Origin of the sequence: Azospirillum sp. TSO5 (assembly GCF_003116065.1) — a bacterium.
In the GTDB taxonomy this organism is placed as follows: Bacteria; Pseudomonadota; Alphaproteobacteria; order Azospirillales; family Azospirillaceae; genus Azospirillum.
In genome coordinates this window covers 1-50,641 of record NZ_LGQY01000115.1, presented here as the reverse complement: position 1 = coordinate 50,641, position 50,641 = coordinate 1, and the positions used below count along the sequence as shown (strand labels likewise).

The 50,641-nt window shown below is 67.2% G+C and carries 50 protein-coding genes, 1 tRNA gene and 1 pseudogene; 28 read left to right on the top strand and 24 right to left on the bottom strand.

Annotation, left to right across the window (positions count from 1 at the left end):
• Both TSO5_RS25260 and TSO5_RS25255 read left to right on the top strand, forming a co-directional pair.
• Nucleotides 1-159: LuxR C-terminal-related transcriptional regulator (locus TSO5_RS25260; protein WP_146203838.1), on the top strand; the 159-nt coding region annotated here is incomplete at its 5' end.
• 300 nt (nt 160-459) lie between these two features.
• On the top strand, nt 460-1,131 hold the full coding sequence (locus TSO5_RS25255; protein ID WP_109154213.1) for a response regulator transcription factor: 672 nt from the start codon (nt 460-462) through the stop codon (nt 1,129-1,131).
• Nucleotides 1,132-1,221: 90 nt separating this feature from the next.
• On the opposite strand, the gene TSO5_RS25250 is transcribed toward TSO5_RS25255, so the two are convergent.
• Both TSO5_RS25250 and TSO5_RS25245 read right to left on the bottom strand, forming a co-directional pair.
• On the bottom strand, nt 1,222-1,923 hold the full coding sequence (locus tag TSO5_RS25250) for an alpha/beta hydrolase (protein ID WP_109154210.1): 702 nt from the start codon (nt 1,921-1,923) through the stop codon (nt 1,222-1,224).
• Nucleotides 1,924-2,177: 254 nt separating this feature from the next.
• Nucleotides 2,178-2,726 (bottom strand): hypothetical protein, encoded by a 549-nt coding sequence (locus TSO5_RS25245; RefSeq protein WP_109073883.1) that lies wholly within the window; start codon nt 2,724-2,726, stop codon nt 2,178-2,180.
• Between the two features lie 284 nt (nt 2,727-3,010).
• Here TSO5_RS25245 and TSO5_RS25240 point away from each other — a divergent pair, with 284 nt between their 5' ends.
• Nucleotides 3,011-3,448, top strand: coding sequence for a YccF domain-containing protein (locus tag TSO5_RS25240; protein WP_109154209.1), 438 nt, complete (start codon nt 3,011-3,013; stop codon nt 3,446-3,448).
• A gap of 28 nt (nt 3,449-3,476) precedes the next feature.
• Here the strand turns inward: TSO5_RS25240 and TSO5_RS25235 are convergent, their stop codons facing one another.
• Nucleotides 3,477-4,691, bottom strand: coding sequence for a DUF3095 family protein (locus tag TSO5_RS25235; protein ID WP_109154208.1), 1,215 nt, complete (start codon nt 4,689-4,691; stop codon nt 3,477-3,479).
• Nucleotides 4,692-4,938: 247 nt separating this feature from the next.
• Between TSO5_RS25235 and TSO5_RS25230 the strand changes: the two genes are divergently transcribed.
• The 4 genes from TSO5_RS25230 (at nt 4,939) to TSO5_RS25220 (ending at nt 8,822) form a co-directional block, all read left to right on the top strand.
• A complete protein-coding gene (locus TSO5_RS25230; RefSeq protein ID WP_109154207.1) occupies nt 4,939-5,304 on the top strand; it encodes a hypothetical protein in 366 nt (121 codons plus the stop codon).
• A 60-nt stretch (nt 5,305-5,364) separates the two neighbouring features.
• Nucleotides 5,365-7,284, top strand: coding sequence for a DNA mismatch repair endonuclease MutL (gene mutL / locus TSO5_RS25225; protein WP_109154212.1), 1,920 nt, complete (start codon nt 5,365-5,367; stop codon nt 7,282-7,284).
• Nucleotides 7,285-8,037: 753 nt separating this feature from the next.
• Nucleotides 8,038-8,400, top strand: coding sequence for a hypothetical protein (locus TSO5_RS32385; protein ID WP_146203837.1), 363 nt, complete (start codon nt 8,038-8,040; stop codon nt 8,398-8,400).
• A 47-nt stretch (nt 8,401-8,447) separates the two neighbouring features.
• Entirely contained in the window at nt 8,448-8,822 is a 375-nt protein-coding gene (locus TSO5_RS25220; RefSeq protein ID WP_109154206.1) for a helix-turn-helix domain-containing protein, read from the top strand.
• 56 nt (nt 8,823-8,878) lie between these two features.
• On the opposite strand, the gene TSO5_RS25215 is transcribed toward TSO5_RS25220, so the two are convergent.
• On the bottom strand, nt 8,879-9,490 hold the full coding sequence (locus TSO5_RS25215) for an NAD(P)-dependent oxidoreductase (protein WP_109154205.1): 612 nt from the start codon (nt 9,488-9,490) through the stop codon (nt 8,879-8,881).
• 132 nt (nt 9,491-9,622) lie between these two features.
• Between TSO5_RS25215 and TSO5_RS25210 the strand changes: the two genes are divergently transcribed.
• Nucleotides 9,623-10,030, top strand: a complete 408-nt coding sequence (locus tag TSO5_RS25210; RefSeq protein WP_109154204.1) for a helix-turn-helix domain-containing protein — start codon at nt 9,623-9,625, stop codon at nt 10,028-10,030.
• Between the two features lie 12 nt (nt 10,031-10,042).
• Here TSO5_RS25210 and TSO5_RS25205 read toward each other — a convergent pair whose 3' ends face one another.
• Nucleotides 10,043-11,728 carry an alpha-amylase family protein gene (locus tag TSO5_RS25205; protein ID WP_109154203.1) on the bottom strand — a complete coding sequence of 562 codons (1,686 nt, stop codon included), beginning with the start codon at nt 11,726-11,728 and terminating at the stop codon, nt 10,043-10,045.
• A 314-nt stretch (nt 11,729-12,042) separates the two neighbouring features.
• Between TSO5_RS25205 and TSO5_RS25200 the strand changes: the two genes are divergently transcribed.
• Nucleotides 12,043-12,264, top strand: coding sequence for a hypothetical protein (locus tag TSO5_RS25200; protein ID WP_109154202.1), 222 nt, complete (start codon nt 12,043-12,045; stop codon nt 12,262-12,264).
• A 93-nt stretch (nt 12,265-12,357) separates the two neighbouring features.
• Here the strand turns inward: TSO5_RS25200 and oxlT are convergent, their stop codons facing one another.
• The 3 genes and pseudogenes from oxlT to TSO5_RS33495 all read right to left on the bottom strand — a co-directional run.
• The gene (oxlT, locus tag TSO5_RS25195) at nt 12,358-13,701 is read right to left on the bottom strand and encodes an oxalate/formate MFS antiporter (protein WP_109154201.1); all 1,344 of its coding nucleotides are present in this window, start codon (nt 13,699-13,701) and stop codon (nt 12,358-12,360) included.
• Nucleotides 13,702-14,362: 661 nt separating this feature from the next.
• Nucleotides 14,363-14,923: a 16S rRNA (guanine(966)-N(2))-methyltransferase RsmD gene (rsmD, locus tag TSO5_RS25190; RefSeq protein WP_109154211.1), complete on the bottom strand. Its 561-nt coding sequence runs from the start codon at nt 14,921-14,923 to the stop codon at nt 14,363-14,365.
• A 640-nt stretch (nt 14,924-15,563) separates the two neighbouring features.
• Nucleotides 15,564-16,331: pseudogene (locus TSO5_RS33495) on the bottom strand (pseudouridine synthase); the annotation flags it as partial.
• Between the two features lie 105 nt (nt 16,332-16,436).
• Between TSO5_RS33495 and TSO5_RS25180 the strand changes: the two are divergent.
• Both TSO5_RS25180 and TSO5_RS25175 read left to right on the top strand, forming a co-directional pair.
• Entirely contained in the window at nt 16,437-16,889 is a 453-nt protein-coding gene (locus TSO5_RS25180) for a nucleoside deaminase (RefSeq protein WP_109154199.1), read from the top strand.
• 242 nt (nt 16,890-17,131) lie between these two features.
• A complete protein-coding gene (locus TSO5_RS25175; protein WP_109154198.1) occupies nt 17,132-18,637 on the top strand; it encodes a PAS domain-containing protein in 1,506 nt (501 codons plus the stop codon).
• Between the two features lie 63 nt (nt 18,638-18,700).
• Here TSO5_RS25175 and purD read toward each other — a convergent pair whose 3' ends face one another.
• Nucleotides 18,701-19,987, bottom strand: coding sequence for a phosphoribosylamine--glycine ligase (purD, locus tag TSO5_RS25170; RefSeq protein WP_109073899.1), 1,287 nt, complete (start codon nt 19,985-19,987; stop codon nt 18,701-18,703).
• A 73-nt stretch (nt 19,988-20,060) separates the two neighbouring features.
• Here purD and xseA point away from each other — a divergent pair, with 73 nt between their 5' ends.
• Together xseA and TSO5_RS25160 are read left to right on the top strand one after the other, a co-directional pair.
• Nucleotides 20,061-21,680: an exodeoxyribonuclease VII large subunit gene (gene xseA, locus TSO5_RS25165; RefSeq protein ID WP_109154197.1), complete on the top strand. Its 1,620-nt coding sequence runs from the start codon at nt 20,061-20,063 to the stop codon at nt 21,678-21,680.
• Nucleotides 21,681-21,724: 44 nt separating this feature from the next.
• Complete coding sequence (locus TSO5_RS25160) at nt 21,725-22,126, top strand: nucleotidyltransferase domain-containing protein (protein WP_109154196.1); 402 nt, start codon at nt 21,725-21,727, stop codon at nt 22,124-22,126.
• Nucleotides 22,127-22,285: 159 nt separating this feature from the next.
• Here TSO5_RS25160 and pyrC read toward each other — a convergent pair whose 3' ends face one another.
• A complete protein-coding gene (gene pyrC, locus TSO5_RS25155; protein ID WP_109154195.1) occupies nt 22,286-23,341 on the bottom strand; it encodes a dihydroorotase in 1,056 nt (351 codons plus the stop codon).
• Between the two features lie 168 nt (nt 23,342-23,509).
• Nucleotides 23,510-24,103 carry a hypothetical protein gene (locus TSO5_RS25150; RefSeq protein WP_109154194.1) on the bottom strand — a complete coding sequence of 198 codons (594 nt, stop codon included), beginning with the start codon at nt 24,101-24,103 and terminating at the stop codon, nt 23,510-23,512.
• 205 nt (nt 24,104-24,308) lie between these two features.
• Here TSO5_RS25150 and hisS point away from each other — a divergent pair, with 205 nt between their 5' ends.
• Both hisS and TSO5_RS25140 read left to right on the top strand, forming a co-directional pair.
• Nucleotides 24,309-25,658: a histidine--tRNA ligase gene (gene hisS, locus TSO5_RS25145; RefSeq protein ID WP_109154193.1), complete on the top strand. Its 1,350-nt coding sequence runs from the start codon at nt 24,309-24,311 to the stop codon at nt 25,656-25,658.
• 96 nt (nt 25,659-25,754) lie between these two features.
• Nucleotides 25,755-28,799: a transglycosylase domain-containing protein gene (locus TSO5_RS25140; RefSeq protein ID WP_109154192.1), complete on the top strand. Its 3,045-nt coding sequence runs from the start codon at nt 25,755-25,757 to the stop codon at nt 28,797-28,799.
• A gap of 30 nt (nt 28,800-28,829) precedes the next feature.
• Here TSO5_RS25140 and TSO5_RS25135 read toward each other — a convergent pair whose 3' ends face one another.
• From TSO5_RS25135 to TSO5_RS33055, 5 genes are all read right to left on the bottom strand, one after another.
• Nucleotides 28,830-29,237, bottom strand: a complete 408-nt coding sequence (locus TSO5_RS25135) for a hypothetical protein (protein WP_109154191.1) — start codon at nt 29,235-29,237, stop codon at nt 28,830-28,832.
• Nucleotides 29,238-29,248: 11 nt separating this feature from the next.
• Entirely contained in the window at nt 29,249-30,499 is a 1,251-nt protein-coding gene (locus tag TSO5_RS25130; RefSeq protein WP_109154190.1) for an MFS transporter, read from the bottom strand.
• 108 nt (nt 30,500-30,607) lie between these two features.
• Nucleotides 30,608-31,546, bottom strand: coding sequence for a LysR family transcriptional regulator (locus TSO5_RS25125; protein WP_109154189.1), 939 nt, complete (start codon nt 31,544-31,546; stop codon nt 30,608-30,610).
• Nucleotides 31,543-31,959, bottom strand: a complete 417-nt coding sequence (locus tag TSO5_RS25120) for a type II toxin-antitoxin system VapC family toxin (RefSeq protein WP_109154188.1) — start codon at nt 31,957-31,959, stop codon at nt 31,543-31,545. The genes TSO5_RS25125 and TSO5_RS25120 overlap by 4 nt, the downstream gene beginning before the upstream one ends.
• The gene (locus TSO5_RS33055) at nt 31,956-32,345 is read right to left on the bottom strand and encodes a type II toxin-antitoxin system prevent-host-death family antitoxin (RefSeq protein ID WP_199231005.1); all 390 of its coding nucleotides are present in this window, start codon (nt 32,343-32,345) and stop codon (nt 31,956-31,958) included. Before TSO5_RS33055 ends, TSO5_RS25120 begins: the two co-directional genes overlap by 4 nt.
• Here TSO5_RS33055 and TSO5_RS25110 point away from each other — a divergent pair.
• Nucleotides 32,344-32,826, top strand: coding sequence for an NUDIX hydrolase (locus tag TSO5_RS25110; RefSeq protein ID WP_109154186.1), 483 nt, complete (start codon nt 32,344-32,346; stop codon nt 32,824-32,826). The genes TSO5_RS33055 and TSO5_RS25110 overlap by 2 nt on opposite strands.
• Here TSO5_RS25110 and TSO5_RS25105 read toward each other — a convergent pair.
• From TSO5_RS25105 to TSO5_RS25080, 6 genes are all read right to left on the bottom strand, one after another.
• Nucleotides 32,783-33,661, bottom strand: coding sequence for an EAL domain-containing protein (locus TSO5_RS25105; protein ID WP_247870960.1), 879 nt, complete (start codon nt 33,659-33,661; stop codon nt 32,783-32,785). The genes TSO5_RS25110 and TSO5_RS25105 overlap by 44 nt on opposite strands.
• 207 nt (nt 33,662-33,868) lie before the next feature.
• On the bottom strand, nt 33,869-35,539 hold the full coding sequence (locus TSO5_RS25100; RefSeq protein ID WP_109154184.1) for a Na/Pi cotransporter family protein: 1,671 nt from the start codon (nt 35,537-35,539) through the stop codon (nt 33,869-33,871).
• 150 nt (nt 35,540-35,689) lie between these two features.
• Nucleotides 35,690-36,790 carry a redox-regulated ATPase YchF gene (gene ychF / locus TSO5_RS25095; protein WP_109154183.1) on the bottom strand — a complete coding sequence of 367 codons (1,101 nt, stop codon included), beginning with the start codon at nt 36,788-36,790 and terminating at the stop codon, nt 35,690-35,692.
• Between the two features lie 97 nt (nt 36,791-36,887).
• Nucleotides 36,888-37,442, bottom strand: coding sequence for a cysteine hydrolase family protein (locus TSO5_RS25090; RefSeq protein WP_109154182.1), 555 nt, complete (start codon nt 37,440-37,442; stop codon nt 36,888-36,890).
• Nucleotides 37,443-37,449: 7 nt separating this feature from the next.
• Nucleotides 37,450-38,022: an aminoacyl-tRNA hydrolase gene (pth, locus tag TSO5_RS25085; RefSeq protein ID WP_109154181.1), complete on the bottom strand. Its 573-nt coding sequence runs from the start codon at nt 38,020-38,022 to the stop codon at nt 37,450-37,452.
• Between the two features lie 91 nt (nt 38,023-38,113).
• On the bottom strand, nt 38,114-38,710 hold the full coding sequence (locus tag TSO5_RS25080) for a 50S ribosomal protein L25/general stress protein Ctc (protein ID WP_109073914.1): 597 nt from the start codon (nt 38,708-38,710) through the stop codon (nt 38,114-38,116).
• Nucleotides 38,711-38,979: 269 nt separating this feature from the next.
• Between TSO5_RS25080 and TSO5_RS25075 the strand changes: the two genes are divergently transcribed.
• The 4 genes from TSO5_RS25075 (at nt 38,980) to TSO5_RS25060 (ending at nt 40,924) form a co-directional block, all read left to right on the top strand.
• The gene (locus tag TSO5_RS25075) at nt 38,980-39,372 is read left to right on the top strand and encodes an NADH:ubiquinone oxidoreductase subunit NDUFA12 (protein ID WP_109073915.1); all 393 of its coding nucleotides are present in this window, start codon (nt 38,980-38,982) and stop codon (nt 39,370-39,372) included.
• A gap of 91 nt (nt 39,373-39,463) precedes the next feature.
• Nucleotides 39,464-40,000 (top strand): outer membrane lipid asymmetry maintenance protein MlaD, encoded by a 537-nt coding sequence (mlaD, locus tag TSO5_RS25070; RefSeq protein ID WP_109154180.1) that lies wholly within the window; start codon nt 39,464-39,466, stop codon nt 39,998-40,000.
• A gap of 102 nt (nt 40,001-40,102) precedes the next feature.
• Nucleotides 40,103-40,369 carry a hypothetical protein gene (locus TSO5_RS25065; RefSeq protein ID WP_109154179.1) on the top strand — a complete coding sequence of 89 codons (267 nt, stop codon included), beginning with the start codon at nt 40,103-40,105 and terminating at the stop codon, nt 40,367-40,369.
• 165 nt (nt 40,370-40,534) lie between these two features.
• Nucleotides 40,535-40,924 (top strand): DUF2155 domain-containing protein, encoded by a 390-nt coding sequence (locus tag TSO5_RS25060; protein WP_109154178.1) that lies wholly within the window; start codon nt 40,535-40,537, stop codon nt 40,922-40,924.
• Between the two features lie 67 nt (nt 40,925-40,991).
• Here TSO5_RS25060 and TSO5_RS25055 read toward each other — a convergent pair whose 3' ends face one another.
• Nucleotides 40,992-41,654: an alpha/beta hydrolase gene (locus TSO5_RS25055; protein ID WP_109073919.1), complete on the bottom strand. Its 663-nt coding sequence runs from the start codon at nt 41,652-41,654 to the stop codon at nt 40,992-40,994.
• Nucleotides 41,655-42,001: 347 nt separating this feature from the next.
• On the opposite strand from TSO5_RS25055, the gene epsC reads away from it, so the two are divergent.
• The 7 genes from epsC to TSO5_RS25020 all read left to right on the top strand — a co-directional run bounded on the left by epsC (nt 42,002) and on the right by TSO5_RS25020 (nt 47,298).
• Nucleotides 42,002-42,787 (top strand): serine O-acetyltransferase EpsC, encoded by a 786-nt coding sequence (gene epsC / locus TSO5_RS25050; protein ID WP_109154177.1) that lies wholly within the window; start codon nt 42,002-42,004, stop codon nt 42,785-42,787.
• Nucleotides 42,784-43,269 carry an Rrf2 family transcriptional regulator gene (locus TSO5_RS25045; RefSeq protein WP_109154176.1) on the top strand — a complete coding sequence of 162 codons (486 nt, stop codon included), beginning with the start codon at nt 42,784-42,786 and terminating at the stop codon, nt 43,267-43,269. Before epsC ends, TSO5_RS25045 begins: the two co-directional genes overlap by 4 nt.
• A gap of 45 nt (nt 43,270-43,314) precedes the next feature.
• On the top strand, nt 43,315-44,454 hold the full coding sequence (locus TSO5_RS25040; RefSeq protein WP_109154175.1) for a cysteine desulfurase family protein: 1,140 nt from the start codon (nt 43,315-43,317) through the stop codon (nt 44,452-44,454).
• Between the two features lie 200 nt (nt 44,455-44,654).
• The gene (locus TSO5_RS25035) at nt 44,655-45,344 is read left to right on the top strand and encodes a molecular chaperone DnaJ (RefSeq protein ID WP_109154174.1); all 690 of its coding nucleotides are present in this window, start codon (nt 44,655-44,657) and stop codon (nt 45,342-45,344) included.
• Between the two features lie 74 nt (nt 45,345-45,418).
• Nucleotides 45,419-45,748, top strand: a complete 330-nt coding sequence (locus tag TSO5_RS25030; protein WP_109154173.1) for a ferredoxin family 2Fe-2S iron-sulfur cluster binding protein — start codon at nt 45,419-45,421, stop codon at nt 45,746-45,748.
• A gap of 142 nt (nt 45,749-45,890) precedes the next feature.
• A complete protein-coding gene (gene mnmA / locus TSO5_RS25025; protein ID WP_109154172.1) occupies nt 45,891-47,054 on the top strand; it encodes a tRNA 2-thiouridine(34) synthase MnmA in 1,164 nt (387 codons plus the stop codon).
• A 169-nt stretch (nt 47,055-47,223) separates the two neighbouring features.
• A tRNA-Met gene (locus TSO5_RS25020) sits at nt 47,224-47,298 on the top strand.
• Between the two features lie 118 nt (nt 47,299-47,416).
• Here the strand turns inward: TSO5_RS25020 and TSO5_RS25015 are convergent.
• Nucleotides 47,417-48,331, bottom strand: coding sequence for a diguanylate cyclase (locus TSO5_RS25015; protein ID WP_109154171.1), 915 nt, complete (start codon nt 48,329-48,331; stop codon nt 47,417-47,419).
• A gap of 255 nt (nt 48,332-48,586) precedes the next feature.
• Between TSO5_RS25015 and TSO5_RS25010 the strand changes: the two genes are divergently transcribed.
• Nucleotides 48,587-50,533 carry a sigma-54-dependent Fis family transcriptional regulator gene (locus TSO5_RS25010; RefSeq protein WP_109154170.1) on the top strand — a complete coding sequence of 649 codons (1,947 nt, stop codon included), beginning with the start codon at nt 48,587-48,589 and terminating at the stop codon, nt 50,531-50,533.
• Nucleotides 50,534-50,641 lie beyond the last annotated feature (108 nt).

Below are 50,641 nucleotides of genomic sequence, written 5' to 3'. Positions count from 1 at the left end.
GCCAACCACCTGAACATCACGGAAGCCACCGTGAAGGTTCACCTGAAGAGCCTGCTGCGCAAGATCAACGCCTCCAACCGCACCCAGGCCGCCATCTGGGCGCTGAACAACGGCATCGGCGACCAGACTGCCGAGGCCGGCGTCGCCGCCACCGTCTGATCCATTCGACCGCTCTGCCAAAAGGTCTCGCCCGCCTTCCGTCCAGGCCGCCCGCCCCTTCCATCCGGGGCAGGCGGTCGGCGGAGCGGAGCGTTGCCTTTTGCAGCGCTTTTCCGTTTCCGGAACCCTGAATTCGGGGTGTGGCCCGGCCCCTCGGCCAGGAAAGGGCGACGGGCATAGAGGAAGCGGTCTAAGACCAAAAGCGAACTACAGCGTCAGAACGGGCGTTCCTATGTGAACGTCCGGGCCGATGACGCCATCCCGGTGTCGGATCGCCGCAACCTTCTGGAAATGCCCGCGATGAACGTGCTGATCGCCGACGATCACCTGCTGTTCCGAGACGGTCTGCGCCGGCTGCTGGCGCAATTCGACGCCGACATGACGTTTTTCGAAGCCAGCACCTATGACGAGGTGCGGGCACTGTGCGATGGGACCAGACCCTTCGACCTGATCCTGCTCGATCTCGGGATGCCGGGCTGGACCGGCTTCTCGGCGCTCGGCGACATTCATGCCAGCCTGCCGAAGGCGCTTCTGGTGGTGGTGTCGGGATCGGAGAAGCGCTCCGACCTGCTGGCGGCCCTTGAGAACGGCGCCGCCGGCTATATCCCGAAATCCTCCAGCGCCAAGGTTCTGCTGGGCGCGCTGCAGCTGGTGCTTGCCGGCGGCATCTATCTTCCCGAACAGGCGATCCGCGGCGGCGACCGTGTCGAGCAGATGCATGGCGGCCACGGTGGGAACGGCTCCGGCGACACGATGGACGAGTCCACGGCGCTGGGGAACGGCAACGGCGACCAGCTGACGCCACGCCAGCGCGACGTTCTGGCCCGCCTGCGCGACGGCAAATCCAACAAGCAGATCGCCCATGAGCTGGGGCTGACGGAAGGCACGGTGAAGGTCCACGTCACCGCGATCCTGCGGCATCTCGGCGTCCGCAACCGCACCCAGGCCGCTCTCACCGCCCAGAGTTTGTGACGTTAGAGTTTGTGACGCCGGAGTTTGTGATGGGGGAGGACCTGCACCGCGCAGGTCCGCTACCACCTCTTTTCTCCTAACGCCGATCTCCTACCGCTGCGCGCGCTCCACCGCGGAGACCAGCGCCAGCAGCGCGCCACGCAGTTCGGCCGCATGGGTCCGCGGGCGGACGGCGACGGCGTCGGGCACCGCGACGACCGTCAAGGTCCGGCAGCCGGTCAGCCCGTCCTCCAGCCTCGCAAAGAGGCCGGCCGGGTCGCTGCCCTGCATCAGGGTCACCGGCACCCGCACCGCCGGCAATTCGGAAACAAGATCTCCCAGATCGCCGGACAGAACCGCCGGCAGCGCCCATCCGAAGCGGCCGGCCAGCGCATTCCAACGGCGGCGCATCGGTGATTCGGCCCCGACATCGTCGACGATCATCACACCGCCGACCCGCTCCGGGTAATCCAGCGCCGCGGCGATGGCGAGCGGCGCCGTCACCGCCCCCGCCACCAGCACCGGCCGGCGCCCGCCGCGCTCAACCAGCAGGGGGGACAGGATCGCCGCCCCGGCCGACGCCGGCACGGTCAGCCATTCCTGGCCCGTCGGCACATGGTCCAGCAGGCGCCACCAAGCCCCCTTGCCGGGATGAAGGAAGATCACCCGCCGTCCGGAAGGATCGCCGGCACGGTCGGCCGTACGGTCGCCCACCCCCTTCAAGGCCCCGTCCACGGCCAAGCCGGTCACCGGAAAGCGGGCGGCATTTGCCCGTCCGGCGCGGACGGTGGAAGGCTGGGTGTGAAAGAACACGGTCGCGGTCCCCGGTGCTGGCGTTCCGCGATGGGACTGCCCCATCGCCGAAGCCAACCCTAACGAAGCGGAACCCAAATCGTCCCGTACGATAAATCGGGCAGAAACCTTAACACGGCCCGAAAAGCCGTCCTGCCCGCAAAAGGTTTCAGCCGCCGCCGAAACACGACAAAAGCAAAGCAAATTCCAAGACTTGCCGATAAGTCCGGACCACAGGCCGCCGGCCGGCAAGGCAAGCGGTTAATGCCAAGCGGTCAATGCAGGGTCACCTCCTCGCCCTCGCCATCCGGTGCCACCGCCAGCGGGCGGCGCAGCTCGCCGGCCAGGCTGCGCCATTCCGGTGCTCCACCCAACTGTTGCAGCAACTGTGCGGTGAAGGCGAAGACCGCATGTTCCAGCGGCCCGTTGTCCTCGGCATGGGCATTCACGGTCAGGCAGGATTCCGCGGCGCTTTCGAAGATGGCCGCCGCGGCGCTGGCGCCCGGTCCGGGATCCGGCAATGGGATGGCCTGCGGCTTCTCCCCGCTGACGCGCAGACGCGACAGGTTGTCGGCCAGCAGGCGGGTGCGGATGGCGTTGTCGACCGCGGCGGCCATGGTGTAGCCGGCCTCCTCCTCGACGGTGGCGCGCAGGATGCGCAGACCGGCGATCAGCCCGCGGACCACATCGCCGTTGCCGCCGCGCTTGGCCGCCGCCGCGACGGCGGTGCCGAGGATGGCAGCGACCACCGGCGAGAGCGATTCGCCGTCGCCCGGGACGTTCGGCGCATCGGCGCCGGAGTCGGTGTTCAAAGCCTCGTTCATGCGGCCTCCGATCCGTGTGAACCGGAAACGGGCGGCCCGCCGGCGATGCTGCCGACGAAGGACCCGTCCGGATGCGTCGTCATGATGCCTGTACCGGATCTGTGGACCGAACGGATACGGTTCAAGGCATGGATGGCATACACCACCCCCTCTTTCGCGCCGCCGGACGGGGTGCTCCATCTTTGGAGTGGCCAAAGCCCGAAAGGCCACGATCTGAACGGCCCACCTCTAGGCGCGCGGTACGACCGTCCCCACATCTGCGGCGAAAGGGAGGGTTTCGTGTCATGTCTCTGCTCAGTCTTCTCCTCAACCTGCTGTGGCTGGTCACGGGCGGCATCTGGATGGCGCTGGGCTGGCTGCTGGCCGCGGTTCTGATGGCTCTGTCCATCGTCGGCCTGCCCTGGGCCCGGTCCGCCCTGACCATCGCCCATTACACCCTGCTCCCCTTTGGGCAAACCGCCGTACGCCGGGATGAGTTCCGCGGGCGCGAAGACATGGGCACAGGCGCCTTGGGCTTCGTGGGTAATGTGGTGTGGTTCGTGCTGGCCGGCTGGTGGCTGGCGCTCGGCCATCTGATCTCGGCGGTCGGCCTTGCCATCACCATCATCGGCCTGCCCTTCGCCTGGGCGCATCTGAAGCTTGCGCTGCTGGCTCTCTGGCCGATCGGAACCGAGATCGTGCCGTCGGACGACGTCGGCCGGCGCGTGGCCGGGCGGTTCTGATCCCGGTCCTGCGGCACCTTCCGCCAACTCAGCTTGGGGCGACGGTTTCCATCCCCTTCGCCGCCCCACCTTCCTGCCCGGCCTTTTCCCGCGCCTTCATCGCCTTCAGCATGACCGAGGCGCGCCAGAAGCCCAGCCCGGCGCCGTCGACGAAATGCACATGGCGGTCGGCCGTCACATCGCCGACCAGACAGGTGACGGTGGTGGCATCGGCCCGCGCGGTGCCGTAGCGGATCGAGCCGGCCTGGGCCGCCTGGGCCAGCAGCCTTTCGATCGCGTCCGCCTCCCCCTCCGTCACGTCCAGCACCAGCCGCGGCCCGCCGGCCGATTTGCGGAAATCGGTGCGCTCCGCCATGTGGCGGCGGTAGCGCTGCGGATCGAAGCCGCCGAGCGACAGCCCCAGCTTCAGCAGCAGGACCAGCAGCCCCGACCCTGCCAAGGCCTTGCCCGCCCGCCGGATGCGCGTGCCCAAACCGGCGCCGTCCCTGCCGCCGCGCGCCTCCATCAGCAGGGCGCGCCAATCCGGCGGCCAGCGCGCCTCCAGCCGCTCCCCCACCCCCAGCGGAGCGGCCCCGGCGGTGGGCACGATCGCCTCGATCGCGCGCTGGACGCGGGCCAGTTCCAGCAGCCCGGCCGCACCGGAATCGACCGCATCGACGATCACGCACAGTACGGTTCCGCGCCGCGGCGGCACCGGGTTCCAGCGGCAGGACACCGACTCCAGCCCCGGCAGCGGCCCTTTCTGCGGCGGCAGGCGCCAGCGCGCATCCTCTTTCACCCAGGCGTCGGCCGCCACCACCCCGGCGCCCAGGAACAGCCCGAAGCTGTTGCCGTTGCCGACATCGTGCAGGGCGGCCATGACTTCCAGCCCGTGGTCGAGCAGCGCCCGCACCGGCACCAGCCCGACGCGCAGCGGCACGTCCATCACCTCCGCCGACCAGTGGGCGAGCGCCGAGAGCGCGGTCCGTGCCGCGTCCTCCCGCCCCGACGGCACCGCAGCGATGGCGCCGTCGCCACCGAACTGGCAAGCTACCTGCTCCTGCCCGACCCTTACCGCGTCGGACAGCACCGCGACCACACCAGCGGCGACGAAATTCACGTCTCGGTGACGGCCCTGCCCGGCCAGTTGCGTGCTGCCGGTGACGTCGGCCACCGCCAGCGACCATCCGCCGTCCAGCGCCGCATAGCGCCGTGGGTCCGAGGCCTCGGCGGCGAAATCGCGGATCACCGGCAACAGCGGCATGGCGGACCCTCCCCAACGGGCAACGGCAAGGCGAGGGTCGACCGTAGCACGGCCCCGGCCAGGGCGGCAGGGTGGTGGAACCCTGAAAGTCGAGCGACATCACCGTCGAAGCGGATCCTGAATACGGAAATTTCCAAGCCGTAACCGATGCTTACGTCATTAACCGTTGTTAAAGGATATGGCGCCGAAACTGTCGGAATATGTCGGCACGGTTTCAGGTCTTCGAAACGAGGGGACGTCGCTCTTCATGTCTTGGCTGTCGAGATTTTCCGGAGGCAACAAGGAACCGGGTGGCACGAAGGCCGCCGCGGAACCGCGCAAGGAGCGCCCGTCCTCCCTGCCCAAGATCGTGATCGACCACCACGAATATGTGCCGGAGGAGTTCGTCCTCGGTTCCTTCCGCATCCGTCCCTATGACGGCGACCTGATCGCCAAGCAGAAGTTCGACTTCCGCCTGCAGTTCGACATCGGCGGCGATCCGGTCGACGTGTCCTGCATGGGTATCGTGGTGAAGCTGACCGCGGAGGCCGGCCTCGTCGCCCGCTACCAGTCGCCGCAGCCCTTCTACGAACGCAAGCTGGTCGACTATATGAAGGCCCTGAAGGGTCTGTAAGCGCGCAAACATGGCCGAAGATGGTGGTGCCGCGCGCCGGCTGCCACTATATCTATGGGCATGCCGATCCGACTGCTTCCCGAAACACTGGTCAACCGCATCGCCGCCGGCGAGGTGGTCGAACGTCCCGCCGCCGCCGTCAAGGAGCTGGTGGAGAACGCCATCGATGCCGGCGCCACCCGCATCGACGTGGTGGCGCGCGACGGCGGCAAGTCGCTGATCGCCGTCACCGACGACGGCTGCGGCATGACCGCGGACGAGCTGGTTCTGGCGGTCGAACGCCATGCCACCTCCAAGCTGCCGGGCGACGATCTGCTCGACATCCGCTCTCTCGGCTTCCGGGGGGAGGCGCTGCCCTCCATCGGCGCCGTCAGCTGCCTGGCCATCACCAGCCGCGCCCGCGGCGCCGACAGCGCCTGGAGCCTGACGGTGGATGCCGGTGCCAAGGGATCGCCGCAGCCGGCGGCCCTGGCCCAGGGCACGCGGATCGAGGTGCGCGACCTGTTCGCCGCCGTGCCGGCCCGACTGAAGTTCCTGAAGGCCTCGCGCACCGAATACGACCACATCGCCGATTGCCTGGAACGGCTGGCGATGGCCCATCCCGGCGTCGCCTTCACCCTCAGCGACGGCGGACGCGGCGGCCTGCGGCTGAGCGCGGCGCAGGGCGACCTGCTGGACGCACGCCTGACCCGGCTGGGCGCCCTGATGGGCCGCGATTTCCAGGAGAACGCCGTTCCGGTGATGGCACAGCGCGAGGATGTATCGCTGGCCGGCTGGATCGGCCTGCCCACCCTGCACCGACCGACCGCCAAGCACCAGCACCTGTTCGTCAACGGCCGCCCGGTGCGCGACAAGTTGATGGTCGGTGCCGTGCGCGCCGCCTATGCCGATTTCCTGCCGCGCGACCGCCACCCGATGCTGGCGTTATTCCTCGACATCGACCCGCAGGAGGTCGACGTGAACGTCCACCCGGCCAAGGCCGAGGTGCGCTTCCGCGACCAGGGTCTGGTGCGCGGCCTGATCGTCGGATCGCTGAAACACGCCCTTGCCGAGGCCGGCCACCGCGCCTCCACCACCGTCGGCCTCGCCACGCTGGGTGCCCTGCGGCCGGAGCAGTCCGGCGATGTCGGGACCGACAGCGGCTTCACCCCTTCTCCCCTGCCCTACGGCCGTTCCGGTGGCGGTTCGGGCAGCGGCTGGGGCGGTTCCTACACCCCGACCGCCGTGCCGCGCGGTCTGGCGGAGCGCTCCGCCGCCTTCCAGGCACCGACCCAGACGGGGTTGCCGCCCTTGCAAGGCCGTCTCAGCGGCTTCGGCAACGGCTTCGCCCCTGGCGCCCGCCCGCCGGAATACCGCACCCCCGACCCGTCCGCGCAGAAGCCCGAGCCGCCGCTCGACAGTCACCCGCTGGGCGCGGCGCGGGCACAGGTCCACACCACCTACATCGTGGCCCAGACCCGCGAGGGCATCGTCATCGTCGACCAGCACGCCGCCCATGAACGGCTGGTCTATGAGCGGATGAAGGCCGCTCTGCTGGAAGGCGGCGTGAAGCGTCAGGCGCTGCTGATCCCCGAACTGATCGAGCTGGACGAGCCATCCGCCAACCGCCTGCTGGCCCGCAGCGCCGAGCTGGCGGAGCTTGGTCTGGTGATCGAAGGCTTCGGCCACGGCTGCGTCATGGTCCGCGAGGTTCCGGCCCTTCTCGGCCAGTCCGATGTGAAGAACCTGATCCGCGATCTGGCCGAGGAATTGTCCGAGCTGGGCGACGCCCTCTCCCTGAAGGAACGCCTGGAGGAGGTCTGCGCGACGATGGCCTGCCACGGCAGCGTCCGCGCCGGCCGCACGCTGAGCGTCGACGAGATGAACGCCCTGCTGCGGCAGATGGAAGCGACTCCGCACAGCGGACAATGCAACCACGGCCGGCCGACGTATGTGGAGCTGAAGCTGGCGGATATTGAGAGGCTGTTTGGGCGGAGGTAGGAAGAGCGCTAGCATAAACCAAAGAGAGTCGTTCAGTAATTTATAATTTTATGATTCATAATATGGAATAAAATAATGCATGGCTTTACAAAAGTCCGCCGAAGAAAGCTATTCGGTCGCAACTTTCCATTTAGCCAATATGACAGCCCTTTCGGCCGTCGACCTACTGCGCTTGATCTCAATGTTATGCGATACCGGTCAATAGAGGTGACTCTTTATCTGTTCTATGCAGAAGAGGTGCGAAATCTCATTCTGGCCAACATGACTCCAAAGCTCTTCGAACTATCTGGCCGTGAAGATGATTAAGAACTCCCCAATAACAAATGCGAGTACACGGGAAGCAAGAATTTTAACATTTCGGAGACAACCCTAGAGTCACGATTAAACACTACCGACTCACCTGACCATAAAGCGGAGAGTGGGAGAAATTATGGAAGAAAAATTACCTCATCCATAAATTACGCATTAAAAGTAGGATTATTAGACAAGGAAGAGGTAGGTGAATTAAAAACTCTTCTTAATTATCGCAATGACATTGCGCACAGAATACAATCCATATTTTCTGATGTGAGTCCATCTTACACAGCGATTGATTTCACATCCTTCAGCGGCCAAGCATATAGAGGGCATGCCTTAGAAAGGATTCGCGGTTATAGGGATTTAATTTTAGAACGAGCAGCAAAAGGATTTATAGTGCCAATATCATTTAATTCATTAGTTTTTGATTTCTCCGAGAGAGCCTTTGAGTCTGAGATGAAGAGACTTCATCGCATTATCATTACCCAAATAGAAAAAGAGAAGTCGAGGATTAATACCCTCAGCGCTGAGCTGGACCTAAATGGAACAGGATTAACTGGAGATCTTGACCCGAGGCATCCTACAAACCGGCGCTCTGGCCGATTACATGGTGATGATTACATACCGTCAAACGGTCATTTGACAAAGCGTGGAGTCGAAATTTGCTTCCGGTTATATGATATTGGTAAAAGCCCGCTTGCCGTTGCTTATTTAATGGGCATTACCTTGCGAGCGGCGAAAGGTCGTTATAAAGGATGGTTAAAGGCGGGCGGATTGGGACGCATAAAGGCGGAAGTTCAGCGTTACAATTCTGAATAGGAAATTCCAATTACTTAAGACTCCATCGACGTAAGGACGGTGTAATCATGGATATCCGCCCAATCCGGTCCTATCAGGACCATGCCGCCGCCCTGGAGGAAATCGAGCGCCTGTGGGGGGCCGATCTCGACACCGCCGACGGTGCGCGGCTCGAAATCCTGATGATGCTGGTGGACGCCTATGAAGAGGCGAACCACCCGATCCCGCCAAGCGATCCGATCAGCGCCATCGAGTTCATGATGGAACAGCGCGGGCTGACCCGGCACGATCTGGAACCGATGATCGGCAGCCGCGCCCGGGTCGCCGAGATCCTGAACCGCAAGCGTGCCTTGACCCTGCCGATGATCCGGCGGCTGTCGGAGGGCCTGCATATCCCCGTCGATATCCTGGTGCGCGACTATACCGTCCAGCGGGCGGCCTGAAACGGTTCTCACATACGAAACGGGCGGCGCCCATTCCGAACGCCGCCCGCCTGCCCTCAGTACCCCACCGTAAACCGCTTGCGCTCGTGCTTCGGCGTCTCGATCTCGTCGACCAGCGCCACGGCGAAGTCCTCGTAGCTGATCCAACTGCGCCCCGCGCCGTCCGCCAGCAGCGCGTCGCTGCCCAGCCGGAACTTGCCCGTCCGTTCGCCCAGTACGAACTCGGCGGATGGCGACAGGAAGGTCCAGTTCAAAGCGGGCTCGGCCTTCAGGCGGTCGAGGAATTCGGCGCCCTTGGTGGCTTCGGCCTTGTAGGCTTCGGGGAATTCCGGCAGGTCGAGAACCCGCACGCCCGGCGCCACTTCCAGGCTGCCGGCACCGCCGACCACCAGATAGCGTGGCACGCCCGATGCCTTCACCGCGCCGATCAGGCTGTCGGCATCGCCCATCAGGAACATCACGGCGCTGACCACCGCGTCATGGCCGGCCAGCAGCGGGGCGAGCGTCCCGGCGTCGTTGGCGTCGCCGGCCTTCACCGTCAGGCCGGGGGTAGCGGCGACCTTGGCGGGGTCGCGGACGATGGCGGTCACGCTATGGCCGCGGCGCAGCAGTTCGGCCTGGATGCGGCTGCCGGCGCGGCCGGCGGCACCGATGATGGCGATGTTCATGGCAGGTGTTCTTTCACTAGGTTTCCAATGGTGACTTGATGGCCGTTTGGAAATCTGGTGTAAAGAAGGCACCTTTTCGTTACATGGTCACCCGCGCGTAACCGCGGGCGGCCGGCTGCCGGGGGATTTGTCGTGCACCAGTGCAGAACCGATCAGGATGGCAACGCCTATGCATCCGCCTGCCCGACGCGCCAAGCGCTGGACCGGATCGCCGACAAATGGACGGTGCTGATCCTCGGTCTGCTGGAAGGAGGGCCGATGCGCTTCAACCAGTTGCGCCGCGAGATCGAGGGCATCTCGCAGAAGATGCTGTCGCAGACCTTGAAAAGTCTGGAGCGCGACGGGTTGGTCAGCCGCAAGGTCTTCGCCACCGTGCCGGTCACCGTCGAATATTCCATCACGCCGCTGGGCGCGACGCTGGCAGAAACGCTGGTGCCCCTGCGCGTGTGGGCCGAGACCCACATCGCACAGATGCTGGAGGCCCGCGCCGCCTATGACCGGACGGACGAGGACGGTCCGGTCCGGCTGGATGTCGCATAGAAAAGATCGCGCCTAAACGTCCTCGCCGGGCCTCTTGTCCGCCTCCGTCCGCCGCAGCAGGTAATCCAGCCCGCCGACCCGGAACCAGCGATAGCCGTAGGCCTCCATCACCAGACGGTGGCGGCCCTCGGCGTCGGGTTCGCTGTGGTCCTCCGACAGCAGGTTGACCAGCCGGCAGGATTCGCCGTGCCCGTCCACGTCCAGCACGATCTCGCAGGGCTTGTCCGACAGGTTGTGCAGAACCACCACGCCGTTGTTGCGCCAGTCATACCGGAGAGCCAGCACCTCCGGCCGGCCGGTCTTCAGGATGCGGAAGTCGCCCCAGCCGATCTCCGGACACTCCTTGCGCATGCGGATGATGCGCTCGGTCCAGTTCAGCAGTGATTCAGGATCGCGGCGCTGAATCGCGGCATTGATCCGCTCGAACCCGAAGACGCCGCCGCTGATGACCGGGCTTTCCGGTTCGTCGGACTTGGTGAAGCCGCCATGCGGTTCGTCCGACCATTGCATCGGCGTGCGGGCGCACTCGCGTTCGGGCAGCGACAGGTCGTCACCCATGCCGATCTCATCGCCATAACGGATGACCGGCGTCCCCGGCAGGGTGAACATCAGGCTGTAAGCCAGCTCGATCCGCCGCCGGTCGTCGTGCAGCATCGGCGCCAGCCGCCGCCGGATGCCGCGGTCATAGAGCTGCATGGATTTTTCGGGCCCGAAGGCGGAGAACACCGCCTGGCGCTGCTCGTCGGTCAACCGGCCGAGGTCGAGTTCGTCATGGTTGCGCAGGAAGCAGCCCCATTGCGCGGTGGCCGGGCGCGGCTTGGTGATCTCCAACGCCTTGGCCAGCGGACCGGTATCGGCGGTGGCCAGCGCATAGAACAGGTGCTGGTTCACCTGGAAATTGAACATCATGTGGCAGCGGTCGCCGTCCTCGCCGAAATACTCCAGGTCGTCTTCCGGCAGGATGTTGGCCTCCGCCAGCAGCACGGCATCGCCGCGCCGCCACTGCACGAATTCGCGGAAACTGCGCAGCATGCCGAACTGCTCCTTCGGCTTGGCGATGTCCGCCCCCTTTTCCGCGATGATGAAGGGCACGGCATCCATCCGGAACCCGGCGACGCCCAGTTGAATCCAGAAGCCCATGATCTTCAGAAGTTCGGCATGCACCTCCGGGTGCGAGGTGTTCAGGTCGGGCTGGAACTTGTAGAAGCGGTGGAAGTACCAGGCCTTGGCTTCGCGGTCATAAGTCCAAGTCGATTTCTGCACGCCGGGAAAGACCATGCCCTTGTCGGCATTTTCCGGCTTCTTGTCCGACCAGACGTACCAGTCGCGATACTTGCTGTTGGGATCGCTGCAGGCGTCCTTGAACCAGGGATGTTCGTCGGAGGTGTGGTTGATGACCAGATCGATGATGACGCGGATGCCGCGCTGCTCGCAGGCATGAGTGAACTCCACGAAGTCGCCCAGCGTGCCGTAGCGGGGATCGACGCTGTAGTAATCGGCGACGTCATAGCCGCCGTCCTTCATCGGCGAGGTCTGGAACGGCCCCAGCCACAGGCAGGTCACCCCCAGCCCCTGCAGGTAATCCAACCGGCGCAGCAGCCCCTGGAAATCGCCGATGCCGTCGGCGTTGGCGTCCATGAAGGTCGACAGCGACAGATTGTAGATGACCGCGTTCTTGTACCAAAGGTCCCGGATCATGGCCGCTCCATCCCTTTTGCCGATCCCCGGCCCTAAAAGCGGGGCCGACAGGCGGGGAACAGCGGCAGGGCCGGTTTGGTTGCGGCGGAGGACCGGTCTTTGGCGGTAGGAGACCCTGCGGCAAAGTTGCAGGTCAGGCATCCGGCATCTGGCATGCAAAACTTTTTGCGGTGGCATGCCAGTTTGCTTATGTTGCAGCACAGCATGACTTGGCCGTCACCGTGGGCGATCACCGTCTGCGGGGGATGCCGTTTGCGGTCATGCGCTGTTGTTCCTGTCGACGCCCTCCCCTCCCCGATAAGGACGTTTTCGCCATGATCGAGACCCAGGCCCTTCTGTTCCTCGCGCTGACCGGCATGATCGGCCACGCCGTCTATATGGCCAGCGGCCGCGGCGGCTTCACCGTGATCGAGCCCGAGAAGGAGGAGACGGAGGAAGAGCCGGGCATCCTGTTCTCTTCCGACCGCTTCCAGCAGGCGGCCCGGAATGAGGCGAAGTCCGACAAGGCCAAGGACCGCCCTTTCTGGATCGAATGAATGATGCGGCCGACGAAATGGGCCGGGGTGCTTTGCGCATCCCCGGCCCGTTTTCATCAGCCAGTTCCCTGAACCAGCCCCCCAACCGTCCCCTTACCCGTTGGCGGTGCCGGCGGCGGCGCCGACCGGCACGGCATGTCCGGTTTCACCCTGCTCGGCCCGGCGCGCCAGTTCGGCGTTGCGGGCATGGTGGCGGGCCAGCATCGGCTTCAGAACCAGCAGCGCACAGGCCGCCGCGGTCAGGTCCATGGTGGCGGTGACGTACAGCACGGTCGCCCAGGTGCCGGTGGCTTCCATCAGCAGGTTGCCCATCGGCACCAGCAGAGCCGCGACACCCTTGGCGCAGTACAGGACGCCGTAGATCTTGCCGGCATGCTTGGTGCCGAAGGTGTCGGCCGAGGTGGCGCTGAACAGGCTGTACACTTCGCCCCAGGCCAGGAAGACCATGCCGCTGAGGATCAGGAACATCATCGGGTCGTGGCCGAAGCGGCTCAGCATGATGATGCCGACGCCTTCCAGCGTGAAGGCGACGAACATGGTCGCCTCACGGCCGATGTGATCCGAGATGAAGCCGAACAGCGGGCGCGAGATGCCGTTCATCACGCGGTCCAGCATCAGGGCGAAGGGCAGAGCCGCCATGGTCAGGCCGAGGACGCTGACCGGGGCTTCCTTCACGCCCAGATCGTGGGCGATGACGCCCAGCTGGGCCACCGCCATCAGGCCACCGGTGACGGTGCCGATGAACATCGCCCACATCACCCAGAACACCGGGGTGCGGATCGCTTCGCCCAGCGTGTAGTCGCGGCGGGTCTGCGCAACCTTGGTGGAGGCCTTGACCTGCTCCTTCTGCGGCATGCGCAGGAACAGCGCGGCGGCGATGATGATGGCGCCCTGCAGCAGGCCGAACCAGAAGAAGGTGGTCTGATAGCCGCTGCTGTGGATCATCGCCGAGATCGGCAGGATGGTGAGCGCCGAGCCGGCGCCATAGCCGCCCGCCGTCAGGCCAACCGCCAGACCGCGCTTTTCCGGGAACCACTTCAGCGCGTTGTTGACGCAGGTGGCGTAGACGCAACCGACGCCGATGCCGCCGATGGCCGAACCGACATACAGCATGCTGAGCGAGCCGGCATAGCTGTCGACGATCCAGGACAGGCCGGTGAAGAAGCCGCCGGCGGCGACGATCACACGGGGGCCGTACTTGTCGATGAAATAGCCCTCGATCGGCGTCAGCCACGTCTGCACGACGACGAAGATGGTGAAGGCGGTCTGGATCGATGCGCGCGTCCAGCCATGGGTTGCCTGGATTTCCGGGACGAACAGCGTCCAGGCGTACTGGATGTTGGCCGCCGCCACCATGCAGACGATGCCGACGACGATCTGCGTCCAGCGGACCGCATCGGTCACCGGCGGCGCCGATGCCGCCGGTTGTGAATTCATATGAGCCATCGTGCCTCCCGTTTAACTTGCCTGAGCCGGCGGCGCGGCCCCTCTCCCGGGGACCGGCACGCCAATCACGATTGCGGAATGACCCGGACGGACCGCTCTTGCTGACGGTTCTTTTCCGGAACTCGGCGCGGATGCCGACAATCGCTCGGAGTTCGATTGTCCCGATTTAGGAATGCCAGATATGTAATCTGGTATGCCAAAACCGGGGACAAAAAGACACCGACGGACGGATCGACGCCGTAGGCATACAGTCAGACAAAGTAAAAGCTATAACTCGCGTCGCGCTGGATGCCCGGTCCACACCGGTTCTTGTGTCGGTTCACCCGCTTTGACGTAGGTTCTGCAAAAAGAAGCCGTGCCGGTACCTGCACGGCCCCCTCGAACGAGGGTGTGCAGTCTTAGGAGATAGATAGATGCCGCCGTTTCCATAAGGAACCGCATCGGCGACACATGATCTTTTGCTCGGATTGTTTTGGAACTCAACAGTCCGTTTCGTCTTTCCGCATGATGGAAAAACACGGATGGCCGCCTTGGAACGCAAGGGATGCGTCACCACCGGCCTTTGGGCATGGTCGGCAAAAAATGAAACTCGGGGGATTGAAACAGCGGACCGGCAACCCCGGGGAGGGGGCCGCGGTGTCCGTCCCTGCGGTCAGGCCGGGCGGCGGACCGTCAGGAAGGCGACGCGGGTGTCGCCATAGCGGCGTTCATCGACCGCCGTGAAACCGTCGGGAAGAGGCAAGGGGTCGCGATCGGCAACCTCAACCACCGCGAGCGCGCCGTCGGCCAGCCAGCCGGCGCGCAGCAACCCCTCCAGCGCACGCGGCGCCAGCCCCTGTCCATAGGGCGGGTCGAGGAAGGCCAGCGTGCAGGCGTGGGACGCCGGGGGTGGCTTGGTCGCGTCGGCGCGCAGGATTTGGGCGTTCGCCACTTCGCGCAATGCCTCGACATTGGCGCGCACGGCGTCCAGCGCCGGCCGGCCCATGTCGAGGAAGCCGCACCAGGACGCCCCGCGCGACAGGGCTTCCAGCCCCAGCGCGCCGGTGCCGCAGAAGGCGTCGACGACCGCGGCGCCCTCGAACTCGGGCGCCCAGTCGGCATGGGCCAGGATGTTGAAGATGGCTTGCCGGGTACGGTCGGTGGTGGGGCGGGTGTCGCGCCCGCCCGGCGCCACCAGACTGCGGCCGCGGTGCTTACCGCCGACGATCCGCACGCGGGCGCTCCGTCCGTCCGCCGGCACCGCCACCGGACCTGTCGCCCCCGCCCTTCGGCCCGCCCCGCGGCGCCGGGCCGGCACCCTTCGGGCCGCTCCCCTTTGGGCCAGCGGATTTGGGGCCAGTGGATTTGGGACCCGCAGTTTTGGGTCCTGCCGCCTTGGACTCGGCCGCCTTGAAGCCCGGAGCCTTGCCGTCTCTCGGCTTGGCGTCCCGGGGATTCGCGTCCCTCGGCTTGGCATCCCGCGAACGGGCGCCTTCGGAGCGCGGGGACTCGGACCGGCCTGCGTCAGGCCGCCGGGTGTCGGACCGCACGCCTTCCGGCTTGCCGGGACGACCCGGCTTGGCCGCCGCACCACCGCCGAGAGACAGGGTGCCACGGGTCGATGCGCCGCGCCGGGCCGGCTTGGCCTCTTCGGTGCGGGCGGCTTCGGCCTCGTGCCGCTTGGTGGCGGAGCGCGGCGCGCGCTTCGGAGCGGTTTTGGCGTCCGTCTTGGCGTCCGCCTTGCCGGTCGGACGGCCGCCGGAAGCCGCCTTCGCCGGAGCGGACTTCACCGCCGCATCGGCGCGGGCCTTGGCGCGCTGCTTGGTCCCGGATTCGGCAGGTTCCGCCCCTTCGGGCGTGCCGAAGAAGGGGGCGATCTGTTCGCGCACGACGCGCTTCGGCACCTCCTCGACGGCGCCCTCCTCCAGCTTGCCGAGCTGGAAGGGACCGTAGGCGACGCGGATCAGCCGGTTCACCTGGAGCCCAAGCGACTCCATGACCTTGCGGATTTCGCGGTTCTTGCCTTCCTTCAGGCTGACGGTCAGCCAGGCGTTGCGGCCCTGGATGCGGTCCAGCGCGGCCTCGATCGGACCGTACTTGACGCCTTCGATGGTCGGCCCCTTCTCCAGCGCCGCCAGTTGCCGCTCGTCCACCTCGCCGAAGACGCGCACGCGGTAGCGGCGGGTCCAGCCGGTGGCCGGCAGTTCCAGGAAGCGGGCCAGTTCGCCGTCGTTGGTCAGCAGCAGCAGCCCCTCGGTCGTCAGGTCGAGACGGCCGATGGAGACCACGCGCGGCAACTCGGGCGGCAGGCGGTCGAAGACGGTTTCGCGCCCCTTCTCGTCACGGGCGGTGGTGACCAGCCCCGACGGCTTGTGATAGCGCCACAGGCGGGCCGGCTCCGGTTCCGGAATGACCTTGCCGTCGACCTGCACGATGTCGCCGGGGCGCACCACGCAGGCGGGGCTGTCGAGCACGCGGCTGTTGACCGCGACGCGGCCCTCGGCGATCCAGCGTTCGGCGTCGCGGCGCGAGCAGAGCCCGGCGCGCGCCAGTCGCTTGGCGATGCGTTCGCCGCCGTCGGCAGCGGAGCCGGCGGCAGGGGTGGCGGATTTGGATTTCTTGGCGGTATCGGAGCGGTCCATGGCCGGACCATAGGGCCTGGACGCGCCGCCCGCAACACGAGTCCAGTGCCCGGACGCCGGAATCCGGTTGACGCGCCGACGGCGGGGTTGGCACCTTGCCCGGCCATGCCGTCTCCCCGCTATATGGACCTCGCCTTCGCCGCCGCCGAGGCCGCCGCCGCACGTGGCGAGGTGCCGGTCGGCGCCGTCGTCATCGACCCCGCGACGGGCTCCGTCCTCGCCACCGCCGGCAACCGGACCGAGGAGCTGTGCGACCCCTCCGCCCATGCCGAGTTGCTGGCGATCCGCGAGGCCTGCGCCGCCCGCGGCCAGCCCCGCCTGCCCGGCTGCGACCTCTATGTGACGCTGGAACCCTGCGCACTGTGCGCCGCGGCGATCAGCTTCGCCCGCATCCGGCGGGTCTATTACGGCGCCTACGATCCAAAGGGCGGCGCGGTGGACCACGGTCCGCGCTTTTTCACTCAGCCCACCTGCCACCATGTGCCGGAGGTCTACAGCGGCATCGGCGAGACACGGGCCGGCGCGCTGCTGCGGGGGTTCTTCAGGGAGCGGCGGTGAGCGCCCCGTGGGTCTCAGTCGGCTCCGTTGCGCAATGTTATTGCTGACGCCATGCAATAGAATTGCGCAACGGTCAGGCTTATGCCCCGCAATTCATGCCATAGCAAAGACAGGTGAAAATCCCCCATCCGGAACAACCGACGCATATAGTTCGTGTAAATACGGTTCACTCTGTTAAGTGTTTGTTTAGCGAATATATGCTCATGATGCCCTGACCGCCTTCAGCCATCAGGAGTTACGAAATGTTGTCGTTCCGCAAGCCGCAGGACAATCAGGCCGCCGAAGAGCTGGCCCTGCTGGGGCGCCATGCGGGTGTCGGGCTTTGGGATGCGGTGATCCACAACGGCGATCCGATGCACGCGCAGAGCCGTTGGCACTGGTCGCCGGAGTTCCGCCGTCTCGCCGGCTTCGACCGCGACGACAAGGCGGGCTTCCCGGACAAGGTCGGTTCCTGGGCCGACCGGCTGCATCCGGACGACGCCAAGCCGACCTTCGACGCCTTCATGGCCTGCCTGAACGACCGCAGCGGACGCACCGGCTACGATGTGAATTACCGGCTGAAGGTGAAGGACGGCAGCTATCGCTGGTTCCGCGCCATCGGCGGCGTCGCCCGCGACAGCAGCGGTCTGGCATTGCGCGCCTGCGGTTCCCTGATCGACATCGACGCCGAACGCAATGAACTGGAGCGGGCAAAGCTGCTCGACCGCCATGCCGGCGTCGGGCTGTGGGACGCGGTCTTCCACAATGGCGATCCGATGCATGCGCAGAGCCGCTGGCATTGGTCGCCGGAGTTCCGCCGGCTCGCCGGCTTCGACCGCGACGACAAGGCGGGCTTCCCGGATAAGGTCGGTTCCTGGGCCGACCGGCTGCATCCGGACGATGCCAAGCCGACCTTCGACGCCTTCATGGCCTGCCTGAACGACCGCAGCGGCCGTACCGGCTATGATGTCGATTACCGGCTGAAGGTGAAGGACGGCAGCTATCGCTGGTTCCGCGCCATCGGCGGGGTCGCCCGCGACAACAACGGCGTGGCGTTGCGCGCCTGCGGATCGCTGATCGACATCGATGCGGAGAAGCTGTCCGAACTGCGGCAGGTGGAGATGGACGGCGAGCGCCGCCGCACCGTCTCCGGACTTGCCGAATCGCTGGACCGCGAGGTGGGCACCGCCGCCGACCGCGCCACCGCCAACGCCCAGACCGTCGCCGCCGCGACGGAGGAGCTGTCGGCCTCGATCTCCGACATCAGCAACCGCGCCAACGAGGCGTCGGGTGCCTCGCTGAAGGCGTCCGAAGAGGCGTCGCGCACCAACGCCGCGGTGGAAGCCTTGGTCACCTCGGCGGAGCGCATCGGCGCCATCACCAAGCTGATCAACAGCATCGCCTCGCAGACCAACCTGCTGGCGCTCAACGCGACCATCGAGGCCGCCCGCGCCGGAGAAGCCGGCCGCGGCTTCGCCGTCGTGGCGAACGAGGTGAAGTCGCTGGCCCAGCAGAGCGGCAGCGCCGCCGACGACATCGCCGCGCAGATCGCCTCGGTCCAGCAGGAGGCGCTGCACGCGGTCGACGCCATCCGCCGCATCGGCGCCATCGTCACCGACGTTCAGCAGATCTCCACGACCATCGCCGCCGCCGTGTCGCAGCAGGAATCGGCGACCAAGGAGATCGCCCACAGCGTCACCCGCGTGGTCCGCGACATCGAGGTGGTGTCGCAGAACATCGCCACCGCATCGGAGCGGCTGCGGGCGTGATGCTGAAATGAAAAGGGGGCGCAGCGATGCGCCCCCGGTTTCCTGTCGAAGCGGAAGCGGCCCTTACCGCCCCACCGCCCGCCAGCCGATGTCGCGGCGGCAGAAGCCGTCCGGCCAGTCCAGCGCGTCCACCGCCTTGTAGGCCGCCGCCTGCGCCTCGGCCACCGTCGGGGCCAGCGCGGTGACGCCCAGCACCCGGCCGCCGACCGAAAGCACACGGCCATCCTCGGCGCGCTTGGTGCCGGCGTGGAAGACGGTCACATTCTCCACCGCACCGGCCTTGTCCAGCCCGCGGATCTCGGTGTTCTTGGCATAGTCGCCAGGGTAGCCGTTGGCCGCCATCACCACGCACAGCGCGGTCTGGTCGTGCCAGCGCAGGTCGATGCTGTCCAGCACGCCATCGGCAGCCGCCACCAGCGCCGCCAGCGCGTCGGACTTCAACCGCATCATCAGCGTCTGGCATTCCGGATCGCCGAAGCGGACATTGAACTCCAGCGTCTTCGGCACCGGACCGTCCGGCGTCTGCATGATCATCAGGCCGGCGAACAGCACGCCCTTGAACGGCTTGCCTTCCGCCGCCATGCCCTTGACCGTCGGCAGGATGATCTCGCGCATCACGCGGTCCTGCAGGTCGGGGGTCAGCACCGGCGCCGGGGAGTAGGCGCCCATGCCGCCGGTGTTGGGGCCGGTGTCGCCGTCGCCGACCGCCTTGTGGTCCTGGGCGGAAGCCAGCGGCAGCGCGTTCTCGCCGTCGCACAGCGCGAAGAAGCTGACCTCCTCGCCATCCAGGAACTCCTCGACCACCACCTCGGCACCGGCGGCGCCGAAGCGGCCGCCGACCAGCGCGTCGTCGATGGCCTCGAAGGCTTCCTGCTCGGTTCGGGCGACGGTGACGCCCTTGCCGGCGGCCAGACCGTCGGCCTTCACCACAATTGGCGCGCCATGCTTGCGGACATAGGCCTTGGCGGCCTCCGGGTCCTTGAAGCGCTCGTAGAAGGCGGTGGGCACCCCGTACTTCGCCAGGATGTCCTTCATGAAGCCCTTGGAGCCTTCAAGCTCCGCCGCCGCGGCGCTGGGGCCGAAGGCCTTGACGCCCAGCGCGGTCAGCTTGTCGACCAGACCCAGCACCAGCGGGCCTTCCGGACCGACGACGACGAAGTCGATGGCGTTGTCCTGGACGAAGCGCACCAGCCCATCAACGTCTTCCGACCCGATGGGAACCAGCGTGGCGACATCGGCGATGCCGGCGTTGCCCGGCGCGCAATAGAGCGCGTCGCACAGCGGCGAATTGGCAATGGCCCAGCAGAGCGCGTGCTCACGACCGCCCGATCCGACGACGAGGACTTTCATGGGGTGGCGCTCCTTCCGCCTTGTTGCGAACTGCGCGCCTTGTATCATGGCGGCGCCCCAACTCAAGAGCGCCATGACGTCCGACAACGCACCCCTGATCGCCCCCGAACCGCGCCCCGGCTCCAACCTGCCGGAATTCACCGTCGGCGACCTCGCCCGCCGGCTGAAGCGCAGCATCGAGGAGGAATTCGGCTTCGTCCGCGTCCGCGGCGAGATCAGCCAGCCGAAGAAGCACAGCTCCGGCCACTGCTACATGCGGCTCAAGGACGACACCGCGGTGATCGAGGCGGTGTGCTGGCGCGGCACCATGGCGAAGCTGGCGGTCCGGCCGGAGGAAGGGCTGGAAGTCATCGTCACCGGACGGATGACCACTTACCCCGGCCGCTCGCAATACCAGCTGATCGTCGAGTCGATGGAGTTGGCCGGCGAAGGCGCCCTGCTGAAAATGCTGGAGGAGCGCAAGCGCCGGCTGGCGGCGGAGGGGCTGTTCGACCCTGGCCGCAAGAAGCGCATCCCCTTCCTGCCCGACGTGATCGGCGTCGTCACCTCCCCCACCGGCGCGGTCATCCGCGACATCCTGCACCGGCTGAACGACCGCTTCCCCCGCCATGTCCTGCTGTGGCCGGTCGCCGTCCAGGGTGAGCGCGCGGCGGCTGAGGTGACGGCGGCCATCGAGGGCTTCAACCGCATCCAGCCGGGTGAGCGGGTGCCTCGCCCCGACCTCATCATCGTCGCGCGCGGCGGCGGCTCGCTGGAAGACCTGATGGCCTTCAACGAGGAGAATGTGGTGCGCGCCGCGGCGGCCAGCGCCATCCCGCTGATCTCCGCCGTCGGGCACGAGACCGACACCACCCTGATCGACTTCGCGTCCGACCTGCGCGCGCCCACCCCGACCGCCGCCGCCGAGATGGCGGTGCCGGTGCGCGGCGAGTTGCTCGCCCAGATCCTGGACGATGAGCGCCGCCTGCTCGCCAGCGCATCGCGCGCGGTGGAGGACCGCCGCAACCGGGTGGAGGGGCTGGCCCGTGGCCTGGGCGATCCCCGCGCCCTGCTGGAGAGCCATGCCCAGCGGCTGGACGACCGCGCCGAACGGCTGAACCTCGCCGCCTCCGCGCTGCTGGAGCGGCGACGCACCCGTGTCGGCGAACTGGCCGCCAAGCTGCGCCACCCGCGCGAAAAGCTGGCCCAGGCCGAACAGAGGTTGTCGTCGGAGAATCGGGCGCTCGACTCGGCCCTGCGCCATGCGGTGACCACCGCCGGCGGGCGGTTCGACCGCGTCGCCGGCCGGCTGTCGCTGACCCCGGCGCGGGTGAAGCTGGCGGATGGAGAGCGCCGCGTCGCCGACCTGACACCGCGCCTCGACCGCAGCTATGCCAAGGGGGTTGCCGACAAGGCGGCGAAGCTGGCATCGCTCGGCCAATTGCTGGAAAGTTACAGCTACAAGGGCGTGCTGGCCCGCGGCTTCGCCCTGGTCGAGGATCGCGACGGCCGGCCCGTGACCCGCGCCGATCAGGCGACACCTGGTCTGGCCGTCAACATCGTCTTCGCCGATGACACCAAAGTTGCCGCAACCATCGACGGCGGCGCCCCGAAAGCGGAGGCAAAGCCCGAGACGTCGGCGGAGCCTAAGCCGGAGAAGAAGACGGCGCCGCGCAAGCCGCGGGTGGTTCCGGTGCAGGGGAGTTTGTTTTAGGGGATGTCGCCTGTTAAACTGGCAGGCGGCTCGGAGGCAGGCAAATGACGGCGTTCGGAGTTTCGGCGGAACCGGAGCGGCAAGTGCCGAAACGGGCCAATTGCGGGACTCTGCCGGACGAGGCGGCCGCTCTGACGTTGGTCTGCGACCGGCTGGTACAGGCGCTGTCGCCACTGGAAATCCGCCTGTTCGGCTCCCGCGCCGCTGGCATGGCAGCCTCCGACAGCGATTTCGACCTGCTGGTGATCTTCGCCGACGAGCGTGGCGAGGCTGTGCTGGATTACGACACCGCCTATGCTCCCGTCCGCGGCTTGGGGATCGGCTGCGACGTAGTGCCCTGCCTGCTCGGCGATTATGAGGCGGAGCGGGACGTCCCCGGCACGCTGCCTTACGCTGCCGCGCGAGGCCGGCAGCTCTACCGTCGGCCGGACGGCGCCCAACAATGAACCGCCGCGTCGCCGCTTTCCTGACCTTGGCTGAAGAAGAGGCCGGCGCTGCCGAACAGTCGATCGACGACTTTCCATCCTGATCGAGCGGGCGCGCCACTTCACCGCTTAAAAATCCCGGTGGTGGAGCGACTTCTTCCACCACCGGGATGCCGATCCTTACACCGCCCCCGCATAGCTCCAGCGCAGGGTCTCGCCGCTGCGGAAGGGCAGGACGGCGTCGCCCTCGCTGACCAGGATCAGGTCGGGGGTGACCGACGGGCGGCGTTCCAGCGCCACGCGCTCTTCGCTGACCGGCAGGTTGTAGAAACGCGGGCCGTTCAGGCTGGCGAAGGCTTCCAGCTTGTCGAGCGCACCGGCCTCGTCGAAGGCCTCGGCGTAGAGTTCCAGCGCGTTGGCGGCGGTGAAGCAGCCGGCGCAGCCGCAGGCGGCCTCCTTGGCCGTGACCGTGTGCGGTGCAGTGTCGGTGCCCAGGAAGAACGGCCCCTCGCCGGAGATCGCCGCCTCGACCAGCGCCACCCGGTGGGTTTCGCGCTTGGCGATCGGCAGGCAGTAGAGGTGCGGGCGGATGCCGCCCTGGAAGATGTGGCTGCGGTTGATCAGCAGGTGGTGCGCGGTGATGGTGGCGCCGATCCGGCCGCTGGCGGCATGCGCCCGCACGAACTGCACGGCGTCGGCCGTCGTCACATGCTCCAGCACCACGCGCAGGGTCTGGTGACGCTCCAGCAGCGGGGCCAGGATGGTATCGATGAACACCGCCTCGCGGTCGAAGATGTCGACCGACTGGTCGGTCACCTCGCCATGGATCAGCAGCGGCATGCCGATCTCCGCCATGCGCTCCAGGACCGGGGCGATGCGGGCGATGTCGGTGACGCCATGGGCGCTGTTGGTGGTGGCGTTGGCGGGATAGAGCTTGGCGGCGGCGAACACCCCGTCCTTGAAGCCCTGCGCCAGATCGGCGGCGTCGGTGCCGTCGGTCAGATAAGCGGTCATCAGCGGGGTGAAGTCCACGCCATCCGGCAGGGCATCCAGGATGCGCTCGCGATAGGCTACGGCATCGGCGGCCGTCGCCACCGGCGGCTTCAGGTTCGGCATCACGATGGCGCGGCCGAACTGGCGGGCGGTGAAGGGCAGAACCGCCTTCAACATGGCGCCGTCGCGCAGATGGACATGCCAGTCGTCGGGACGGCGGATGACAAGACGGTCGTTCGGCATGGATCGGGTCCCGGCGCTGGTGTCGAGGAAGGTGGCGAGCTTGGACGACGTTCTATCGCCATCGCCGCCGCATCTCAACAGAACCGGGACGCCGCATCCTCGTGCCGGAGCGCCTGCCCACCCGCCGGCCGGCGTTGGCGGGTGGGCAGGCGCAGCCGGAATGCAGCTTTACTGGATGGTGGTCGAGGTCTTCAGGCCGAGGATGCCGTCGATCTTCGCGGCCTGCTCGGCGGTCACCGGCTTGCCGCCGATGCTGGCGAGCTGCTGCCGCGCCTCAGCCACCGCCTTGTCGCGGGCGGCGCTGTCCTTCAGCGCATGGGCGGCCAGCATCTGCTCGTGATACTTGCCGAGCTGGACCGTCAGCTGCTCGGTCGGCTTGGCGCCCAGTTCCTTGGCGACGGCATCGGCCTGAGTCTTGGTCACCTCGGCCTTCGGCGTGGCCGCGACCTGCTCATGCTTGGTCTTGGCGGCATCGGCCTTGGTGGCGTCGGCCTTCGGAGCTTCGTGCTTGGTGGCTTCGGTCTTGGTGGCTTCGGTCTTGGTAGCCTCGCTCTTGGTAACGGCCTTATGGTCGGTCTTCTGCTCGACCTTCGGCGCAGTCGTGGTGGAGTCGGTCGTCGCGGCGGGGGCGGACGCGGCCGGGGCGGCCGGAACGACCGTTGCGGCACCCGCGCTCAGCACGGGGGCTGCCGCCATCAGAGCGGCAAACGCAAGGGTCGAAACGGACGAGCGGATACGCGACCCAAAGATGGTGCCGGACATTTGGTTTCTCCATTTCGGTGAACGATCCGCGCTGCGGGATCGTGCTTAGATGAACGCCGCCCCACTGCCGTTCATTCCACGCCCTTCCAAAAAATTTTCGCCCCAACTGAAAAATTTATCCCAGCCTTTTTGGGCGCAGGTGACGGGGCCGGCGAAAGGGGCTAGAAAACGCACGCTTTTCCTATCCAAGCGCGGACCCTCTCCGATGAGCCTGATCACGCCCCGCACCCCGCCCGGAACGATGGAGCTGCTGCCGCGCCAGCAGGTGGCCTTCCAGCGCATGCTGGACACCATCCGCCGCGGCTATGAGCGGTTCGGCTTCGTCCCCGTCGAAACCCCGGTGTTCGAGACGGTGGACACGCTGCTGACCAAATCGGGTGGCGAGACGGAGAAGCAGGTCTATTTCGTCCAGTCCACCGGCGCCATCCAGCAGGGCAACAAGCCGGAACTGGCCCTGCGCTTCGACCTGACCGTGCCGCTCGCCCGCTATGTGGCTGAGCATGAGCGCGACCTCGCCTTCCCCTTCCGCCGCTACCAGATCCAGCGGGTCTACCGCGGCGAGCGGGCGCAGCGCGGGCGCTTCCGCGAATTCTACCAGTGCGACATCGACGTGATCGGCAAGGACAGCCTGTCCGCCCATTACGATGCCGAGATTCCGGCAGTCATCCACCATGTCTTCACCGAGCTGAACTTCGGCGGCTTCACCATCAACGTGAACAACCGCAAGATCCTGCTGGGCCTGCTCGACGGTCTGGGCGTTGCCGACGCCGACACCCGCGTCCTGGTTCTGCGCGAGATCGACAAGCTGGACAAGATCGGCCGCGACAAGGTGCGCGCGAGCCTCCTGGGCCTTGGCGTGACCGAGCATGCCGCCGACACCATCCTGTCGCTGATCGACATGAAGGGCACGAACGCCGAAACGCTGGCCGCACTCGGCGCGCTCGACATCGAGAACGCCATCTTCCGCGAAGGCGTCGGCGAACTGACCACCGTCATCGAGGGGCTGAAGGCCTTCCAGGTGCCGGAGGGCACGGTGCGCATCAACCTCGCCATCGCGCGCGGGCTGGATTACTACACCGGCACCGTCTACGAGACCTTCCTGAACGACCATCCCGGCATCGGCTCGGTCTGCTCCGGCGGGCGCTACGAGAATCTCGCCAGCCACTACACCAAGTCGAAGCTGCCGGGCGTCGGCATCTCCATCGGCGCCACCCGCCTGTTCTACCAGCTGATGGAGGCCGGCATCATCAAGGACGCCGCCCCCACCGCCCAGGTGCTGGTGACCCAGATGGACCCTGCCCTCTCCGCCGATTATTTCCGCATGGCCAGCGAGCTGCGCGCCGCCGGCATCAACACGGAAATCCAGTTGGATGGCGGCAAGATCGCCAAGCAGATGAAGTATGCCGACCGCGCCGGCATCCCCGTCGTCCTACTGATGGGCTCCGACGAGAAGACCCGCGGCACCGCGACCCTGAAGCATCTGGTCAAGGGCGAGCAGGTCGAGGTCCCGCTGGCCGAACTGGCGGCGCGGGCGAAGGTGCTGCTGGAGGGGTGAGGAGTACCGCCTTAAACTCCCCGTTAACCATAAATCCCCTATCGTTCCGGCTTACACCGACCGTGTGAGTCGGGCGGCAGGGGGTTCGCTTCCGATATGGCCAAGGGGTGGATGCAGGTTGGGCGCTGGGCCCGGCGGGCGGCGATCGGCGCGACGCTGGCGACCACCGTGGCCGCCGCCGGCTATGCCGGGTGGCAGGAGATGCAGACCTCGCGTCTCCAGGCCCGGCTGCTCTCCGGTGTCGCACAGTCGATGACCGTCTCCCTGCGTGAAGGCCCCAACCCCCAGGCGCGCTATCCCAAGCATGGGCCGTACAGCGAACGGCTCGGCTACACCGCCCTGCCCGGCTATCTCGACGCGCTGACCCATGATCTCTATGCGGTCGAACGGCAGGCGGTGCTGTCGCCGTCGCTCGACCGTTTCATGGCCGGCGGCGGCTTTCCGATCTACCGTGAGAAGACACAGGCCGGGCTGACCCTGCTCGACCGCAACGGCGCGGTCATGTATTCGGCGCGCTATCCCGAACGGGTGTTCGACGGCTTCGATGACGTGCCGAGGCTGGTCTCCGACACGCTGCTGTTCATCGAGAACCGCGAGTTGCTGGACGCCGACCAGCCGCGCCGCAATCCGGCGGTGGAATGGGACCGCTTCGGCGCGGCGGTGGCGATGCTGCCCTTGCAGATGGTCCGGCCGGGTCAGCGCTCCCCCGGCGGCTCGACGCTCGCCACCCAGATCGAGAAGTACCGCCATTCGCCCGACGGACAGACCACCGGCAGTGTGGAGAAGCTGCGCCAGATGGCGTCGGCCAGCGTCCGCGCCTACAGCGACGGCGAGGACACCACGCAGGCCCGCCGCCGCATCCTGGTCGATTACCTGAACTCCACCCCGCTGACCGCGCGGGCCGGCTTCGGCGAGGTGAACGGGCTGGGCGACGGGTTATGGGCCTGGTTCGGCACCGACCTGTCCATCGCCAAGCGCGTGCTGAGCGAACCGGCAACCGACCCACGTACGCTGAAACTGAAGGCGCTGGCCTACAAGCAGGTTCTGGCCCTGCTGCTGGCGCAGCGACGGCCCTCCCATTACCTGATCCAGGACCGCGCCGCCCTCGACCGGCTGGCAAATGCCCACCTGCGGGCGCTGGCTCAGGCCGGGGTGATCGATCCGGCGTTGCGTGACGCGGCGCTGGCCACGCCGCTGGCCTTCCGCGAAGAGGCGCCGACCGCCCCCGCCACCTCCTTCGTCGAGCAGAAGGCGACCAACGCCATCCGCGCCCGGTTGCTGGGCATGCTCGGCGTCTCCAACCTCTATGCGCTCGACCGGATCGACCTCACCGCGCAATCCACCCTGGATGCGGAGACGCAGGCCCGCGTGGTGGAGGTGCTGGGCAAGCTGAACGAGCCCGACTTTGCCCGCTCGCTCGGGCTGACCGGCGAACGGCTGCTCGACGCCCGCAACAACGACCTGTCCAAGCTGGTCTATTCGATCACGCTGTACGAGCGGGGTCCTGAGGCCAATTACCTGCGCGTCCAGGCCGACAACCTCGACCAGCCGCTGGACATCAACGACGGGGCCAAGCTCGATCTCGGCTCCACCGCCAAGCTGCGCACGCTGACCACCTATCTGGAGATCGTCGCCGAACTGCACAGCCGCTATGCCCACCTGCCGAAAGAACTGCTGGCCGATGTCGAGGACGAGGCATCGGACAATCTGACCCGCTGGGCCACCTCCTGGCTTGCCGCCTCCCCCGACCGCCGGCTGCCGGCCATGCTGGACGCGGCGATGGAGCGGCGCTATTCCGCCGGTCCCGGCGAGGTGTTCTTCACCGGCGGCGGCCAGCACAGCTTCGTCAACTTCAACAAGGACGACAACGGCCGCATCCTGACCGTGCAGGAGGCGTTGCGGAACAGCGTCAACCTGCCCTTCATCCGGCTGATGCGCGACGTCGTCCAGTTCTATATGGACGAGGGGGCGGACGACGGCGCCGACATCCTGCGCTCGCCCGACCATCCGGCCCGGCAGGCCTATCTCGCCCGCTTCGCCGACCGCGAAGGGTCGGATTTCCTCAACCGCTTCTACAACGACTACCGCAAGCGCACGCCGGACGAGGCGCTGGCCCGGCTGGCGACCCGCTCACGTCCGGTGCCGCACCGGCTGGCGGTGATCTTCCGCAGCGTGCGGCCCAAGGCCGGGCTGGCCGAGTTCTCCGCCTTCCTGCGCGCCCGGCTGCCGAAGATGGCGTTGTCCGACGGGCAGCTTTCGGCGCTCTACGCCAAATACGGGCCGGACCGCTTCCCGCTGAACGATCTGGGTTATCTGGCCCGCGTCCATCCGCTGGAGCTGTGGCTGGTCGCCTATCTCCAGCAGCATCCCGGCGCCACGCGATCCGAGGTGCTGGCGGCCAGCGCCGACGAACGCCAGGAAAGCTATCGCTGGCTGTTCAAGAAGGGCATGGCCGCCCAGAACACCCGCATCCGAATCGGGCTGGAGGAGGAGGCGTTCCAGCGCATCACCGCCCAGTGGCGCAGCGTTGGCTATCCGTTCGAAACGCTGGTGCCGTCGCTGGCGACCGCCATCGGCAGCTCGGCCGACCGCCCGGCGGCGCTGGCGGAGCTGATGGGGCTGATCCTGAACGACGGGGTGCGCCAACCGACGGTGAAGATCCGCTCACTGCATTTCGCCGCCGGCACGCCTTACGAGGCGAAGCTGGGACTGGGGCCGCTGAAGGGCGAGCGCGTGCTGCGACCCGAGGTCTGCGCCACCCTGCGCCGGGCCCTGATGGACGTGGCGCAGAACGGCACCGCCAAGCGCGTCTGGGGCTCCTTCAAGGACCCGTCCGGCGCGCCGATCCCTATGGGCGGCAAGACCGGCACCGGCGACCATCGGCTGGACCGCTGGGGACCGGGTGGCGTGCTGATCGAATCGAAGGCGGTCAACCGCACCGCGACCTTCGTCTTCTACATCGGCGACCGCTTCTTCGGCACCATGACCGCCTTCGTCCATGGGCCGGAAGCCGACAATTACCGCTTCACCAGCGCCCTGCCCGCCCAGCTTCTGAAAAGCCTCGCCCCGGCGCTGCAGCCGCTGATCGACCAGGGTGCCACCCGCACCGCCGACACGCGCACAACACCCACCGGCCTGTAAGGCGGAAAGATCGGCCTCTTGCAGCCGGGCCTATTGCAGCCTGGTGGCGGCGACCTTGGCGGTGTCGACCGGGGTGGCGGTGCAGCCGCCCAGCGTCGGGCCGACCGGAAGCTCGCCGAAGGCGGCAAGCGCGCCTTCCGCCTTCAGCCGGCCGACGAAACCGGGCTCCACCCCGCGGGCGACCCAGGCGAACCCGAGCCAGGTGGAGCGGACCGGCTCGCCACCCGCCCGCACCATCGCCGTCATCGCCTCGGCATCGCTGGTGCCGGGTGAGAAGACCGCCAGCATCATCCCGTCGGTCGCATCCGGCAGCGCGGCGCGCTGCAGAGACAGCCCCATCAGCCCGGCCCAGACCAACAGGATGCCGCCCAGCAGGGCCGCGGCAAGTCCGTGGCCGATGGGAAGCCCGGAAGGGGATTGGGCGGGGCTGTCGTTCATGGTGGCCTACCTTACGCCTTTGCCTCGGCCGCCGCTAGCGACGGGGCCGGCTTCTCGGCGATCGGCCAGTGGACGATGGTCGCGAACATGGCCAGCGCCACGCCCAGCCACCAGACGACGTCGTAGGATCCCGTGCGCTCGTACAGCACGCCGCCCAGCCAGACGCCCAGGAAGCCGCCGACCTGATGGCTGAAGAAGGCGAAGCCGTAGAGCGTGCCCATGTAGCGGGTGCCGAACATCAGGGCGACGAGGCCGGAGGTCGGCGGCACGGTGGACAGCCACAGCAGGCCCATCACCGCGGCATAGGCGATGACGGTGACCGGCGAGATCGGCAGCAGGATGAAGATCGCCGTCGCGATGCCGCGCGAGAAATAATTGCCGCACAGCAGGTAGCGCTTGCTGACCTTGCCCGCGAGGATGCCGGACGCGTAGGAGCCGATGACGTTGAACAGGCCGATCAGCGCCAGCGCCCAGGCGGCCAGCGACGGGCTGATGCCGGCCTCGGTCAGGTAGGGCGGCAGATGGGTGGTGATGAAGGCCAGCTGGAAGCCGCAGACGAAGAAGCCGGCGACCAGCAGCACATAGCTGCGGTGCTGGAAGGCCTGGCGCACGGCGGTGACGAATCCGACATTGGCGCCGGTCACCGCATGGCCGCCACCGGCCGCTGTGCCCTTCGGGCCGGGGAAGACGCCGGCCAGCAGCGGCACCGCGATCATCGAGGCCGCCAGCAGCAGCAGGGCGGTCTGCCAGCCGAAGCCGGCGATGAAGGCCTGCCCCATCGGTGCGAACAGGAACTGGCCCATCGATCCGGCGGCGGTGGCGATGCCGACCGACCAGCTGCGCTGTTCCGGCGGCAACAGCCGGGTGAAGCCGGCGATGATGATGCCGAAGGACGCGCCGGACAGGCCGAGCCCGATCAGCACGCCTGCGGTCAGGTACAACTCCATGCTGGTGGTGGCGTAGGGCATCAGCGCCAGACCGGCCGCATAGAGAATGCCGCCGCCGGCCAGCACCGGGGCCGGGCCGTAGCGGTCGGTCAGCGCCCCGGCGAAGGGGCCGCCGGCGCCCCACAGGATGTTCTGGATCGCCATCGCCAGTGCGAAGACGTCACGGCCCCAGCCGCGGGTTTCCGAAAGCGGGCCGATGAAGAGGCCCATGCTGGACCGCGGTCCGAAGGCCAGCATCGAGATCAGGCAACCGCAAACGACGACGAGTGCGGGCGTCCTCCAGGAGGGCGCCGGTGCGGGGGTGGCGGTGGTCAAGGCGTCCTCCCGGAAGGGGCCGGCATTGCGCGCCGGTGTTGTGGAACTGCTATGCCCCGACGATAGGCGGGCACCAACAGTTCGGCAAATTCATAATCGGCAACCGGGTCATTCCGCGGCAGAATGCAGGACGGGAGGTTGAGCAGTCCGGCGATCGGGCCGATGCGAGGCCGACAATTCATGCCGCAGAGACTGCTCCAGCCTGTCGAACACCGGGGCGATGCGACCGGTCGTGCGTGCCTGGATCAGCCAGATCGTCACCGCCATCCGGAAATCGGGCAATTCGAGTGGCCGGACGGCGACCGCACCGGGAATCGGCGCGATCAACCCCATCGGCGCCAGACCGAAGCCGACGCCGCGCGCCACCAGCGACACCAGCAGGCTCTGGTCATAGGCCTCCACCGTCACGTTCGGCTGCAGGCCGAGCGGCGCCAGCGCCTGATGAAGCGCCTCCCGATACCGGCAGCCGTTCGGCTGCAACACCCAGCCGCGTCGGTTCATGGCCGCCAGATCGGCGGAACCGTCGCCGGGAGAGGCGATGATGCTGACCGGTTCGGTCCCGATCCGGCGGACCGGCAAATCGTCAGGCGGCGCCTGATCGTCGCACATCAGGATCAGCGCACCATCCAGGCTGCCGGCGCGAACCTGCTCGATCAGCGGGTTGCTCCAGTCCGCATGCAGCCGCAGGGTCAGGCCGGGGAAGCCGGCGCGCAACTCGTCCAGAGGCCGGCCGGCGGCCAGCGCGGTCAGCACATGCGCCGTCCCCAGCCGCAGCAGCCCGCGCGGCTCGGCCGATCCGGCGAAGGCGTCGGCAAAGTCGCTGGTTGCCGCCAGAATGCGCCGGGCATGGGCCAGCGCCAGTTCGCCGTCGCGGGTCAGGGCCAGCGGCTTGGTCTGCCGGTCGAACAGCACGACGCCCAGTTCCGCCTCCAGCCGCTGGATCAGCCGCGACACGGCCGATTGCGTCAGCCCCAGCCGGTTGCCGGCCTCCTGCACCGACTGCGCATCGGCGACGGCGATGAAGGTACGGATCTCGTTGAGCTTCATGGGGCCTCGAACGGGTTCAGCAAAGGAATCCCAAAGGCTTGGAAGTCACGGACATTGCGAGTGGCGATCGCCAGTCCGTGGGCCTGTGCGGTGGCAGCGATCAGTGCGTCCACTGGATCGCAGTTGCGGTGAGCGTTTCGAAGATGTCCCCAGAGCGTCGCGACCGTTAGCGACACGGGCAGTACGCACTCGGTCCAGGTCTCCACGCCTTTTATCCAAAGGTCGAGCTGTTCTGCCTTTGCAGCATTGGTTGGACGGAGATTGGCAATTCCGCGGTGAATTTCCCCGATGCTGATGACGCTGATGAAGGCTTGAGACGGTGGAAGATGCTCCAGCCAGGCAATTGCTTGCGGGTCCGGTCTCGGCCGCCTTGGTTCAGACAAGATATTGGTATCCAGCAGGAAGCCCATCATAAGGAATCTGTAGCAAAGTCGACCGGCTTGCGGGTATTCGGCCCATGGCGCTCGCCGATTGCCTGATTCAAATCGATGTCTGCCGCATCGACGGGACGCAGAAGCGCTTCGATAACATTGGTAGGCATAGGCTCGGGAGCGCCGGCGTTCTCTCCGCGCAACCGTTCATAGTCAGCGGCCGACAGCATGACCATCGATGGCTTGCCAGGACGGACGATGGTCAATGGGCCCTCGGCCAACGCACGCTCGATGGCGGCATCCAGACCAGGGTCGTCGGCTTTGGAATACAATACACCCATGCCCCACCCTCCACCGTCAATCACCACAATGGTGACTCTCGGCACGGGGTGACAGGCTGTCAAGCGGTGCGCTAGGCTGCGGTCCATGACCATCGAATCCAACCTTCCCGCCACCCCGCCCGACCGTTCCAGCCGCGAATATCCCGACCGTCCCTGGGTCGGTGTCGGGGCCGTCGTCTGGCGCGGCGACAAGGTTCTGCTGATCCGGCGGGGCAAGGCACCGCGGATGGGCCAGTGGAGCCTGCCCGGCGGAGCGCAGTCGGTCGGCGAAACCGTGTTCGAGACCGCCGTGCGCGAGGTACGCGAGGAGACCGGGTTGGAGGTGGTGCCGACCGGAATCGTCACCGTGGTCGACGCCATCACTCCCGATGCCGAGGGCCGCGTCCACTATCACTACACTTTGGTGGAAGTGGCGGCGGAGAGTGCCGAGGGCGACCCGGTCTGCGCCGACGATGCGCTGGAAGCCTGCTGGGCCACCGCCGAGGAGGCTGGCGAACTGACGGAATGGGACGAGACCCGGCGGGTCATCCTGATGTCTGCGGCCCAGCGGCGGAACCCGACCCCATAGGCCGCAGGGTGCCGATGACGCTCCGCTCGGCCAGGAACTCACTCACCCCGTCGGCGCTCAGCGGACGCGACAGCCAATAGCCCTGCAGAACGTCGCAGCGGTAAGCCTGCAGATAGAGCCGCTGTTCCGGCGTCTCCACCCCTTCCGCCACCACGCCCAAATCCAGCGCGTGGGCCAGCGCCACCACCGCCTGGACGATGGCGGCCGCATCGCGGTCCTCCACCATCGCCTGGACGAACTGCTTGTCGATCTTCAGCGCCTCTACCGGAACCCGACGCAAGGTGGCCAGCGACGACCAGCCGGTGCCGAAATCGTCCAGCACCAGCCGAATCCCGGCACCGCGAAGCTGCACCAGTGCCTCGCGCGCCTCGGCGCCATGACTGAACATGCTGGTTTCGGTCAGCTCCAGCTTCAGGTTGGCGGCCGGCAGGCCGGTCTCCGTCAGGATTCCGAGCACCTTCAGCACCAGCCCCGGATCGTCGAGCTGCCGCGCCGACAGGTTCACCGACACCGGAATGTCGGGGTAGCCGGCACGCAGCCAGCCGGCGGCCTCCCTGCAGGCGGTCCGCAGAGTCCATTCGCCCAGCAGATGGATCGCTTCCCCTTGTTCGGCCATCGGAACGAAGACGTCGGGGGGCAGCATGGTGCCGTCGGACAGGCGCCAGCGCGACAGAGCCTCGAAGCCGGTCAGGCGGCTGGTGACGACGTCGGCCTGCGGCTGGAAGACCAGGGAGAGTTCCTGACGGTCGATGGCATCGCGCACCCGCTCGGCGAATCCGGCGTCGGATATCCCCTGCGCTTCGGGTCCGTTCGACGTCGCGTGCGTGTTCGCCACCGTCCGCTCCCTCTCGACAACCATTCCCGGGTTCGACAACGGCCCGCTGGGCCTCATTGCCATAACAACCACAGGGACGGTTTGTTAACCATGTCGCGAAAGAGCTTGACGAATTTTATATGGTTACGAAAGTGTTAACGTGGCTGGGCTGGTGACAAGAAAAGGTCGAAGCGGAAGCCATGCAGCACCCCCATTGGGAACGGACGGTCACGCCCGTGCTGCCCCTCGTTTGAGACGGCTGGGCAGAAGCTCCCCCGATTGATCGAGCACCGGATAGGCGGCGGCGACCAGATGGGCGTTGATCCGGCGCAGGTCGCGCAGGATGTCCAGATGAAGGGCGCTGGTCTCGACGCTTTCCTTGCGGCCGGCGCGCAGGCGGGCGAAATGCGCCTCGGTGGCGCTGGTCTCCAGATCGCGGATTACCTCCTTCTCGTGGATCAGCGCGCGGGCGGACCGGACATCGCCCGACACGAAGACGGCGGCGGCCAGACGCTGGGTCTCGCTCAGCCGTTCCAGCATGCCGGCGATCTCGGCCGCCCCCTCGGTGGAAAAGCGCAGCCTGCGCCGGATCTTCTTGGAGGCCGCCTCCATCAGGTTGCGGTCGACGATGTCGCCGACATGCTCCAGATTGATGGTGAAGGTCAGCACGTCGGACACCCGGCGGGCGTCGCGTTCGTCCAGATCCTCGACATTGATCTGGGTGAGGTAGCGCTTGATGGCGTCGTGCAGCCGGTCCAGCACATCGTCCATCCGTCGGATCTCCTGCACCCGCTTGCGGTCGTCGGTCTGGATCACGTCCAGCGCGCCGCGCAACATGCTGTCCACCGTGTCGGCCATGCGCAACGCCTCGCGCGACGCGTTGGCGATGGCGAGGTGGGGGACGCGCAGGGCGCTGCGGTCGAGATAGAGCGGCATCGCCGGATCGGCGACCGCCACCCGTTCCGGGAACATCCGCGTCAGCATCCGCGCGAACCAGGGAAGCGGTCCGATGAACAGCCCGGCCATCGCCAGATTGAAGGCGAGGTGGAAGTTGGCCGCCAGCCGCGCGGCATCCGGCGACACCGCCTGCAAGCCGGTGGTGATCGGTCCCAGCAGCGGCACGACGATGAGGCAGCCGACGAGCCGGTTGATGAGGTTGCCCACCGGCAACCGCCTTGCCGCCGGGTTGCGGCCGTCGCCGCCGGGTCCCTCCACCACCGGATTGACGGCGCTGCCCAGATTGGCGCCGACGACCATGGCGACCGCCGCCTCCGGCCCGATCACCCCGCCGCCGGCCAGCGAGGCGATCAGCAGGATGGCGGCGACGCTGGAATGGGCGGCCCAGGACAGCAGCGCCGCCAGCATCACAGCCACCACCGGATCGGCGGTCAGCATCGCCAGCATTCGCCGCAGCATCGGCGCGTTCTCCGCCGGAGCGATGGTCGCCAGCAGCAAATGCAGCGACAGCAGCATCAGACCAAGCCCGATGGCGACCCGGCCCAGGTCGCGGCTGCGCGTCCGCGCCCCGCGGCGGAAGGCGATGAAGCCGCCCAGCAGCAGGACCGGCGCCACATGGGCGACGTCGAAGGCAAGGATCTGGACAATCAGGGTGGAGCCGACATTGGCGCCCAGCATCACCGCCAGCGCCGGCATCAGCGACACCAGCCCGGTGGCGGTGAAGCCGGTCGCCATCAGGCCGGTGGCGGTGCTGCTCTGCAGCAGCATGGTGATGCCCATGCCGGACAGGAAGGCGGTCCAGCGGTTGCGCAGACCGGCCCCCAGGATGCGGCGCAAGTCGCCGCCGAGCGCGCGGGTCAGCCCGCTTTGCACCATGTGCAGCCCCCACAGGAGCAGCACGACATTCCCGGCCAGTTCCAGCAGCACCCGCGTCGCCTGCATCGCACCCCCTCTGTCGGGTCGGGGATGCGATCAAGCGGCACCCCTAACTGAAGTGTGGGGAGTGCTGATTGTTACGACAATATGACAGTTGGGTGACGGCGGAGGTGGAAAGGTGGCGATGACGCCCCCTCTCCCTCAATCCCCGCTTACTCAGACGTTGAAGCGGAAGTGGAAGATGTCGCCGTCCTGGACGACGTATTCCTTGCCTTCCTGGCGCATCTTGCCGGCGTCCTTCGCCCCCTGCTCGCCACCCAGCGTGACGAAGCTGGTGTAGTCGATGGTCTCGGCGCGGATGAAGCCGCGCTCGAAATCGGTGTGGATGACGCCGGCGGCCTCGGGAGCCTTGGCGTTGCGGCGCACGGTCCAGGCCCGCGTCTCCTTCGGGCCGACGGTGAAGAAGGTGATCAGGTCCAGCAGCTTGAAGCCGGCACGGATCAGCTTGTTCAGGCCGGTTTCCTCCAGCCCCATCGACTCAAGGAATTCAGCCTTCTCGGCCGGATCGGAGAGCTGGGCGACCTCGGACTCGATGGCGGCGGAAATGACGACGACCTCGGCATTCTCGGCCTTGGCCTTTTCCGCGACCTTGGCGGAGAATTCATTGCCGGTCGCCGCCGACGCCTCTTCCACGTTGCAGACGTAGAGCACCGGCTTGTCGGTCAGCAGCATGAACTGCTTGAACACCGGCCGCTCGTCGTCCGACAGCTCGACCACGCGGGCGGGCTTGCCGTCCTGCAGCACCTTCAGGGCGCGCTCCATCAGGTCGGCCTTGATCTTGCTGTCCTTGTCGCCGCCCTTGGCCTTCTTCTGCAGGCTGGTCAGCTGGCGTTCCAGGCTTTCCATGTCGGCGAGCATCAGCTCGGTCTCGACCACCTCGGCGTCGCGCAGCGGATCGACATTGCCCTCGACATGGGTGATGTCGTCGTCCTCGAAGCAGCGCAGCACATGGACGATGGCGTCGACCTCGCGGATGTTGGCGAGGAACTGGTTGCCCAGCCCTTCACCCTTCGACGCGCCGCGGATCAGACCGGCGATGTCCACGAACTCCAGCTGGGTCGGGACGACCTTCTGCGACTTGGCGATTTCCGCCAGCTTGTCCTGCCGCGGGTCGGGCACGCCGACGCGACCGACGTTCGGCTCCTTGGTGCAGAAGGGGAAATTCGCCGCCTCCGCCGCCTGGGTGGCGGTCAGCGCGTTGAAAAGGGTCGACTTGCCGACGTTCGGCAGGCCGACGATGCCGCAATTGAAGCCCATGGGTGGGTGCTCGCCGTCGGAAATTCTGGAATTGAGGCGCTTTATCCTACGATGGGGGACAAAGCGCAAACGCGAAGTGGGGGAAGGCGTCCGTCAGTCAGAAAGCGATCGCGTCCGCGGTCTTCACATCCACCCGGCAATCACCTGCCCCGAAGCCGTCGAGCGTCGCATTGTGGTGGGCGATGATCTGATCGAAGCGCAGGCCGCCGCGGTCGGCGGTGGCGTGCCCGTCGGCGATCAGCGTCACGTCATAGCCGAGCGAGACCGCGCGCCGGACGGTGGTGTCGACGCAGAATTGCGTCATGCAGCCGCCGACTACGATGTGGTCCACGCCGTGGGCCTCCAACTGCTCCTCAAGGTCGGTCGCGAAGAAGGAGTCGCACTCGGATTTGTGGACGACCACGTCGCCGTCCTGCGGAGCGACCTCGGAGCGGATCTCCCACCCCTCCGTCCCGACGGCCAGACGGTGGCCCTCGATGCCGTCATTCTGGACCAGGATGACCGGGACGCCGGCCGCCCGCGCCCGCTCCTTGATAGTCCGCAGACGGCTCACGGTCGCGTCGAGCGCCCTGTCGATTTCGGGTTGACGATCCGATGTACCGCAGCCGGCGACGATGGCATTCTGAACGTCGATGATCACCAGACCGAGCATCTGCGCCTCACTTGCCTTGGGTTGCCACCGTCACCTTGTTCATGAACAGCTCCGGCTGTCCATCAACAATCAATGGCAGGTTGTCGGACACGGCGTCGAGCAGCGGATCGATCCAGCTCTGGTCGGCCTTGGCGAAGTCATGCAGCACATAGCCGCTGACCAGATCCTTGTTGCCGGGATGGCCGATGCCCAGGCGGATGCGCCAGTATTCCTTGCCGATATGCGCGTCAATGGAGCGCAGGCCGTTGTGGCCGCCATGGCCGCCGCCCTTCTTCACCCGGATCTTTCCAGGAGGCAGGTCAAGCTCGTCATGGATGACGACGACGTTCTCGGGCTTCAGCTTGTAGAACTGCAGGGCCGCCACCACCGACTGGCCGGACAGGTTCATGAAGGTGGCGGGCTCCAGCGCCAGAACCTTGTCGCCGGCGACGGTGCCCTCGGCGGTCTGGCCTTGGAAACGCTTCTTCCACGGGGTGAAGCGATGGCGCTGGGCGATGGTCTCCACCGCCATGAAGCCGATGTTGTGGCGGTTGCGGGCATACTCGTTGCCGGGGTTGCCCAGTCCGACCAGAAGCAGCATGTCCCTCACCCTTTGGAAAGCATTCTCCACAAACGAAGCGGGGGGCCGAAGCCCCCCACCGTAACCATCTTCAAAGGTCGAACGCTCCTTATCAGGAAGCGGCGCCCTCTTCCGACTTCAGGCCCGACGGCGCAACGATGGTCGCGATGGTGAAATCGCGGTCGGTGATCGTCGAGGTCACACCCTCCGGCAGCTTGACCGAGGAGATGTGGATCGAATCGCCGACGTCGAAGCCTTCGCACGAGATGGTGATGTGCTCGGGGATGCTGTCGGCCGGGCAGCTCAGCTCCAGCTCGTGACGGACGATGTTCAGCACACCGCCGCGCTTCAGGCCGGCCGACTTGTCCTGGTCGACGAACTCGACCGGAACCTGCACGTTGGTGCGGGTGTCGCCGGACACGCGCAGGAAGTCGACATGCAGCGGGAAATCAGTCACCGGGTGGAACTGCACGTCGCGCGGCAGGACGCGGTGGGCGGTGCCGTCGACGGTCACTTCGAACAGGTGCGTGAAGAAGCCCGGCTGATGCAGGACGCGGGTGAACTCGAACTTCTCGAGCGAAATGGTCAGGGGAGCCTGCTTGCCACCATAGATGACGGCCGGAATACGGCCATCACGGCGGGTCTGGCGGGCGGTCCCCTTGCCGGCCCGTTCGCGCGTCTCAGCGCCGAGCGGAATGATCTTGGTCATGACGATGCTCCAAAACGAAAGGGCGCCGGCCTCCAGGGGTGCCGGCGCATGCGCGGGGTGCATACGGCAATCGGCCGGGCGCGTCAAGGAAAAGGGGGCGTTCCCGCAGAGCGACCGCCGCCAGGGCGCTTCCGCTCTCAAAAGGAGCCGAAAGCCGGCAAATTGGGCCTCACCAACGGTGGACGCGCGGCACTTGCGGTGTCATAGTGCGGCCCGCATTCGACCAGCCCCGTGTCCACGGGGCCAGACTCCGGAATTCGTGAGCGACGATGAGCGAGCCGATCTCCCTGTTCACCAAACTGGCGAACATCCACATCCGTTACGTCACGTGGCGTCGGGGCGCCAAGGTCGGCAGCGACCGCTTCGGCAACGTCTATTACCGCAACAAGGACGCCCAGCCCGGCACGCGCGAGCGCCGCTGGGTCCTGTATGCCGGTGAGCCCGATGCCTCCAAGATCCCGCCGGAATGGCATGGGTGGCTGCACCACACCACCAAGGAGCCGCTGCCCGAGGGGTCGAGCGCCTTCCACAAGCCGTGGCAGAAGGAACATCTGCCCAACATGTCGGGCTCGGTCCAGGCCTACCGTCCGCCCGGCCATGTGCTGGCCGGCGGGCAGCGCGTGCCGGCCACCGGCGATTACGAGCCTTGGACGCCGAGCTGATCCCTGCCGGGACTGACCATCACGTCGGAACGGAAAGCCCGGCCCCTTTCGGGCCGGGTTTCGATTCGGGAACTCGCAGCAGGATAGCTCTATGCGCCGGAATGTGATCGAAACCGTGCTGGGCGGCGTCGTGCTCGCCGTGGCCGCCGTGTTCCTTGCCTTCGCCTACAAAAGCGCCGACCTGCGCAAGGTGCAGGGCTATGACGTCACCGCCAACTTCAACAGCATCACCGGCCTGCAGAGCGGCGCCGATGTGCGCATCAGCGGCGTGAAGGTCGGCACGGTCACCGGACTGACGCTCGACCCCACCAGCTATCAGGCGGTCGTCCATCTGTCGGTCGACAATTCGGTGAAGCTGCCCAAGGACACCGCGGCGGTCATCGCATCAGAAAGCCTGTTGGGCGGCAAGTTCCTGTCGCTGGAGCCGGGCGGCGATCCCGACATGATCAAGCCGAATGGCAAGATCGAGTTCACGCAGAGCACCCCGGGTCTGGAACAGCTGCTTGGTCAGGTCATCTTCTCGCTGCAGAGCATGAGCAAGTCCGGCGACCAGGCGAATGGCCAGTCTTCCGGCGGTCAGCAGGGCCAGGCTCCCGGCCAGACGCCGGCCCAGCCGCCCAAGCTGTAATCACTCGACCCTGGGCGTGGCCGGAACCGACGGTCACGCTCAAGCGTTCCTCCTGCAATCCGGACGGCGACGCCCCCGGAATGCGAGGCAGGAGGAAATGCGATGCGTCTGACCCATTTGGCCGTGTTTGGCCTTGCCCTGGCAACTGCCGCCTGCGGCGCCGACATGGAAGAGAAATCGGCCACCGGCGGGCTTGGCGGCGCCGCGGCCGGCGCGGTGGTCGGCGGACCGGTGGGCGCCGTGGTCGGAGCCGCCGCGGGCGCCGGCGCCGGTGCGGCGACTCAGAAGATCGAAGACCGGAACGGGACCCAGAGCGGGTCCGGCGCCACCTACAGCGCCCCCGCCTCGCGCAGCACCGTCACGCGCTGAAACACCCGATCCGCACAACGCACCCCGCACAACACACCCCAGCGCCCCCCGCCACTGGACGCTGACCCCGCTTCCGGGATAGAAGGCGGAGCGCCCCGGCAGAGGTCCCCTGATTGGCTGGGTCCTGCCGCGGAGCGCCGTCCGCAATTACGGAAGCGATCCGACGTGACGAGACTTCTCCGATTTTTCCCGCTGGCGGCCGCCCTGCTGGCAACCGCGTCCGTCCAGGCCGCTCCGGTCCCGAGCCAGATGATCGAGCGGCCGGCGGCCAAGCTGCAATGGCTGGACAAGGTGACCGCCCGCACCTCCACCTTCACCATGAAGGTCGGAGAGACCAAGGCGATGAGCAGCCTGCGCATCACGCTGCGCGCCTGCCGCGAGAACCCGCCGATCGAAACGCCGGAATCGGCCGCTTTTCTGGAAGTGACGGAAATCAAGCCCGGCGAGCAGGCGGAACCGGTCTTTAGCGGCTGGATGTTCGCCTCCAGCCCCGCCCTGTCGGCGATGGAGAACCCGATCTACGACGTGTGGGTTCTGGGCTGCGAGCAACAATAGGCACGGCGCCAGCCCCCATCCAACCGCCCACGCTCTCGTGGGAACGGCTGGATGGGACTGGGCTTACTTACTCCGCCACTGCCGCGATGGGATTGCCCAGCGCCTTGTCCAGATAGTCGTCCACCTGGATCGCCAGATCGTCGGTGCGGTTGACGAAGAAGTGGCTGGCGCCGGGGACGACGCGGTGGTCGATGCGAATGTCCTTCTGGTGCGACAGCTTGGTCACCAGCTTGGTCACCGCGGCCTGGGGCACCACCTCGTCCTTGTCGCCATGGATGATCAGGCCCGAGGACGGGCACGGCGCCAGGAAGGAGAAGTCGAACAGGTTGGCCGGCGGCGAGACCGAGACGAAGCCGTCGATCTCCGGACGGCGCATCAGCAACTGCATGCCGATCCAGGCGCCGAAGGACACGCCGCCGATCCAGCAGAGCGGCGCGTTGGGGTTGTAGGTCTGCAGCCAGTCGAGCGCCGCCGCCGCATCGGCCAGTTCGCCCTCCCCCTTGTCATAGGTGCCCTGGCTGCGCCCGACGCCGCGGAAGTTGAAGCGGAGAGCCGAATAGCCGCGCTTGGTGAAGGACTGGAACAGGGTGAAGACCACCTTGTTGTTCATCGTCCCATTGTGCTGCGGGTGCGGGTGCAACAGCAGCGCAACCGGGGCGTTCGGCTGCTTGCCGTGGGTGTAACGGCCTTCCAGGCGACCGGCGGGACCGTTGAAGAGCACTTCAGGCATGGGAACGACGTTCCTGACGCGGACAAAGGGTTGTTGGGACCACCGCGACGACCGGCCGGATTTTCATCCGGCAAACCGCCCCGGCACACAGGCCGTCGGGCCCGTCACGGATTTTCCCGTCTTGGAGTGGGGTTTTCCGCACACAATTCTTGACCGTTTTGCTTGGTCATCATATATGCGTCGTAACGTCCTCCGGGACAACCCGCCTGACCCGCCCGATCGGCCCCAGCGCCTGCTGGACCGATCGATAAGTCCGGGTCCCTGCCGGCCGGAACCCGAATGGGTCCGAACCGGAAAGGTCCTGAACCGCGAGGGTCCGACAGGCCGAAGCCGGGCGCGGGCGGCCGATGAGAGCGGCGGACTATACCACGGCGGGTGATGGCGTGTTCAAGCATCTTCGCGAAGAGATCGATGGGATCATGGCGCGGGACCCCGCCGCCCGCTCCCGGCTGGAGGTGGCGCTCTGCTACCCCGGCTTGCATGCCATCGTGCTCCACCGCATCGCCCGGCGCGCCCGTGACGCCGGCTGGCACACGACCGCCCGGCTGATCTCCCAGATCGCCCGCTCGCTGACCGGCATCGAAATCCATCCCGGCGCCACCATCGGTCGCCGCTTCTTCATCGACCATGGCATGGGCGTGGTGATCGGCGAGACGGCGGAAATCGGCGACGACGTCATGCTCTATCATGGGGTGACGCTGGGCGGCACCTCGCTCGATACCGGCAAGCGCCACCCGACGCTGGGCGACGGCGTCATCGTCGGCGCCGGCGCCAAGATCCTGGGCGCCATCACCATCGGCCGCGGGGCGCGCATCGGCGCCAACGCAGTGGTGGTGGCCGACGTGCCCGCCGACACCGCGGTGGTCGGCATCCCGGCCAAGCCGGTCATTCCGCGCGACCGCGCGGAAACCCGGAAATTCATGCCCTACGGCACCCCCTGCGGCGAGATTCCCGATCCGGTCGCCCGCGCGCTGACCGGCCTGCTCGATCAGGTGACGGCGCTGCAGGCCCGTGTCGGAGAGCTGGAAGCGGACCGCCCGTCTGCCGCCCTCCCCCGATCAACACCCACACCGCTAGAGACGGTGGCGTCCCACAATGGCGGGATGCACGAAGCGCAAGGAGAATCGCGATGAGACTCAGCACCAAGGGCCGCTATGCCGTGATGGCGATGGTCGATCTGGCCGCCACCAGCCAGGGCAGCCCGGTCGCGCTGGCGGACATCGCGGAGCGGCAGGAAATCTCGCTGTCCTATCTGGAGCAGCTGTTCGCCAAGCTGCGCAAGGGCGGTCTGGTCAAGAGCGTGCGCGGCCCCGGCGGCGGCTATCTGCTGGCCCATCCGGCCGACGCCACCCGCGTCTCCGACATCATCCTGGCGGTGGACGAACCGATCCGCACCACCCGCTGCGCCAACGGCACGCCGCAGGGCTGCCGAACCAACCGCTCGCGCTGCCTGACCCACGATCTGTGGGAGGAACTGGGCAACCAGATCCATATGTATCTCAGCTCGGTCACCATCGCCGACGTGGTGGAGCGGCGGATCATCGGCACCAGCGGCCTGAACCTGCTGCGCCCGGCCCCGGCCGCCGACAGCACGGCCGTCGCCGCCGCAGAGTGACGCCGCCGGATGAGATTGGCCTTCGCAGTTGAGCGTGCCTGAAAAGTGACCGCCCCGTTCGTCGCCCCCTTCCGTCGGACCGGTGTCTATCTCGACCACAACGCCACCGCTCCGCTGAAACCGGAGGTCAAGGCGGCGATGGGTCAGGCGATGGACCTGGTCGGCAACCCGTCCTCCGTTCACGCCTTCGGCCGCAGCGCCCGCCGGGCGGTGGAGGAGGCGCGCGCCGCCGTGGCCGCCCTGGCCGGCGTGAAGCCGGCGCAGGTGCTGTTCACCGGCAGCGGGACGGAGGCGAACAACTTCGCGCTGCGCGGCTTCCCCGGCCGCCGGCCGCTGACCTCCGCCATCGAACATGAGTCGGTGCTGGCAGCCTGCCCCGATGCGGAGCGCTTCGGCGTGACCCGCGACGGCGTCGCCGACCTTGAGGGCCTGGAACGCCGCTTGGTCGGTGCGGACGGTCCGGCTCTGGTCTCGCTGATGCTGGTCAACAACGAGACCGGGGTGATCCAGCCGGTGGCCGAGGCCGCCGGGATCGCGCATGCTCATGGGGCGCTGGTCCATTGCGACGCGGTGCAGGCCGCCGGGCGGCTGCCGCTGTCCCTGCCCGACCTCGGCGTCGACCTGATGACGCTGTCGGCCCACAAGCTGGGCGGTCCGACCGGCGTCGGTGCCCTGATCCTGGCTGAAGGGCTGGAGCCCGACGCGCTGATCCGCGGCGGCGGGCAGGAACGGCGCAAGCGGGCCGGCACCGAGAACCTGCTGGGCATCGTCGGCTTCGGCGCCGCCGCAAGGCTGGCGCGGGAGGGGTTGGCGGAGGCCGCCGACCTCGCGGCCCTGCGCGACCGGCTGGAACGCGAGGCGCTGGCCGCCGTACCGCACGCCCGGGTGATGGGGGGCGGTGCGGCGCGGGTCGCCAACACCAGTTGCCTGATGCTGCCCGGTCTGCCCGGCGAGACCCAGGTGATGACGTTGGACCTCGCCGGGGTGGCGGTGAGCGCCGGATCGGCCTGTTCCAGCGGCAAGGTGAAGCCGTCCCATGTGTTGGCGGCGATGGGCGAGGACGACCGGTCCGCCGCCAGCGCCATCCGTGTCAGCCTGGGCTGGACCAGCGACGACGAGGCGGTCGATCGTTTTCTGACGGCCTGGACCGCAATGGCGCGGCGAAGCGCGTCCGCGGATGGCTGAGTTCCGCTGTCGCCCGCCTGCCGCCCGCCATGCCTGCGCGACCATCTGTCCCCCGCCCGGAAAGTCCGCATTCGCGCATTGCGCCGGCTGCGGCTTATGGGTATGACCCCGCGGAAGGCCCGCCGGCTTGCAGTGGCGGCCTGATGTCGGGGTATCGATCCTATCGGCCGATCCTTTCGGCGTTTTGACGGACTGTGCGCATGACCCGTTCCAAATCAGGCCCGCCCGGCAACAGCAGCGGCGGAATTTCCGGCGCCATCGCCGGCGATCTGGAGCCCTGCGGCACCTGCGGCCGCTCGGTGGCGCCGCGCGCCCTGTTCTGCCACGCCTGCGGCGCGGCCCAGCCGCCGCGGCCGCTCGACCCCTTCACCCGGTTGGGGCTGGAACGCCGCTTCGACATTGATCTGGAGCAGTTGTCGAAGCAGCATGCCGGCTTTACCCGCGCCATGGACCCGGATCGCTTCGCCACCCGCGGACCGCGCCAGCAGGCCAACGCCAAGGCCCAGATCAATGCCCTGCGCGACGCCTATGAGGTGCTGCGCGATCCCATCCGCCGCGCCCATGCGCTGCTGGCCCTGATGGGCGGCACGCCGGCCGTCGGCGACGAAGACGGCAATGGGGACGAAGAGATCGCCGACCTCGCCACCCGGCTGTCCCGTGCCGACGATGCGCTGGAACTTGACCGCATAGGGCTGGACCTCAGCCAGCGGGTCGAGGCCTGCATCAAGTATCTCACCCCTGCCTTCCGCAAGGCGCAGACGGCCGCCAGCCCCGACAGCCCGCCGGCCTCCGACGGCGCCGCCCGCATCCTGGCCCGGCTGGAACGGCTGGAGGCGCTGGCCGCCGAGGTCCGCGACCGCCGCGCCGCCCTGACACCGCCGCGGCCCTGATCCGCTTTTCCCTTACAATCACCCTCTAAACCGCCCCCTAAATCGCTAGGCAACCTTAAAGGAACGAGGACCCCATGCCCAAGATGACCTTCATCGAGCCCGATGGCACCCGCCGCGAGGTGGACGCCCCGCTCGGCCTGTCCGTGCTGGAGATCGCGCACAAGAACAGCCTGGACCTGGAAGGCGCCTGCGAGGGCTCGCTGGCCTGCTCCACCTGCCATGTCGTGATCGAGCCGGAATGGTTCGACGTCCTGCCGGACGCGCAGGAGGACGAGGAGGACATGCTGGACCTCGCCTTCGGCCTGACCAAGACCTCGCGCCTGGGCTGCCAGATCATCATGACCGAAGAGCTGGACGGCCTGATCGTCCGCCTGCCGGGCGGCAGCAACAACGCGATGAAGTGACGGTCCAGGGGAACCCTGTTCCGGCCGCCGGGCCCCGCGTCGCGCGATGCGGCGCCCGGCGGCCTTCTTTCCCTGCCGTTCCCCCGTACCCGCCCTGCTTTCCTACCTTTTCCGGGCGCCTGCCCGCCCCATATAGGGCGCCATGAACTCCCTCGGTCTTTCCAAGCGCCCCCAGGATACCCGCGTCGTCGTCGCGATGTCCGGCGGGGTGGATTCCTCCGTCACCGCCGCCGTGCTGCGGGAGGAGGGCTATGACGTCGTCGGCATCACGCTGCAGCTTTACGACCACGGCCTCGCCCTGCAGAAGCCGGGCGCCTGCTGCGCCGGCCAGGACATCTACGACGCCCGTCAGGTCGCCGACCGCATCGGCATCCCGCATTACGTCCTGGATTACGAGGGCCGCTTCAGCCAGGACGTGATGGACGATTTCGCCGACAGCTATCTGCGCGGCGAGACGCCGATCCCCTGCGTGCGCTGCAACCAGCGCGTCAAGTTCCGCGACCTGCTGAACACCGCCCGCGACCTGGGCGCCGACGCGCTCGCCACCGGCCACTACGTCCGCCGCATCGCCGGCCCGCAGGGTGCCGAACTGCACCGCGCCGTCGATCCCGCCAAGGACCAGAGCTATTTCCTGTTCGCCACCACGCGCGAGCAGCTGGAGTTCCTGCGTTTCCCGCTCGGTGGCCTGACCAAGCCGGAGACCCGCGCATTGGCCGAGCGCCACGGGCTGGAGGTAGCGGCCAAGCCCGACAGCCAGGACATCTGCTTCGTCCCCAACGGCAATTACGCCGAGGTGGTGGCGAAGCTGCGCCCCGGCTCGGTCGAGCCCGGCGACATCGTCCATGTCGACGGCCGGGTGCTGGGCCGCCACAAGGGCGTCGTCCACTACACGGTCGGCCAGCGCAAGGGGCTGGGCATCGGCGGCATCCGCGGCCAGGAGGAGGAGGCGCTCTACGTCGTCCGCCTGGAGCCCGCCCGCCGCCGCGTCGTCGTCGGCCCGCGCCGCGACCTCGCCCGCTCGCTGGTGATGGTGCGCGACGTGAACTGGCTGGGTCCTGATCTGGTCGAGGGTGCCGGCATCGAGGTGTCGGTGAAGCTCCGCTCCGCCCAGCCCGCCGCCCCTGCTCTATGGCGCGCCGGCCCCGACGGCACCGCGCGGGTCGAGTTGCTGGAGGCCCAGCACGGCATCGCTCCCGGTCAGGCCTGCGTCGTCTATCAGCGCGACCGCGTGCTGGGCGGCGGCTGGATTTCCGGCACGGCGGGAGGTGTGGCCGAGGGTGTGGAGGTTGGTGAAACGGCAGCCTGAATCAGGGGGTTATGCGGGTTTTTGCCGACCGGCCGAAAAAAATCGCACCCCCTGAAAATTCCGCGTTGACAGGCCAAGTCGCCCTATCCTATATAGCGGCTCCCGGCGGCAACGACGGGACACGATGGTAGCCAACGGCGGCGGAAACGCCAACAACGGCGCTCACGATGGCAGCGTAGCTCAGTGGTAGAGCAGGGGAATCATAATCCCTTGGTCGGGGGTTCAAATCCCTCCGCTGCTACCATCAAAGAAAACCCCCTGATTTCCGGAAGGAAGTCAGGGGGTTTTTCTTTGCGCATCGTCCACATGATGCAGCGTCGATCGCGGTTCGACGATTGCGAGGCCCCCGGCGTTGCCCTCCCCTACCCCTGTATCGACTTCGGCAGCGCGATCTGCGGTTCGACCTCCACGCGATTGCGGCCGGCGTTCTTGGCGCGGTAGAGGGCGGCGTCGGCGCGGGCCAGCAGCGGTTCGATGCCGGTGTCGGGGCCGGTCAGCCAGCTCAGGCCAAGGCTGACGGTCAGGTACAGTTCACCGCCGTCCTCCAGCTTCACCGGTTGGGCGGCGATCGCCTGGCGCAGGCGCTGGGCGGCGGCGAAGGCGTTTACCGGCGGGGTTTCCGGCATCACCACGGCGAACTCCTCGCCACCCAGGCGGCCGATGATGTCGCAAGCGCGCATAGTGTCCTTGCAGGCGCGCACCGTGCTGCGGATCGCCTCGTCGCCGGTGGCGTGGCCGTGGGTGTCGTTGACCCGCTTGAAGTGGTCGATGTCCAGCATCACCACCGACAGCGGACGCTCGTATCGTCGCGAGCGGGTAAACTCTTCAGCCCCCCTTTCCAGGAAGCGGCGGCGGTTCATGGCGCCGGTCAGGGCGTCGGTGGTCGCCAGCCGTTCCAGGTCGCGCTGCATCGCCACGACGCGCGAGGCCGCCAGCAGGCGCGCCGCCGTCCACTTCCAGTCCAGGGGCTTGCGCAGGAATTCGTCGGCGCCGGCCTCCACCAGTTCGTGGAACTGGTCGGTCATGCTGCCGGGGATCATTAGGATCAAGTACAGGTGGCGAAGCCCCTGGGCGGTGCGCAGGTGCCAGCACAGCTCGATGCCGGTCATGTCGGCCAGACGGATGTCGGCCATCACCACGTCGAACCGCTCATTCGCCACCGCTTCGATGGCGGCGGCCCCGCTGTGGACCACGCTGGTGGCGTAGCCGAGCTTGTTCAGCTCATACACCATCATGGTCAGGTGGCGCGGTGAATCGTCGACGATCAGAATCCGCAACTCGAAAGCTCCCGGCGATCCTTGCCCGTTTATGGAGCATGAGGCCCAGGTTGTGCAAATGTCCTTAACGTCATGTCGCAGAACAATAACGAAAAGCCGGGGTCATACGCCGGTATGCCGGCAGCCGTGGCTGGGGTCAGACGGCAGCGCGGTCTGATGCTTTTGCACATGTTGCCTATCGGGCCGGCCGGTTGGTACTGTTCCATATAAATATGTTCGCGGGACAAGCGGACGATGACTGCGGGAGGCACGACCATGGACAGCGCGCGCGCGGCCCACATCGATGAACTCGTCCGTGTCTCCACTGGCCGTGTCTCCGCCGGCTTGCGGTCCGCCCGCGACCCGATCATCGAAAGCTCCTGGCGCCGCTGCGTCGCCGACCACAAGCTGGACCCCACCGTCGGGCGCGAGCCGCACATCCTGCCGCAGGAACGGCTGCGCGAGCATCGCGACGCCATGGACGAGTTCCTCCGCATGGCCCGCTTCGGGCTGGAGGCGCTGTACCGGCAGGTGGCCGGCATGGGCTATGTCCTGCTGCTGACCGACAGCAACGGCGTCACGGTGGACTTCATCGGCGACCCGACCTTCGACAACCATCTGCGCCGGGCCGGGCTGTATCTGGGGGCGGACTGGAACGAGGGCCATGCCGGCACCTGTGCGGTCGGCACCTGCATCGCCACCGCCCAGGCGCTGACCGTCCACCAGACCGACCATTTCGACTCCACCCACATCCCGCTGACCTGCACCGCGGCACCCGTCTTCGACAGCGGCGGCGAACTGGCCGCCGTGTTGGACATCTCCGCCCTGCATTCGCCGGAGCCGAAGATCAGCCAATATCTGGCGCTGCAGATGGTGCGCGCCTATGTCCACAAGATCGAAACAGCCAATCTCTACAACAACTTCCGCCGCGACTGGGTGGTGAAGCTGTCGGCGTCGCAGGAATTCGCGGAGGTCGATCCCGACTTCGTCCTGGCGCTGGACGGCGGCGGGCGGGTGGTTGGCTTCAACCACAAGGCCCGCGACCTGCTGGTGGAGGATGGGGTGTCGCCGCTCGGCCGCTCCTTCGCCGAGCTGTTCGATTGCGAGGTGGACGATCTGGTCCATTTCGTCCGTTCGCTGCCGACCGAACAGCGAACGCTGCGCCTGCGCCGCACCGGCCTGCCGCTGTTCGCCCAGGCGATGCCGCCGCCTGCCGTGTCATTGCCGCGCAGCCATGCGCCGGACCATGGCGGCGACACGCTGCCGGAGCCGCTGCGGGTGGTGTCCGGCGGCGATCCGGCGCTGAAGGCGGTGCTGACGCGCGCGGCCAAGCTGGTCAACACCCGCATGAGCCTGCTGATCCATGGCGAGACCGGCACCGGCAAGGAGCATCTGGCCAAGGCCCTGCACAAGGCCAGCATCCGCCGCAACAAGCCCTTCGTCGCCATCAACTGCGCCGCACTGCCGGAAAATCTGATTGAGAGCGAGTTGTTCGGCTACGAGCCGGGCTCCTTCACCGGGGCGACGGCGCGCGGCAAGAAGGGGCTGATCCTGGAGGCCGATGGCGGCACCCTGTTCCTGGACGAGATCGGCGACATGCCGCTGTCGTCGCAGACCCGCCTGTTGCGCGTGCTGGCCGAGCGGGAGGTGACGCCGATCGGCCGGACCAAGGCGGTTTCGGTGGATGTCCGCGTCATCGGCGCCACCCACCGCGATCTGGTGGAACTGGTCAAGGCCGGCAAATTCCGCGACGACTTGTACTTTCGTCTCAACGGCGCGGTGTTCACCGTGCCGCCCCTGCGCCAGCGCGGTGACCTGGAGTGGCTGATCGAGCGGCTGCTGGCCGAGCGGACGGAGCGCGACGGCATCGGCTACCGGCTGACCCCGGCGGCGCTGGCGGCTCTGCGGGGCCACGGCTGGCCGGGCAATGTGCGGGAACTGGTGAATGCGCTCGACTATGCCTGCGCGGTCAGTGACGGCGGGCTGATCGACCTCGACGACATTCCGGAGCCGGTGCAGCACAGCGGCCTGTTCCAGGCGTGGCCGGCGGAGGTAACGCAGACGGTGGTGACGGAGGAGGACCCCGCCGCCCGGCTGCGCGAGACGCTGCGGCGGCACCATTGGAACGTGTCGGCGACCGCAAGGGCGATGGGGGTCGACCGCTCGACCATCCATCGGCAGATGCACCGCTTCGGCATCGTGGCGCCGCATCGGGCGGAGTGAGGCTGAGTCTGTGCGCGACGTGCTGCTGCGGTTGCCCCCTCCCCATCCCTTGTATGTTGAGTTTGGCTTATAGTGTCTCCGACGGATCGAGCTGCTGGGGGTGGCCAC

Excerpts from the sequence above, each read along its gene's own strand:
- TSO5_RS25255 (WP_109154213.1), top strand. The coding sequence starts at position 460 with ATGAACGTGCTGATCGCCGACGATCACCTGCTGTTCCGAGACGGTCTG.
- TSO5_RS25245 (WP_109073883.1), bottom strand. The coding sequence starts at position 2,726 with ATGAACGAGGCTTTGAACACCGACTCCGGCGCCGATGCGCCGAACGTC.
- TSO5_RS25240 (WP_109154209.1), top strand. The coding sequence starts at position 3,011 with ATGTCTCTGCTCAGTCTTCTCCTCAACCTGCTGTGGCTGGTCACGGGC.
- TSO5_RS25235 (WP_109154208.1), bottom strand. The coding sequence starts at position 4,691 with ATGCCGCTGTTGCCGGTGATCCGCGATTTCGCCGCCGAGGCCTCGGAC.
- TSO5_RS25230 (WP_109154207.1), top strand. The coding sequence starts at position 4,939 with ATGTCTTGGCTGTCGAGATTTTCCGGAGGCAACAAGGAACCGGGTGGC.
- mutL (WP_109154212.1), top strand. The coding sequence starts at position 5,365 with ATGCCGATCCGACTGCTTCCCGAAACACTGGTCAACCGCATCGCCGCC.
- TSO5_RS32385 (WP_146203837.1), top strand. The coding sequence starts at position 8,038 with ATGAAGAGACTTCATCGCATTATCATTACCCAAATAGAAAAAGAGAAG.
- TSO5_RS25220 (WP_109154206.1), top strand. The coding sequence starts at position 8,448 with ATGGATATCCGCCCAATCCGGTCCTATCAGGACCATGCCGCCGCCCTG.
- TSO5_RS25215 (WP_109154205.1), bottom strand. The coding sequence starts at position 9,490 with ATGAACATCGCCATCATCGGTGCCGCCGGCCGCGCCGGCAGCCGCATC.
- TSO5_RS25205 (WP_109154203.1), bottom strand. The coding sequence starts at position 11,728 with ATGATCCGGGACCTTTGGTACAAGAACGCGGTCATCTACAATCTGTCG.
- TSO5_RS25200 (WP_109154202.1), top strand. The coding sequence starts at position 12,043 with ATGATCGAGACCCAGGCCCTTCTGTTCCTCGCGCTGACCGGCATGATC.
- oxlT (WP_109154201.1), bottom strand. The coding sequence starts at position 13,701 with ATGAATTCACAACCGGCGGCATCGGCGCCGCCGGTGACCGATGCGGTC.
- TSO5_RS25180 (WP_109154199.1), top strand. The coding sequence starts at position 16,437 with ATGCCGTCTCCCCGCTATATGGACCTCGCCTTCGCCGCCGCCGAGGCC.
- TSO5_RS25175 (WP_109154198.1), top strand. The coding sequence starts at position 17,132 with ATGTTGTCGTTCCGCAAGCCGCAGGACAATCAGGCCGCCGAAGAGCTG.
- purD (WP_109073899.1), bottom strand. The coding sequence starts at position 19,987 with ATGAAAGTCCTCGTCGTCGGATCGGGCGGTCGTGAGCACGCGCTCTGC.
- xseA (WP_109154197.1), top strand. The coding sequence starts at position 20,061 with ATGACGTCCGACAACGCACCCCTGATCGCCCCCGAACCGCGCCCCGGC.
- TSO5_RS25160 (WP_109154196.1), top strand. The coding sequence starts at position 21,725 with ATGACGGCGTTCGGAGTTTCGGCGGAACCGGAGCGGCAAGTGCCGAAA.
- pyrC (WP_109154195.1), bottom strand. The coding sequence starts at position 23,341 with ATGCCGAACGACCGTCTTGTCATCCGCCGTCCCGACGACTGGCATGTC.
- TSO5_RS25150 (WP_109154194.1), bottom strand. The coding sequence starts at position 24,103 with ATGTCCGGCACCATCTTTGGGTCGCGTATCCGCTCGTCCGTTTCGACC.
- hisS (WP_109154193.1), top strand. The coding sequence starts at position 24,309 with ATGAGCCTGATCACGCCCCGCACCCCGCCCGGAACGATGGAGCTGCTG.
- TSO5_RS25140 (WP_109154192.1), top strand. The coding sequence starts at position 25,755 with ATGGCCAAGGGGTGGATGCAGGTTGGGCGCTGGGCCCGGCGGGCGGCG.
- TSO5_RS25135 (WP_109154191.1), bottom strand. The coding sequence starts at position 29,237 with ATGAACGACAGCCCCGCCCAATCCCCTTCCGGGCTTCCCATCGGCCAC.
- TSO5_RS25125 (WP_109154189.1), bottom strand. The coding sequence starts at position 31,546 with ATGAAGCTCAACGAGATCCGTACCTTCATCGCCGTCGCCGATGCGCAG.
- TSO5_RS25120 (WP_109154188.1), bottom strand. The coding sequence starts at position 31,959 with ATGATGGGCTTCCTGCTGGATACCAATATCTTGTCTGAACCAAGGCGG.
- TSO5_RS25110 (WP_109154186.1), top strand. The coding sequence starts at position 32,344 with ATGACCATCGAATCCAACCTTCCCGCCACCCCGCCCGACCGTTCCAGC.
- TSO5_RS33055 (WP_199231005.1), bottom strand. The coding sequence starts at position 32,345 with ATGGACCGCAGCCTAGCGCACCGCTTGACAGCCTGTCACCCCGTGCCG.
- TSO5_RS25100 (WP_109154184.1), bottom strand. The coding sequence starts at position 35,539 with ATGCAGGCGACGCGGGTGCTGCTGGAACTGGCCGGGAATGTCGTGCTG.
- ychF (WP_109154183.1), bottom strand. The coding sequence starts at position 36,790 with ATGGGCTTCAATTGCGGCATCGTCGGCCTGCCGAACGTCGGCAAGTCG.
- TSO5_RS25090 (WP_109154182.1), bottom strand. The coding sequence starts at position 37,442 with ATGCTCGGTCTGGTGATCATCGACGTTCAGAATGCCATCGTCGCCGGC.
- pth (WP_109154181.1), bottom strand. The coding sequence starts at position 38,022 with ATGCTGCTTCTGGTCGGACTGGGCAACCCCGGCAACGAGTATGCCCGC.
- TSO5_RS25080 (WP_109073914.1), bottom strand. The coding sequence starts at position 38,710 with ATGACCAAGATCATTCCGCTCGGCGCTGAGACGCGCGAACGGGCCGGC.
- TSO5_RS25075 (WP_109073915.1), top strand. The coding sequence starts at position 38,980 with ATGAGCGAGCCGATCTCCCTGTTCACCAAACTGGCGAACATCCACATC.
- mlaD (WP_109154180.1), top strand. The coding sequence starts at position 39,464 with ATGCGCCGGAATGTGATCGAAACCGTGCTGGGCGGCGTCGTGCTCGCC.
- TSO5_RS25065 (WP_109154179.1), top strand. The coding sequence starts at position 40,103 with ATGCGTCTGACCCATTTGGCCGTGTTTGGCCTTGCCCTGGCAACTGCC.
- TSO5_RS25055 (WP_109073919.1), bottom strand. The coding sequence starts at position 41,654 with ATGCCTGAAGTGCTCTTCAACGGTCCCGCCGGTCGCCTGGAAGGCCGT.
- epsC (WP_109154177.1), top strand. The coding sequence starts at position 42,002 with ATGAGAGCGGCGGACTATACCACGGCGGGTGATGGCGTGTTCAAGCAT.
- TSO5_RS25045 (WP_109154176.1), top strand. The coding sequence starts at position 42,784 with ATGAGACTCAGCACCAAGGGCCGCTATGCCGTGATGGCGATGGTCGAT.
- TSO5_RS25035 (WP_109154174.1), top strand. The coding sequence starts at position 44,655 with ATGACCCGTTCCAAATCAGGCCCGCCCGGCAACAGCAGCGGCGGAATT.
- TSO5_RS25030 (WP_109154173.1), top strand. The coding sequence starts at position 45,419 with ATGCCCAAGATGACCTTCATCGAGCCCGATGGCACCCGCCGCGAGGTG.
- mnmA (WP_109154172.1), top strand. The coding sequence starts at position 45,891 with ATGAACTCCCTCGGTCTTTCCAAGCGCCCCCAGGATACCCGCGTCGTC.
- TSO5_RS25010 (WP_109154170.1), top strand. The coding sequence starts at position 48,587 with ATGGACAGCGCGCGCGCGGCCCACATCGATGAACTCGTCCGTGTCTCC.